At 34.9% G+C, this 57,671-nt stretch carries 52 protein-coding genes, 1 tRNA gene and 2 pseudogenes (1 of these 55 running past the window's edge); 14 read left to right on the forward strand and 41 right to left on the reverse strand.

The window, feature by feature from the left end:
• Positions 1-222: 222 nt before the first annotated feature.
• Together QQZ16_RS02290 and gnd are read right to left on the reverse strand one after the other, a co-directional pair.
• The gene (locus QQZ16_RS02290; RefSeq protein WP_235252282.1) at positions 223-1,257 is read right to left on the reverse strand and encodes a C45 family autoproteolytic acyltransferase/hydolase; all 1,035 of its coding nucleotides are present in this window, start codon (positions 1,255-1,257) and stop codon (positions 223-225) included.
• Positions 1,258-1,430: 173 nt separating this feature from the next.
• Positions 1,431-2,327: a phosphogluconate dehydrogenase (NAD(+)-dependent, decarboxylating) gene (gene gnd / locus QQZ16_RS02295; protein WP_284561049.1), complete on the reverse strand. Its 897-nt coding sequence runs from the start codon at positions 2,325-2,327 to the stop codon at positions 1,431-1,433.
• Between the two features lie 180 nt (positions 2,328-2,507).
• Here gnd and QQZ16_RS02300 point away from each other — a divergent pair, with 180 nt between their 5' ends.
• Positions 2,508-3,353: a MurR/RpiR family transcriptional regulator gene (locus QQZ16_RS02300; RefSeq protein WP_284561050.1), complete on the forward strand. Its 846-nt coding sequence runs from the start codon at positions 2,508-2,510 to the stop codon at positions 3,351-3,353.
• A gap of 99 nt (positions 3,354-3,452) precedes the next feature.
• Here QQZ16_RS02300 and QQZ16_RS02305 read toward each other — a convergent pair whose 3' ends face one another.
• Complete coding sequence (locus QQZ16_RS02305; RefSeq protein ID WP_284561051.1) at positions 3,453-4,502, reverse strand: C45 family autoproteolytic acyltransferase/hydolase; 1,050 nt, start codon at positions 4,500-4,502, stop codon at positions 3,453-3,455.
• A gap of 358 nt (positions 4,503-4,860) precedes the next feature.
• Positions 4,861-6,192 (reverse strand): GntT/GntP/DsdX family permease, encoded by a 1,332-nt coding sequence (locus tag QQZ16_RS02310; RefSeq protein ID WP_284561052.1) that lies wholly within the window; start codon positions 6,190-6,192, stop codon positions 4,861-4,863.
• A 427-nt stretch (positions 6,193-6,619) separates the two neighbouring features.
• On the opposite strand from QQZ16_RS02310, the gene QQZ16_RS02315 reads away from it, so the two are divergent.
• Positions 6,620-6,847 carry a hypothetical protein gene (locus QQZ16_RS02315; RefSeq protein ID WP_031536812.1) on the forward strand — a complete coding sequence of 76 codons (228 nt, stop codon included), beginning with the start codon at positions 6,620-6,622 and terminating at the stop codon, positions 6,845-6,847.
• A gap of 203 nt (positions 6,848-7,050) precedes the next feature.
• Here the strand turns inward: QQZ16_RS02315 and QQZ16_RS02320 are convergent.
• Both QQZ16_RS02320 and ssuE read right to left on the reverse strand, forming a co-directional pair.
• Positions 7,051-7,122, reverse strand: a tRNA-Val gene (locus tag QQZ16_RS02320).
• 103 nt (positions 7,123-7,225) lie between these two features.
• Entirely contained in the window at positions 7,226-7,753 is a 528-nt protein-coding gene (ssuE, locus tag QQZ16_RS02325; protein ID WP_031536811.1) for an NADPH-dependent FMN reductase, read from the reverse strand.
• A gap of 272 nt (positions 7,754-8,025) precedes the next feature.
• Between ssuE and QQZ16_RS02330 the strand changes: the two genes are divergently transcribed.
• Positions 8,026-8,556 carry a DoxX family protein gene (locus tag QQZ16_RS02330; protein WP_031536810.1) on the forward strand — a complete coding sequence of 177 codons (531 nt, stop codon included), beginning with the start codon at positions 8,026-8,028 and terminating at the stop codon, positions 8,554-8,556.
• 47 nt (positions 8,557-8,603) lie between these two features.
• On the opposite strand, the gene nrdG is transcribed toward QQZ16_RS02330, so the two are convergent.
• The 5 genes and pseudogenes from nrdG to nrdD (QQZ16_RS02355) all read right to left on the reverse strand — a co-directional run.
• The gene (gene nrdG / locus QQZ16_RS02335; RefSeq protein WP_235252278.1) at positions 8,604-9,092 is read right to left on the reverse strand and encodes an anaerobic ribonucleoside-triphosphate reductase activating protein; all 489 of its coding nucleotides are present in this window, start codon (positions 9,090-9,092) and stop codon (positions 8,604-8,606) included.
• A gap of 278 nt (positions 9,093-9,370) precedes the next feature.
• Positions 9,371-11,299, reverse strand: coding sequence for a group II intron reverse transcriptase/maturase (gene ltrA / locus QQZ16_RS02340; RefSeq protein WP_268817920.1), 1,929 nt, complete (start codon positions 11,297-11,299; stop codon positions 9,371-9,373).
• A 735-nt stretch (positions 11,300-12,034) separates the two neighbouring features.
• A pseudogene (gene nrdD / locus QQZ16_RS02345) lies at positions 12,035-13,261 on the reverse strand (anaerobic ribonucleoside-triphosphate reductase); the annotation flags it as partial.
• A gap of 88 nt (positions 13,262-13,349) precedes the next feature.
• Positions 13,350-15,203, reverse strand: coding sequence for a group II intron reverse transcriptase/maturase (gene ltrA / locus QQZ16_RS02350; protein WP_251630023.1), 1,854 nt, complete (start codon positions 15,201-15,203; stop codon positions 13,350-13,352).
• A 698-nt stretch (positions 15,204-15,901) separates the two neighbouring features.
• Positions 15,902-16,477: pseudogene (nrdD, locus tag QQZ16_RS02355) on the reverse strand (anaerobic ribonucleoside-triphosphate reductase); the annotation flags it as partial.
• Positions 16,478-16,685: 208 nt separating this feature from the next.
• Between nrdD (QQZ16_RS02355) and QQZ16_RS02360 the strand changes: the two are divergent.
• The 4 genes from QQZ16_RS02360 to QQZ16_RS02375 all read left to right on the forward strand — a co-directional run bounded on the left by QQZ16_RS02360 (position 16,686) and on the right by QQZ16_RS02375 (position 19,415).
• Entirely contained in the window at positions 16,686-17,411 is a 726-nt protein-coding gene (locus QQZ16_RS02360; RefSeq protein WP_284561054.1) for an alpha/beta hydrolase, read from the forward strand.
• A gap of 227 nt (positions 17,412-17,638) precedes the next feature.
• Complete coding sequence (locus QQZ16_RS02365; protein WP_031536803.1) at positions 17,639-18,151, forward strand: 2'-5' RNA ligase family protein; 513 nt, start codon at positions 17,639-17,641, stop codon at positions 18,149-18,151.
• A gap of 4 nt (positions 18,152-18,155) precedes the next feature.
• A complete protein-coding gene (locus QQZ16_RS02370; protein WP_031536802.1) occupies positions 18,156-18,581 on the forward strand; it encodes a GNAT family N-acetyltransferase in 426 nt (141 codons plus the stop codon).
• Positions 18,582-18,731: 150 nt separating this feature from the next.
• Positions 18,732-19,415, forward strand: coding sequence for a YetF domain-containing protein (locus QQZ16_RS02375; protein ID WP_284561055.1), 684 nt, complete (start codon positions 18,732-18,734; stop codon positions 19,413-19,415).
• Positions 19,416-19,421: 6 nt separating this feature from the next.
• Here QQZ16_RS02375 and QQZ16_RS02380 read toward each other — a convergent pair whose 3' ends face one another.
• A complete protein-coding gene (locus QQZ16_RS02380) occupies positions 19,422-19,679 on the reverse strand; it encodes a hypothetical protein (RefSeq protein WP_284561056.1) in 258 nt (85 codons plus the stop codon).
• Positions 19,680-19,839: 160 nt separating this feature from the next.
• On the opposite strand from QQZ16_RS02380, the gene QQZ16_RS02385 reads away from it, so the two are divergent.
• The gene (locus tag QQZ16_RS02385) at positions 19,840-22,158 is read left to right on the forward strand and encodes an ATP-dependent helicase (RefSeq protein WP_284561057.1); all 2,319 of its coding nucleotides are present in this window, start codon (positions 19,840-19,842) and stop codon (positions 22,156-22,158) included.
• 92 nt (positions 22,159-22,250) lie between these two features.
• Here QQZ16_RS02385 and QQZ16_RS02390 read toward each other — a convergent pair whose 3' ends face one another.
• From QQZ16_RS02390 to QQZ16_RS02420, 7 genes are all read right to left on the reverse strand, one after another.
• Positions 22,251-22,505, reverse strand: coding sequence for a stage VI sporulation protein F (locus QQZ16_RS02390; RefSeq protein ID WP_031536798.1), 255 nt, complete (start codon positions 22,503-22,505; stop codon positions 22,251-22,253).
• Between the two features lie 189 nt (positions 22,506-22,694).
• The gene (locus tag QQZ16_RS02395) at positions 22,695-22,814 is read right to left on the reverse strand and encodes a YjcZ family sporulation protein (RefSeq protein WP_081836596.1); all 120 of its coding nucleotides are present in this window, start codon (positions 22,812-22,814) and stop codon (positions 22,695-22,697) included.
• Between the two features lie 191 nt (positions 22,815-23,005).
• Positions 23,006-23,362: a stage V sporulation protein AE gene (gene spoVAE, locus QQZ16_RS02400; protein WP_031536797.1), complete on the reverse strand. Its 357-nt coding sequence runs from the start codon at positions 23,360-23,362 to the stop codon at positions 23,006-23,008.
• A 71-nt stretch (positions 23,363-23,433) separates the two neighbouring features.
• On the reverse strand, positions 23,434-24,444 hold the full coding sequence (spoVAD, locus tag QQZ16_RS02405; protein WP_284561058.1) for a stage V sporulation protein AD: 1,011 nt from the start codon (positions 24,442-24,444) through the stop codon (positions 23,434-23,436).
• Positions 24,444-24,926, reverse strand: coding sequence for a stage V sporulation protein AC (gene spoVAC, locus QQZ16_RS02410; RefSeq protein ID WP_031536795.1), 483 nt, complete (start codon positions 24,924-24,926; stop codon positions 24,444-24,446). Before spoVAC ends, spoVAD begins: the two co-directional genes overlap by 1 nt.
• Positions 24,927-24,937: 11 nt before the next feature.
• Entirely contained in the window at positions 24,938-25,393 is a 456-nt protein-coding gene (locus tag QQZ16_RS02415; RefSeq protein ID WP_284561059.1) for a YhcN/YlaJ family sporulation lipoprotein, read from the reverse strand.
• A gap of 407 nt (positions 25,394-25,800) precedes the next feature.
• Positions 25,801-26,157, reverse strand: a complete 357-nt coding sequence (locus QQZ16_RS02420) for a DUF1360 domain-containing protein (protein WP_235252272.1) — start codon at positions 26,155-26,157, stop codon at positions 25,801-25,803.
• 160 nt (positions 26,158-26,317) lie between these two features.
• Here QQZ16_RS02420 and QQZ16_RS02425 point away from each other — a divergent pair, with 160 nt between their 5' ends.
• Positions 26,318-26,806 carry a CotY/CotZ family spore coat protein gene (locus QQZ16_RS02425; protein WP_031536792.1) on the forward strand — a complete coding sequence of 163 codons (489 nt, stop codon included), beginning with the start codon at positions 26,318-26,320 and terminating at the stop codon, positions 26,804-26,806.
• A gap of 393 nt (positions 26,807-27,199) precedes the next feature.
• Here the strand turns inward: QQZ16_RS02425 and QQZ16_RS02430 are convergent, their stop codons facing one another.
• The 5 genes from QQZ16_RS02430 to mgtE form a co-directional block, all read right to left on the reverse strand.
• Entirely contained in the window at positions 27,200-27,493 is a 294-nt protein-coding gene (locus QQZ16_RS02430; protein WP_031536791.1) for an RNA polymerase alpha subunit C-terminal domain-containing protein, read from the reverse strand.
• A gap of 308 nt (positions 27,494-27,801) precedes the next feature.
• Positions 27,802-28,311, reverse strand: coding sequence for a CotO family spore coat protein (locus QQZ16_RS02435; RefSeq protein WP_284561060.1), 510 nt, complete (start codon positions 28,309-28,311; stop codon positions 27,802-27,804).
• A 491-nt stretch (positions 28,312-28,802) separates the two neighbouring features.
• A complete protein-coding gene (gene fabI / locus QQZ16_RS02440) occupies positions 28,803-29,576 on the reverse strand; it encodes an enoyl-ACP reductase FabI (protein WP_251628608.1) in 774 nt (257 codons plus the stop codon).
• 750 nt (positions 29,577-30,326) lie between these two features.
• On the reverse strand, positions 30,327-32,177 hold the full coding sequence (locus QQZ16_RS02445; protein ID WP_284561061.1) for a monovalent cation:proton antiporter family protein: 1,851 nt from the start codon (positions 32,175-32,177) through the stop codon (positions 30,327-30,329).
• 21 nt (positions 32,178-32,198) lie between these two features.
• Positions 32,199-33,569 (reverse strand): magnesium transporter, encoded by a 1,371-nt coding sequence (mgtE, locus tag QQZ16_RS02450; protein WP_284561062.1) that lies wholly within the window; start codon positions 33,567-33,569, stop codon positions 32,199-32,201.
• 927 nt (positions 33,570-34,496) lie between these two features.
• Here mgtE and prpE point away from each other — a divergent pair.
• Complete coding sequence (gene prpE / locus QQZ16_RS02455) at positions 34,497-35,261, forward strand: bis(5'-nucleosyl)-tetraphosphatase PrpE (RefSeq protein ID WP_251628606.1); 765 nt, start codon at positions 34,497-34,499, stop codon at positions 35,259-35,261.
• 37 nt (positions 35,262-35,298) lie between these two features.
• Here the strand turns inward: prpE and QQZ16_RS02460 are convergent, their stop codons facing one another.
• The 4 genes from QQZ16_RS02460 to QQZ16_RS02475 form a co-directional block, all read right to left on the reverse strand.
• Positions 35,299-36,195: an RluA family pseudouridine synthase gene (locus QQZ16_RS02460; protein WP_031540161.1), complete on the reverse strand. Its 897-nt coding sequence runs from the start codon at positions 36,193-36,195 to the stop codon at positions 35,299-35,301.
• A gap of 21 nt (positions 36,196-36,216) precedes the next feature.
• Entirely contained in the window at positions 36,217-37,011 is a 795-nt protein-coding gene (locus QQZ16_RS02465) for an NAD kinase (protein ID WP_031540163.1), read from the reverse strand.
• A gap of 66 nt (positions 37,012-37,077) precedes the next feature.
• Positions 37,078-37,710 (reverse strand): GTP pyrophosphokinase, encoded by a 633-nt coding sequence (locus QQZ16_RS02470; protein ID WP_031540164.1) that lies wholly within the window; start codon positions 37,708-37,710, stop codon positions 37,078-37,080.
• A 154-nt stretch (positions 37,711-37,864) separates the two neighbouring features.
• Positions 37,865-38,233 (reverse strand): UPF0738 family protein, encoded by a 369-nt coding sequence (locus QQZ16_RS02475; RefSeq protein ID WP_031540165.1) that lies wholly within the window; start codon positions 38,231-38,233, stop codon positions 37,865-37,867.
• 650 nt (positions 38,234-38,883) lie between these two features.
• Here QQZ16_RS02475 and QQZ16_RS02480 point away from each other — a divergent pair.
• The 4 genes from QQZ16_RS02480 (at position 38,884) to QQZ16_RS02495 (ending at position 41,838) form a co-directional block, all read left to right on the forward strand.
• Positions 38,884-39,471 carry a CYTH domain-containing protein gene (locus QQZ16_RS02480; protein ID WP_284561063.1) on the forward strand — a complete coding sequence of 196 codons (588 nt, stop codon included), beginning with the start codon at positions 38,884-38,886 and terminating at the stop codon, positions 39,469-39,471.
• A 352-nt stretch (positions 39,472-39,823) separates the two neighbouring features.
• On the forward strand, positions 39,824-40,453 hold the full coding sequence (locus QQZ16_RS02485) for a lytic transglycosylase domain-containing protein (RefSeq protein ID WP_031539986.1): 630 nt from the start codon (positions 39,824-39,826) through the stop codon (positions 40,451-40,453).
• Positions 40,454-40,558: 105 nt separating this feature from the next.
• Positions 40,559-40,966 carry a globin domain-containing protein gene (locus QQZ16_RS02490; protein ID WP_031539984.1) on the forward strand — a complete coding sequence of 136 codons (408 nt, stop codon included), beginning with the start codon at positions 40,559-40,561 and terminating at the stop codon, positions 40,964-40,966.
• The gene (locus QQZ16_RS02495; RefSeq protein ID WP_031539983.1) at positions 40,966-41,838 is read left to right on the forward strand and encodes a ClpXP adapter SpxH family protein; all 873 of its coding nucleotides are present in this window, start codon (positions 40,966-40,968) and stop codon (positions 41,836-41,838) included. Before QQZ16_RS02490 ends, QQZ16_RS02495 begins: the two co-directional genes overlap by 1 nt.
• A 480-nt stretch (positions 41,839-42,318) precedes the next feature.
• On the opposite strand, the gene QQZ16_RS02500 is transcribed toward QQZ16_RS02495, so the two are convergent.
• The 13 genes from QQZ16_RS02500 to QQZ16_RS02560 all read right to left on the reverse strand — a co-directional run.
• A complete protein-coding gene (locus tag QQZ16_RS02500; protein WP_031539979.1) occupies positions 42,319-42,768 on the reverse strand; it encodes a DUF305 domain-containing protein in 450 nt (149 codons plus the stop codon).
• 437 nt (positions 42,769-43,205) lie between these two features.
• Positions 43,206-45,029, reverse strand: a complete 1,824-nt coding sequence (pepF, locus tag QQZ16_RS02505; protein WP_031539978.1) for an oligoendopeptidase F — start codon at positions 45,027-45,029, stop codon at positions 43,206-43,208.
• 165 nt (positions 45,030-45,194) lie between these two features.
• On the reverse strand, positions 45,195-46,379 hold the full coding sequence (locus tag QQZ16_RS02510) for a competence protein CoiA (protein ID WP_284561064.1): 1,185 nt from the start codon (positions 46,377-46,379) through the stop codon (positions 45,195-45,197).
• Positions 46,380-46,526: 147 nt separating this feature from the next.
• Complete coding sequence (cls, locus tag QQZ16_RS02515; protein ID WP_031539975.1) at positions 46,527-48,044, reverse strand: cardiolipin synthase; 1,518 nt, start codon at positions 48,042-48,044, stop codon at positions 46,527-46,529.
• Positions 48,045-48,658: 614 nt separating this feature from the next.
• Positions 48,659-49,321: an adaptor protein MecA gene (gene mecA / locus QQZ16_RS02520; protein WP_031539974.1), complete on the reverse strand. Its 663-nt coding sequence runs from the start codon at positions 49,319-49,321 to the stop codon at positions 48,659-48,661.
• 557 nt (positions 49,322-49,878) lie between these two features.
• Positions 49,879-50,274, reverse strand: a complete 396-nt coding sequence (gene spxA / locus QQZ16_RS02525) for a transcriptional regulator SpxA (RefSeq protein ID WP_031538220.1) — start codon at positions 50,272-50,274, stop codon at positions 49,879-49,881.
• Between the two features lie 517 nt (positions 50,275-50,791).
• Positions 50,792-51,367 (reverse strand): GNAT family N-acetyltransferase, encoded by a 576-nt coding sequence (locus tag QQZ16_RS02530; protein WP_031538219.1) that lies wholly within the window; start codon positions 51,365-51,367, stop codon positions 50,792-50,794.
• Positions 51,368-51,370: 3 nt separating this feature from the next.
• Positions 51,371-52,594, reverse strand: coding sequence for a putative glycoside hydrolase (locus QQZ16_RS02535; protein WP_035416518.1), 1,224 nt, complete (start codon positions 52,592-52,594; stop codon positions 51,371-51,373).
• Positions 52,595-52,761: 167 nt separating this feature from the next.
• Positions 52,762-53,697 (reverse strand): ABC transporter ATP-binding protein, encoded by a 936-nt coding sequence (locus tag QQZ16_RS02540; RefSeq protein ID WP_031538217.1) that lies wholly within the window; start codon positions 53,695-53,697, stop codon positions 52,762-52,764.
• Positions 53,698-54,765, reverse strand: coding sequence for an ABC transporter ATP-binding protein (locus tag QQZ16_RS02545; protein WP_031538216.1), 1,068 nt, complete (start codon positions 54,763-54,765; stop codon positions 53,698-53,700).
• 12 nt (positions 54,766-54,777) lie between these two features.
• On the reverse strand, positions 54,778-55,695 hold the full coding sequence (locus tag QQZ16_RS02550; RefSeq protein WP_031538215.1) for an ABC transporter permease: 918 nt from the start codon (positions 55,693-55,695) through the stop codon (positions 54,778-54,780).
• Positions 55,696-55,697: 2 nt separating this feature from the next.
• Complete coding sequence (locus QQZ16_RS02555) at positions 55,698-56,633, reverse strand: ABC transporter permease (protein WP_235251667.1); 936 nt, start codon at positions 56,631-56,633, stop codon at positions 55,698-55,700.
• Positions 56,634-56,881: 248 nt separating this feature from the next.
• Positions 56,882-57,671, reverse strand: the end of a protein-coding gene (locus QQZ16_RS02560) for a peptide ABC transporter substrate-binding protein (RefSeq protein WP_031538213.1). Its footprint extends 824 nt past the window's final position; the window shows 790 of its 1,614 coding nt (coding positions 825-1,614); its start codon lies beyond the right edge, outside the window; the stop codon is at positions 56,882-56,884.

Genomic DNA, 57,671 nt, shown 5'->3' on the forward strand with positions numbered 1-57,671 from the left:
CCTTAATCAACAAATTGTTGTCGTTGCACAGGTCTAATTGTAAATAAATTTCCAAATGGACAGGAGCCGCCTTTAGAAAGGTAATTACTTTTTTGGCTCTAAGTAGAGTAAACAATTAAACTGAAAATTATGACACTATTTACGCAACACTAGTGAATTACGATATAAATAAAAAAGCCTTATCCCTTATATATCAAGGTTTTAGACATTAACTAGCATACATCATTTAAACGAATTACTTTTCTCGATTAAACCAGTCATTTTATTGCTGGCAATATCTTTCCCATTCACCCAATTATTAAAATTAAAATCCAAAGCTTCCTTCCCTTGAGCTATAGAAGTAATAATTCTCGATTTATTAAAGGAATAGGAAAAGGTATGAAGTGTTCCAAATAGGTTTTCATAATCTGTAAAAAATACAGGGGAGCGTTTATTTGCGAAAATTTTAAACATCTCGTCTTGTGTTAGTTTATCTCCATAAAATGATTGTAAATAATTATTTCTTTTGATCGAACCATCAATAGATAATCTATTTTTTTCTTGGAGTTCCTGCGTTTGAAAATGATTAACACATGATAAAAGGGAATCATCATTTCTGATACAAATTTTTTCCGGGGTTGCTTCAATAACCGCAATGTTGCCTTTTTTATCACCCAAGGAAAAATTATAACACGCTGAATGCGGTAATTCTTTTAGCAGAGCAAATGCATCATCGACTGTGGAGCAAGTATCCAATGCCATCCTGATTGATGTCCAAGGTGAAATACCTTTTGTATATCCATTATAACTTACAAAGTGTAGTCCCATTACTAATCCTTCCTGATTAGCTCCATCGTGTCTCCCTAAAATTTGGAGATTATATCCTGCTGTGGCAAGTGCTGTCTTTGATTGGACTAAACTAAAAATACCATCATAAAAATCGGGGGAAAAATCATAGTTCCTAACATAATATTGATCTGTAAGTATAGCCGTGCACCCCATCGCATCTATCTTTGGAACATCATAACCACTAAACATGGATGCAGCTCTAATAGATGAAATTCCCAATCCTTGTGCTAGTCCTTCCAACTCTTCTAGTAGATGGGGAGTATAGGATGAAAATATGGAGCGCATATTTTTATAGTCAATGTCATGCTCGAAAATCTTATTCCACATCGGAACAAGAGAACTATCCAGTATGTGCTGTCCTGTTTTCATCCCAATATTAAAAGAACTATCTTCTCTAATTTGAACTATCTTCACCTCAAATTTCTTCATAACTAGTACCTCCAACTTTTAGTTCTGGTTTATTTTCATATGAATCTCACCTCCATGATACTTGCAATTAAAGATAATTTCCTGTCAATGGCTGCTCTTTTTAGTCTGTTCTAGTTGTCCATTTTTTCAAAAAAGTCCTTCAGCAAAACATACTTGCTAAAGGACTTTTGGTTTTATTTTGATTCCACACTATGTCCGCCAAATTCATTTCGTAAAGACGCAACAACTTTACCTGAAAATGTATCTTCATCTAATGAACGATAGCGCATCATTAAAGATAATGCTGTAACTGGCATAGCCGTTTGTAAATCTAATGCTGTTTCCAGTGTCCATTTTCCTTCACCAGAAGAATGCATTACACCTTTAATACCTTCAAGCTTTGGATTTTTAGAAAAAGCATTTTGCGTTAATTCCATTAACCAAGAACGAATGACAGAACCGTTATTCCAAACCTTTGCCACACCTTCGTTATCAAAATCATACTCACTTTTTTCCAGTAGCTCAAAACCTTCTGCAATGGATTGCATCATGCCATACTCAATTCCATTATGAACCATTTTCAGAAAATGGCCGCTTCCAGATACACCAGCATACGTATAGCCATTTTCCACACATAAATCCTTAAACAATTCTTCTACCTTATCAAATATTTCTTTATTGCCACCAATCATCATACAAGCGCCATTTCGAGCCCCGTCTACACCGCCACTTGTACCAACATCTAAATAGAAAACGCCAAGTTCTTCTAAATCAAGCCCTCTTCTTTTCGAGTCTTTATAATGAGAATTACCACCATCAATAATAATATCCCCTGTTTCCACATACTTCTTTACTTCGCGCAACACATTTTCTGTCACTTCTCCGGCAGGAACCATTAGCCAAATTACTCTTGGTGTAGGCAGATTTTTCACTAAATCCTCAATTGTATTTACTCCTGTTACATTTTTATGAGAAATTTCTTTTACAGCGCTTTCATTTATATCAAAAGCTGTTACACTATACTTATGATCCACCATATTTAAAGCTAAGTTATATCCCATTTTTCCTAAACCAATAAGACCGATGTTCATTCGTTATTCTCTCCTTTTGAAAAAATATTTCTCTATATAAATTATTATACGAAATTTTTTTCGAAAATAATACCCCTTTACGAATATTTTTTGAAAAAAAAAGTTATAATAAGAAAAATTTTTTCAAGAGACTAATTGTGTTATACTACAACTATATTAATTTGGAAAGGATAGAAGTCTATGGCGCAAAATTGTCTTGGGAAAATTCGTTCCTATTACGCTAGACTAAGTGAAAAAGAAAAAAAAATCGCTGATTACATTCTTGAGAATCCTGAAAAAATCATTCATTCCACCATCAATGAATTAGCAGAAGATTTAGGCGTTGCGGACGCAACGGTTTTTCGGTTCTGTAAGCGGATTGGTTTTAAAGGCTATCAAGCAATGAAAATAGCTTTAGCTTCTGAAGTAATTGAACCAATTCAGCAAATTCATGAGGAAATTAGCGAAAATGATAGTGTCAAAACCGTTACTGAAAAAGTATTTAAATCCAATGTACGAACACTTGAAAATACATTGGAAATACTAAACGGCCATTCTATTCAAAAAGCAGTTGAATTATTATTACATGCAAAACGAGTAGAGTTTTATGGTACAGGTGGTTCAGCTGTTATTGCAATGGATGCTTTCCATAAATTTGTACGAACTGGAATTAAAGCGTTTTCATTCGTAGACTCTCATTTTCAGCTAATGTCTTCTTCTCAACTATCAGAACAGGACGTCGCTGTCATTATTTCACACTCTGGTACTAACAAAGATACTATTAGCATAATGAAAACAGCTAAAAGTAATGGTGCTAAAACCATTGGAATTACTGGGTATCCCAAATCACCAATCGGTCAGAATTCAGATGTAGCTCTATTCACAAGCTCTGAGGAAACGGAATACCGTTCGGAAGCTTTATCTTCAAGAATTGGTCAGCTTAGTTTAATTGATGCATTATATGTAAATGTGATGATTTTAAATAAAAATATTGCAAATCAATCATTAGAAAGAATCAGAAATGCTATATCTGATACAAGAATATAAGGGAACGAACGATTCTTACTACTTCCATGTTTTAACAAAGCCAAAAAGGGAGTTAGTTATGGTTAATCCATAATTAGCTCCCTTCATCTATTCAAACTATTATAATATCTCCATATTAATAAAAGGAGTATCAAATTCAAGCTGTCCTTTAATTCTTTTTAAATTCAGTTTTTCTCCCTTCAAAAAGGAATCCAAATCAATGATTAAAGGCATTCGATCACTACCAATCGCAAACCATGCTTTTTTTTCATGAGGGAGATATGCTGCGGTGTGAAGTGTTCCAGACCAAGCATTATACTTATTTGAAAACACTTCCTTATCCTTATCATTCAATATGCGAAAAGCTTCATATACATTGGAATAACTGCCTTGTTGTCCTTCTATTATCTGCTTTCTTCTTATGGAGTCATCCATTTGATATTGGTTTTCTTCCTTTAAGATTTCGAAATGATTGGTACTTATATTTGATTTTCTTGCAATAACTGACCTTGGAGTTGCTTCTACCACGTATGCTTCTCCACAATTGTCTAATAATACATAGCTAAAAGAAGTTCGATGAGGAATTTCCTTTAATAAAGCAATTGCTTCTTCCACATTTGCACATGTTTCTAAGATTATTCGACCAATCATATTACATATAAAACCATCCCCAGAACCAACTCGATTAATAAAATTATAGCCCATCACTAGACCTTTTTCATTCATGCCATCGATTCTTCCAGTTATTTGCATAGATGGACCAATAACAGCATAACCCGTATCAGTTGGCTGATATATCATGTAACGCCCTTCGTATGAACCAGGATGACTATCATAGTTTCTAATTAAGTAATTCGATCCTGCTAAGATCGAACAGCCACTTCTTGCATATTCGACGTAATGGCCACCAAATTCCCTTAATGCATCTTCGAGTTTCCAGTGGAGAGCGTCTGCTAGGCCATTGATTTCTGCTAGCATTCCCGGAATAAACTTATTAAGAAGCTGGATGGATTCTTTTTCATTTATGGTAAAATAACGTTTCCGCTTTGATGTCCAATGCTTTATTCGATTAGGCAAAATAGGAGATTCCTTCAATAATTGTCCTTGCATATATCCAAAATCATAATGATTTCCACGAAATTGAATGAAATCACTATATACTTGTTTCATCAACATTTCCCCTTTAATTGCTTCCATATGGAGAATATAACTATACTATATTTTTAGAGAATAACAAGTAAATTGCTTTTGGTAAATGTTTTTTCGAAATTGAGATATCTGTTTGCTTAAAATAAAAGAATATTCTAAATTTAAACTAAAAACATTTCCTGTTAATTAACATAAAGAGGGTACTCATCGCTCGCCCAATAGAAAGCATAGTGTTTTCATGTTGCGGATTAACACAGACTTTTATTGAAACCTTCTTTAAAACAAAAACACGAACAATTATACATGTTTTGTATAACTGTTCGTGTTTATCACTAGCGGGAATACTTATATCCCAGCTTCTTCCACTATAGGGATTCTATTAAACAATTAAATCTAATATTAACACTCCTGCAAATGCGACGAATGATAATACCGTTTCTAGAACTGTCCAAGTTTTAAATGTTTCTTCTACTGTTAACCCAAGGTATTCTTTTACCATCCAGAATCCAGCGTCATTTACATGAGAGAACATTAGAGAACCTGCACCTGTTGCGATAACTAACAGCTCCACATTTACTCCTGACATTCCAGCAATAATTGGGGAAACAATTCCTGCAGCTGTCGTTAAAGCAACTGTTGCTGAACCTGTAGCTATTCGAATTAATCCAGCAATTATGAAAGCTAATACTAGTGGTGATAAAGATAAGCTTTCCGACATTGTTCCAATCGTACTCCCTACTCCACTATCAATCAACACCTGTTTGAACGCTCCACCTGCTCCAATGATTAATAAAATGGAACCAACTGGTAAAAAACAGTCCTCTGTAAATTTTTTAATACTATCTTTATTCATTCCTTGACGTATACCAAGGAAATAGAAGGCAAAGAATACAGCAATTAATAGTGCTAATAATGGACTACCTAGAAAGGCAAGTACATTTCTTACCCCTTCTGAAAAGATCGTCAAATAAGGTGCAGCTGTTCCAATTATCATTAAAATAACAGGTAATAAAATAGATAAAAATGATACGCCAGTACTTGGCAATTTATCTTCTGCTATTGGTTCTGCAGTGATAAGAGAAGATTCTCCCTTTGGAAAAACATGCTTATTAATCCACTTCGCAAATAATGGTCCACCAATGATTCCAGCAGGTAACGCAATAATCAGTGAATATAATAATACAGTTCCTAAATTAGCATCAAAAATTCCGATTGCCGCAATCGCACCAGGGTGTGGCGGAACAAGGCCATGGACGATTGACAATCCAGCAATACCAGGCAATGCTATCAATAGAATATTCTTCTTTGTTGCTTTTTGAATAGATATAACTAATGGCAATAATATTAAAATACCAACCTCAAAAAATACGGGAATTCCGATAATAAAGCCAGAGAAAAACATTGCCCATGGTAATTTCTTTTCCCCAAAAACGTTTACAAAAAAGTTAGCAATTTTTAATCCTGCTCCAGATTCTGAAAGCATTTTCCCCAAAATAGTCCCTAATGCTAATATTCCTACTAAGTGACCTAAAACACCGCCTACACCAGTTTCATAAGCGCTTACAATCTTATCAAAAGATAATCCTGAAAAAATGGCTAGAAATAAACTTGCTACTGTTAAACTGATAAAAGCATGCCACTTTAATAGTGAAACTCCTAAAATAACAATAACTATGGAAAGTAATGCAATAATTAATAAATAGGCATCCATCTTTGTACCCCTTTTCCCTTACGTTTGAAAGTGTTTTCATTTGATGTTTTTATTATACGAAAAATTTTTTCTTTTATCAACCCATTATTAAAGAAAATTTTTTATTCTTAATATTTCTGAAAAATTGAGTTTTCTACTTTTCATTCTTTTCACCTTTCAAGTGGGGGAACTTTAAAAAAATTTCATTAAAGACTAAAGAATACCACCGCCTATTTCGCCATATATAATGGAGAATCAACTTATATACTACTAGCTGCTAAGCTAATTGATGGCACTAGTTAAGACTATATAAACGGGTGAAGAATCTTCGAGTGCACCAAAATTTTTTTGATGCTTTTTAATTACAACAATTACCTATTTCATATTGGACAACCAACTAATGAAAGGATTTTACATATTATAAAGGAAAAATGAAGGAGGTTCACTTATGCAGCCAACGGTCATTACAGGACTTAACGGCGTGATTTATCAAAACTTTCCTCAGCCAGCATATGGAGCTTGGAATCAACAGCTGTTAGGAAATAAAGATAATTATTACTACATGATTGGAGGTCAACTTTATAAGATTGCTCCAAGACCACAAGGGACACAAGCATATTATCCATATTTAGGTCCCAATGTTCCTTTGAATAGAAGCAAAAGACAGTGGTATTAATTTTAAATTCCTTTTACCAAAAGATATGTAATTATTTCTGTTTTCTACATTACTTAATAAAAAATATTAGGTAGTCACTTTCGTTTAAATTGACATAGAATTACTTAAGAGTATGAGTGGAATAAAAGAACTTATTCCGTCTGTAAACATACAAAAAGCTCAAACCACTTAGTAAAAAGAGATTTGAGCTTTCCTGAAATGTATGACCTGTACTGGGTTCGAACCAGTGACCCCTTGCCTGTCAAGCAAGTGCTCTCCCACTGAGCTAACAAGTCATGTTAATTAGTATTTTTCATCTTAAGCCTATCATATCATGTCCTCTCTCCATTTTCTATAAAAAATAAAAAAGTGACGGCATCTCCATCACTTTTTTAACCCTTATTGCATTTCTCCAAGCAGCTGTTCTAATTGATTGGTAATCCTGTTTCCTGAATCTTCATCTAATAAATAGGTTTGATTGACTTGCTTTGTAATTTGATTATCGGTAACATAGGCTCCTGTTAAGATATTGGTTGCACCTAAATTTGCTAACACAGGTTTCAATGCGTAATCTATTACTAATAAATGAGCATAGCTTCCTCCAAGCATTAAAGGAAGTATCGTTTTATTTCGAAGACTCTTTTGTGGCAATAGATCTAGAAATGTCTTAATGATGCCTGAATAAGAAGCCTGAAATACAGGTGATAGGACAATCACTCCATCACTTTGTTCTACGTTTTGTCTTGCTTCCTTAATTTCTTTATTCATAAAATCAGCGGTAATTAAGGCAGCGCTTGGCAATTCATGTACTTGTATGACGTGGACTTCAACCTTCTCTTTTTCTAAAAAGTCAGCAGTATATTGTAAGATACCTGTTAATCTTGAGTCTATTTTGTGTCCACCAGCTATGATGGTTACTTTCGTCATTGATGTCTCCCCTTTATAAAAATCTTCTATGTGAATAATAGTTTTTTTCCTTGTGCAATTATTTTATCATGAATAACAGTTTATGCGCTTAAACCCTGTTTCTAAACAATTATGTTACATAAATCACTTTTCTTATCAAGAAAGTTCACATTTAAGACATATTCTTTTGAACGATTTGTGAATTGATTCACATTATTATTTTATTTTAATAAGTATTTGATATATTTAACTTGTAAATAATAAAAACGAAAAATAAGAAAAGGATGATTCTTATGTTTATCGGATTTTTAAGAGAAAATAAAATTGCAGCTGGCATTTTAACCATCATTCGTTTATTCCTTGGCTATTCTTGGTTTACTTCTGGATTTGGTAAACTTACTGGTGGGGGTTTTGATGCTTCTGGATTTTTAACAAATGCAGTTACTAACCCAGTCATGGGTCCAGATGGCGGAGCAGTCTATGGCTGGTACACTAGTTTTGTAGAAGGATTTGCATTACCGAATGTAGGTTTATTTAATGTTCTCGTTCCTATTGGAGAAACATTAGTCGGTCTTGGGTTAATTTTAGGTTGTTTTACTACTGCTGCAGCATTCTTTGGAGTATTAATGAATTTCTGTTTCTTGCTTGCTGGCACCATTTCTCATAACCCAACAGATATCTTATTGGGCATGATCATCATGATTGCTGGAGCAAATGCAGGATATTACGGTCTTGATCGCTGGGTACTGCCTTATGTTAGAAAAGCAATCTTTAAAAATGAAGATGATAACAAAGAATTGAATAAAAAACCTCGTTTGACATAATGATGAAAGTGCACTTACTAAAATAGTAAGTGCCTTTCTTTTCTGTTCTATTCGCCATATAAAACCAGTTTATGCTGCTTTAGACTTCTTTGACAATCTATCACTCGTTGGTTTTTACTTCCTTTATAAAGGAGACTTAAATCTCTTTGTTCGATTAGAAACCGGCCATCAACTAAAACATCTAAATATATACTTAATTCCGCAAACTCTTCCTTAAATTCTGTCACTAGCTCTTCCCAGAGAAATCCTGTATAGCACCAAATATTTTTATTATTTTCTTTGCATTTTTTAGCTAATCGTATAAGTTCTCTTATTTGTAGCATTGGCTCTCCACCACTAAATGTAATATCATTTAATGGATTTCGATTCAATTGACTCATCATTTCGTCAATTGACATCTCGATTCCTCCATCTATTCGCCAGCTCTCTGGATTATGACACCCTCTACAATAATGAGTACACCCAGCAAAAAAAATAGTAGTTCTTAATCCTGGACCATCGACAATACTATCTTCAACTATTGATAATACTCTCAACGATGTTTAACCCTTTCCCGCTCTTCTGCACGCTTAGCTGTATTCCAACGATCAAGTGATCCAACAAATAGCGATAGGTAAGTCTTTGGTTCCTCCTGTTGTCAGGTTTTCCTCCGTAAACAATCATTTCAGATTGAACTTTTCCCCCGCTCCACACCGTACGTGAACCTTTCAGCTCATACGGCGTTCCATCGTTTTCACATTCTATTTGTTTTAAACATTACTTACACACTTCGAAGAAGATATATTTCACTGTATATTCGTTTCTTTACCCAACGCTAAATTTCTTCTACAATACTTTCTACTTTGGCTATTAATCTTAATTTGTTCAGTTTTCTTAGCTGTTTCTCATTTAATCCCAATATCTTTAGATATTTATTAAGTGTCTCTTTTTTTGTTGCGTGAATTAGTTTATGCACTGTTTCTGAGACAATTAATAAATTCGAGTAGTTGTCACTGCCTCCATATTGTTTCGGAACCTTATGATGACAATGTATATCATGCGCTTCTAACAATTCATTTGTCACTGCACATTTTCCATATTGTGCAGCATACAATGATATTCTATTATCTGCGTATTCTATAGACTGACCCTTTACTGGATTTCGCATTAACCATCTTAGTACGCCCGTATCAAACTTTAAATTTTGATGTTTTAATGCTCTTCCTTCTTTTGTATATCTATTAATCTTTCGAGTTCTTGACATTGGGATTTTATTTGAAACAAAACCTATCGGAAGAATATAGTGATTTCTCAGATATCTTAATCTTCTAGATTTACCATACCATTTTAGAACACTTGACTTGTATATACTGCTATCTTTCATATTACCTTTTGGTTCTTTGCTTAAGCCTATTCTTGTTAGCCTATTCTTAAGCATATGACCTGTTCTCCATTCAATATTACGGCAATCTACTGATATATGTGTCGCTATACGATAATAATTATGAACACCCATTACTAATGCATTATATCTGCTTATTGCTTGATATTGTTTTTCTTTTTCTTGTGTGTTCTCAATTTTCTCGATTGCTTCTCTTATCTGTATTATGATTCTTTCCTTTGCCTTATCGCACATATAGGATTTAACAACCCATTTATTCTTTTTTGGGCTTAAGTGGACTTTTAGCTTATAACCAAGGAACTCTGAATATTTCTTACGAAGATTGACTATTTTCGATTTTTCTTTACATATGTCAAGTTTCAATCTTTCTTCTAGCCATTTCTTTGTTCCTTCAAAGGTTCTTATTGCTTCATTATAGCTTTTGCAAAAGATTTTAAAATCATCTGCATATCTTACTATAAATATTGGTTTTAACTTTGAGTCTTTTTTAAGCTTCGAATATTTTGCTGAGTTATCAACTGAACCATTTTTCCTTATATAAGGTTTGTATGGACTACGCATAGGAAAGCTTTCCCATTGTGATTCAATCCATTTATCTAGTTCATTTAATACTACATTTGCTAACAAAGGTGATAATATTCCACCTTGTGATGTTCCTTTTGTCGGATATATTACTTTTCCGTTTTCAAGTACCACAGGTGCTTTTAGCATTGCTTTAATTATTGATAACAACTTCTTATCTCTGACTCCTAGTGTCCAAAGTTGTTTTATTAATTTACTATGCCAAACATTATCAAAGAATCCTTTGATGTCCACATCTACCACGTAGTGCATGTTTGAATTTTGCATTAATTGCATAACTCTTGCTATTGCATTTTCAGCAGAACGGTCAGGTCTGAAACCATAGGAGTGATAATAAAATTTAGCTTCAACTATTGGTTCTATTACTTGCTTTATACATTGCTGTACAATGCGGTCAATAATGGTTGGTATTCCTAAAGGTCTTTTCTTACCATCCCTTTTTGGTATTTCTACCCTTCTTACTGTATTTGGTCGGTAATTACTGAACTTTCTATTGATTAATTTTAAGTAGTCTTCTTCATTTAGCTTTGATAAGTCATCAATTGTTCTCCCATCTATTCCTGGAGTATTGCTTCCGTCATTCTTCTTTATATTTCTATATGCCAACATTATGTTCTCAGGTGTTGTTATCAACTCAATTAAACTGTTGAAATTTTTTCCTTTTGTGCTATCTTCATATAATCTATCAAATGTTGTTTGCATATCGTAATATTCCGAGTGACGTATTTGACTTATCTTCGGTAACTTCTTTTTCAGTGTTTTATTCTGCTTCGAAGTCAACACAGGCATCCCTCCTTTATTGGATGGATTTTCTTTGTCATACTCGAAGCTGTGTTTATAATGTTTTCAATTTAAAATGTAAATACGACTTGAGGCTATCCCTCCATGGATTATTATCTCCACTTCAACGGTACTATGCCTCTGCTCTCACCAAGATTAAAGATAGTTATATCCTTATGAATTTCCTATCTAACGCTTCACTAGCCTACAACTGCCTCAACGTTCTTGGCTTTCCACGTTCCAACAATCCTATCATTTAAGTTCCTTAGGTGCTTCCTTTGAGCCTGATTGCTTGACATCGCCTTTAACGATGTAAGGATTTTCGTGGTTACCGTGCTACTCATCCTCACAATCTCCAATTACCATGGAGCCATACATTTCTGTATGGTATCACTAAGACCCTTTCATTCGGAAGTTCGTCAGTACCTTTCTTATGAAGCTTGTACATTCTCACCATAGAACTTGACACCCGACCTATTATTTACAACCTCCACCTCTGGAGATATTTCCTCATCAAACTTATATTGTTTATGTTAGGGTAAACTTCAGTCGACTTCACCGAGCTTCTGACCAATCATTTGTTGTACGATTCTTAGCCAGTCGGAGTATCAGTGGGGACATTTCAGGGCGTTACTCCATCATTCTATCCCTTAGATTGTCAGTTCTCCAAAGTTTGTCTCATTACTTAATGTAATAATTCAACTTCGTGCTTAACCTTTTCAGTTAAGAACGTGTCACACGATATCCAGTAATTCTTCGTATCCGTTCAATCTTTGTCTCTTCCTTTTCTCCACACTTAGGACATTCGTTATCAATAATCCCTTTATAGCCACAGCTTATGCAACGATCCACTGGATGATTAATACTTCCATAGCCAATCCCTGATTCTTTCATTGTCCGGACGATTTTCTCCATCGCCTCCATATTTTTACTAGCATCACCATCTAGTTCGACATATGTTATATGACCCGCATTCGTTAAAGAATGAAATGGTGCTTCCCGTTTAATTTTTTCATAAATAGATATTGGATAGTAGACGGGGATATGAAAACTATTAGTAAAATAATCTCTATCCGTCACTCCTCTAATAATTCCAAACTTCTTTCTAGTTGCCCGTAATGCTTTTCCCGCAAAGGATTCCGCAGGTGTTGCAAGCAGTGAATAGTTCAGCTGATATTTTTCCATTGCTTGATCCGCTTTTTGGCGCATAAACTGAACAATGCGCAAACCAAGCTCATACGCCTTTTCGCTTTCTCCATGGTGAAAACCAAGCAAAGAAACTAAACACTCTGCTAAACCAACAAACCCAATCGATAATGTTCCTTGCTTTAAAAGTTCATCTAGTTGAGCATCCATCTGTAGCTCTTCTCCACCTTGCCAAACTCCTTGTCCATATAAAAATTTAAAATTTGCTACTTTTTTCTTTCCTTGGTAATGATATCTTTCTAGCAGTTGTTCAATAACCAAGTCTATCGTTTCATTCAATTTATAAAAAAACGATTCTATTGTATTGGACTCTAAGCCAAGCAAAGGGAGATTAATACTTGTGAAAGATAAATTCCCTCTTCCAATTGTTTGTTCCCTTCCATGGATATTTCCCATTACTCTTGTTCGGCATCCCATTGTTGCAACTTCTGAATGAGGAGTACCGTCATAATACGCTAAATTAAATGGCGCATCGATAAAAACAAAGTTAGGAAATAATCTTTTACTTGTTGTCTCAATTGCTAAACGAAATAAATCATAGTTTGGATCTTCTTTTTGATAATTTATTCCATCCTTCACTTTAAATACGATGATAGGAAAAATTGCCGTTTCGCCAGCACCAAGACCTGCTTGTGTTGCGAGTAGCAAGTTCTTTGTTAACATTCTTCCTTCCCTCGATAGATCTGTCCCTAAATTTACTGAAACAAATGGAGTCTGCCCCCCACCTCTTGAATAGTGATAGGTAACATTTTGAAGTTATCACCATGTTTTCCCCCACTCTACACCGTACGTGAACCTTTCAGCTCATACGGCGTGCCATCGAAATAGTAAAATCAAAAATTTACTAAAAGGTAATGTTGTAATTTCCCACTAGCTTTCGGAGTTCGTTAATCTTTTTCATTTCCTCCTCCTGAAGGCTATATCTCTTAATGAGACGCTTCTGTGTCCTGTCATTATTAGTGTGTACTAGCAAGTGAATATTGGTAAGGAGATATACTAGGTTACTGTATTCATCCGTTCCACCTTTTTGTCTTGGTATTTTATGATGACATTCCATATCATTGATTGTTAGTTCTAATCCTGTAACAAAACATCTACCGTGTTGAGCAGAATATAGCGAAATTCGGTTATCATTATATTCAATACTTCGATAGACTATAGGATTTTCCATAATATGTTTAAGGACGAATTGGTTAATATTGATTAATTTATCATGAACAAGCTTTCTACCTTCATCTGTATAATTGGATATTCTTCTATTAAATAAGGTTGGTCGCCTGAACTTGATACCTGAGATTGGATATAATGCAATTTTATGCATAAAGTATTGTTTTCGATGAGCATATTGACCATAGTGCTTTTTGTATGTTTCAGAAAAATGCCCTCGATGTGAAACACATTTTTTCCATCTCTGTTTTAATCTGTATAACGTATCGTTCTCAATGTCACTGAAGTCCCTGTTAACGTTGGTTGCAATACTGTAGTAGTTGTGCACCCCAATAATAAGTGAGTTTAGCTTATACACTTCTTTTGGAGTGTTGCTATTTTCTATTTCGTCTATTTTCTTACGTATCTCTGATTTAATTCGAATTTTCTCTTCGTCAACCATATGTGATTTGATAACGTAGCGTTTTTTCTTCCTTTGTACTTTAATCTTAATGCCAAGGAACTCTGTATAGTTTTTCTTAAGATTTACAATACTTGATTTCCTTTCGTTAACTTCTAAGTTTAACCTTTCCTTAAGCCAGTTGATAGTTGCAATATAAAGCTTTTTGGCATTTTCATAGCTATTAGTTAGGATTCGGAAGTCATCTGCATATCGGACGAAAAAGCACTGTTTTAATTTGGTTCCGTTTCTAAGTGCATTCAATTTATTTGAATTATTTTTGTAAGGTAAATTTTTAAAGTTCCCCTTACCATTTCCTCCACAGCGCTGTTTTGCAGGAAATTCAATCCATTGTGAAGCAATCCACCAGTCAAGCTCATTTAGTACAATGTTTGACAGAAGTGGGGAGAGGATTCCTCCCTGAGGTACACCTTTTGATGATTTTCCCTCATTTTTCATTTCTGCTTTTAACATTTTACTAATTATTGAGATTAACTTTTTGTCTTGAATGCCTAAGCTCCAAATTTGTTTTAGAAGTTTTCCGTGATTAACATTATCGAAAAATCCTTTAATATCGACATCTACAGAGTATAAACATTTGGAGGAGTGAACATAGCTGTAAAATTTTGCAATTGCGTGTTGAGTACTCCTATTTGGTCTGAAACCATAGCTTTCATTAAAGAATTTAGCTTCACAGATAGGTTCCAAGACTTGTTTTATACATTGTTGGATAAGCCTGTCTTCAATTGTCGGAATTCCTAAAGGACGTAAATCCCCATTTGGTTTAGGAATCAATTTCCTTTTTACTGTTTGTGGTTGATAGTTGTTAAGCCTTCTTCTAACGTAAGAGATGACGTCGTTAACATTTTCCACACCAATATCTAAGATAGTTCGTCTGTTCGTACCACTAGTTTTACTCCCTCTATTTTTCTTAATGTTTCTGTATGCTAGTTTGATATTTTCCTCGCTAATAATAATTTCATAGAGGTTTTTGAACACATTGCCTTCATTAGATTCGAGATATAGCTGGTCATAGACTTCCTGAATATTGTAATATTCATTGTACCGTAGACTTTTCTTCTTTTTAGCCATAGTCATAAGTCGGTGTTACCACCTCTCTTAGTCATACTCGAACCTTATGATTATTACAAAAGAACCATGATTTTACTATTTCGACTAGAGGCTATCCCTCCACCATGTTTCCATGGCTTCAAAGGTACTGTGCCTCCGCTCTCACTCGGATTTAATACGTTATAACAAATTGCTTTTGAACCGTATTTACGCCTCATTGGTGGTTAATCCTCTGCGTTCCGAGCTTTCCCCGTTCCGATATTCTTATCCTTTCATATACCCTTAGGTTCCATCTATGAGCCTGCTTGAACGTCATCACCTTTAATGATGAAGGGTGTTTCATAATGCACCATTTTACTAAACCCCTCAAGCACCTAACAATGTAGGCATATGCATTTCTACATATCACACTATAGACTCTTTAGGTCAATGGTTCGTCGGTGGTTTGCCAACCACATTCTAACCATAGGTATTTTATGGACTCCCGGCATATAGGCTACGCTATTCACCTCTGAATAGGTTTCGAATCAAAAAGATTTTCGGTTGCTCTCTGCCGACTTCACCGAGCTTCGTACCATCAAATGTTAACCCATTATCAGGCACGTCGGAGTATCAGAGGAAGCATTTCAAGGCGTTACCCTATCATTCTACTTCTCAGAATATCAGTTCTAACAATAAAAAATTGTTGTACCAGCTTTTCACTAGTAAACGGGTCACACATGCATCGAGTTACAATTATGTATAAATGCCTCACAAGCTTGGTAAGTTTCTCTTTCTGTCCATTTCCAAGCACTACGTTCCAACTCTTCACTGTCATCTATTAAGTCACTTAAACGAAGCTTATTTTGGCAGTATGTTTTATATACATATGGTGCTAGATCATAGTCTAACATTGGGATAGATTGTCCCCCGTGTTGCTGATTTTGGTTAGCTTGTAAAATGATGGATGTAAGCGCCATTGCACTCATAATAGATTTTGGCTCTCTCATAAATCCATGACCAGTATTAAACCCATTTTTTAAGAGTTTAGCTAATGGGATTTGACAGCAAGTTGTCGTACCAGAAGAAAAAAAATCAAGATCATGAATATGAATATATCCTTCTTGATGTGCCTCTCTCACCTCTTTATTTAACAAATGCTCCATTGTATAATACTTGGAAGCAGTAGCAGCAAATTGCATCATATGACTCATCGGTGACATCCCATCAATATTTGCATTTTCTTGGATAAAGTCTTGATTATTGTTTTTCATTATTTCATCAAACTCACTTACTAATTGGACATTCTTGCCCATCTAACTCACTCCATTCATAAAGGAATCTTTACCCATTATAATGGCATTTCTTTTAATAAATCTATATATTGTGTTAAATTCACAAAATATACACAATATATAGATTAACTTAAGTTTCCCCTTCTGTGAACCTGACCTCCTACTATCCATGAAGAATTATTATTGATACACTATTGGTAAATTCAGTGACAAAGAAAGGATAAGGATAATGATGACTAAAGGGACAATAAAAGAGGAAACTTTATTTAGCAAAGAATTAGGCGAAGAAATAACATTACTAATCAATCTTCCTCCTGCCTTCTCCCCTCTTTATAAATACCATTTGCTAATCGCACAGGATGGGAAAGATTATTTTCAATTCGGTCGAATTGGAAGAGTGGCTGATGAATTACATGCAAATCATCAAATAGCGGAGACTATCATTGTTGGAGTCCCTTATTCGTCTGTCCATGATCGTCGGGAAAAATATCATCCAGATGGCCCTCAAAATACAGCATATATCCGCTTCTTGGCACATGAACTTGTTCCTTATCTAGATGAACAGTTTCCAACTTATCATATGGGATTAGGACGTGGGCTGATTGGAGATTCATTAGGCGCTACCGTATCCTTAATGACTGCATTAAAATATCCACATACCTTTGGCAAACTCTTACTGCAATCTCCATTAGTAAATGAGAAGGTATTACAAGCCGTTCGCAAGTTCGATTCCTATCATTTACTAGAAATTGATCATATTATAGGTACAGGTGAAACTGTCGTAAAGACAACAATCCAAACAACAGAAGATTTCCTTACACCAAATAGAGAAATGGCGCATCTTCTTAAATCAACAAACTCTGATTATACTTTTGAAGAATTTGATGGAGATCATACATGGAAGCATTGGCAACCATATATAGCCAAAATGCTAATAAGAATGTTTCCTTCCTAATTGGAAACTAATTTCGTTTAGCTTTTTTAAGCAATAGTGAAAGTCACCCCTCGTATAAAGACATGAGGGGTTGCTTGCTAAACATTAGATTTTTTCTGAAATCTTTGAACTTAAAAGAATAATTTTGTTATAATATCTTACATATAGAACATTGAAATCGTAATAATAGATAGTCCATTTTCTATATCTTTAAATAATGTTTTTATTATGAAATGGAGGTCCATCAAATGAAATATGGTATTGCTATTTTTCCTGGAAAAGACTTGCAGGATTTGGCCAATTCCCTTCGTAAACGATATGATCCGAAGTATGCTTTAATCCCGCCACATATTACATTAATTGGTGATTTTGAAGCGGGAAACGAAGAAATTGGAGAAGTAAGTAAGAAACTTGCAACGATTGCAAGTCATTATCATTCTATTCCTATAAAAGTATCAAAAGTAAGTTCTTTTAAACCCGTCAGCAATGTGGTCTATTTAAAGATTGAACCAAATTCTGATTTAGAACACCTTCATCAAGAGCTAATTAGTACATTGGGAGTTAGTCCAGAGCATCCATTTGTTCCACATATTACTCTTGGCCAAAATTTATCGAGTGATGAGCATTTGGATTTATACAGCAATTTACGGATGCAAAACTTTCATTTTGAGGAAAAATCAGACCGCTTCCATTTGCTTTATGAATTGGAAAATGGATCATGGACTGTTTATGAAACTTTTAGGTTAGGAAAGGAATCGTGAAAAAGTGGAAGTAATCGTCGTGAAAACAGATAAAGAATTAGAAGATGCATACTTTGTACGTAAAACAGTATTTGTAAAAGAACAACATGTACCAGTCGAAGAAGAAATAGATGAATTCGAACAGAACAGTACACATTTTGTACTTTATGATGACAATAAAAAACCAATAGGTGCTGGTCGCTATCGATCATTCGATGAGTATGGAAAAGTGGAAAGAATATGTATCCTATCTACCAATCGAAAAGGTGGCGCTGGGAAAGCGGTCATGAATAAAATAGAAGAATATGCCTTAAATAACGGTACTCCTGCTTTAAAGCTTAATGCTCAAACACATGCTATTCCATTTTATAGCAAACTAGGATATGAAGTTATTTCCGAGGAATTTTTAGATGCCGGTATTCCTCATAAAACAATGATAAAAAAATTATAATGTTATTTGGTTGTCCCAAGATGCAATCTTTCCTCTAAAAGGATATCGATTAGAGCATCATAATTGGGCAGCCTTTTTATTTACAACCTAAAGCTTTAGGTTTAACTTTCATGGATTTGCCTAAAATAGATGTTGGAAAGGGTGGGTTGCATGGAATTCAAACATATATTTAGTGAACTTATTATCGGATATTTTTTGTTGCTTCTTTTAACAAAAATATTAGGAAAAACCCAAATCACTCAGATTACTACCTTTGACTTTGTTTCTGTTTTGGTACTAGGGGAGCTTGTAGGGAATGCTATGTATGATACAGAAACAGGAATTAAAGAAATTACCTATTCTATCCTGCTTTGGGGAGCTTTAATCTATGTTACAGAATTTATTACACAAAAATTCCGAAAAACTAGACAGCTATTCGAAGGAAAGCCATCTATTGTTATAAATAAAGGCAAAATTGATTTTCATGAACTTAAGAAAAACCATTTGGATATAAACCAGTTACAACATTTACTCCGTGCAAAAGATGTATTTTCGATTGCCGAGTGTGCTTATGCTATTTTAGAAACGGACGGCACCATAAGTGTATTAAAGAAATCTGCATATTCAAATCCGACAAAGCAAGATATGAAAATACCAATTGAAACCATTTCACTTCCGATAAGTGTCATTTTAGATGGTGAAATCATAAGAGAAAACTTACCTCGAATAGGCTGGTCCGAGGACCAATTAATGCAAGAATTAAAGAACCAAAATATCCCATCTTATAAAGATATCCTTTATGCAGAATGGTGCGAAGGCTCTCCCTTATATGTACAGAGCTATGATATGAATTAATTTCCTTTATACTTGTGCATGAAAATAAGTACCCTTTCCAGTTAATTGAGCAATTAGCTGCTCATTGGCTACTTTTAATTTATGCATGTTGTCTTTTGGAGAAAAAGGCTTAGAAGAAGATTTCTCCTCTTGATTAGCTGGAAGATTAGCAATCTTGGCCACAGGATATGTGGCTTCTTTTTTATAGATTTTTGTTTTGCTGACAATATCTCTCACCGCATACTGCTCTGCTTGAAAATGAGTGATTGGTAAGATATATCCCATCTTAATCAGTCCTTTCCTTCTATATATAGAATCTTTTCCCTTCTTTCCCACATGTTAAACCATTTTTCTACACTTTAAACAATCCTTTGTTTTTGATATGATAGATATTATTTCACAACAGATATGGATAGATGTATTAAAAATAGATTCGAGGTTTCCTATGTTAACAGCTTTAAATTATGATAGATTCATTTCATTAAATACAATCGATAGACAAGAATTGCAGAAAATTTATGAAGCTGGCAAAAATGGGCTTCTTGCCTGCACTGTATGTGGAGAGGCGGTAAAGCTTTATTTAGGAATAAAGAGTGCTCCCTATTTTTATCATTATTCTTCTAAACAACCATGTGAGACAGAAAACTTACCCAATGTTCAGGAAGAACAAGCTGCTAGCATTGATATAGACGATGAAAAAACAAATGGATTTCGATTACCAAAGAGCAGAAGTATTTTAAAAAGTGTTACCGAAAGCCCAACTTTTAAACCGCCTATGACTATTAAAGCAACGATTCACACATCTGAATTAGCGAATAGTCTACCAGTTACTTATCCAAAGGAATCTTATTTAAATATGCTCGCCCAAAACGGTTATTCAGCTGATGCTACCCAAAGTAAAGCTGTTACAATCGACGAGGGACCGATTCTTATTCTAGCAGGAGCTGGAAGTGGTAAGACGCGAGTATTAACAATGCGAGCCGCTTTTCTAATTCACGAGAAAAAAGTTGATCCGTCGACAATTATGCTCGTTACTTTCACCAATAAAGCCGCAAACGAAATGAAGGAACGATTATTACACTACCCAATGATGAACAAAAGTGTAGTACAAAAGATTGTTTCTGGAACTTTCCATAGTATTCTCTATCAAATATTGATTTTTCATGAACGAGAAAAATGGCAACGTAATAAACTACTAAGCAGTAATTGGCAAAGAGAGCTTTTATTAAAGGAAATAGCAAGGGAAGAGCAAATGGATGAGAAAGACTTCCCATTTGATGCAGCCCTTCAATTAATAAGCGCCTGGAAAAACAGCATGCTATCCCCCAATAATGTGGAGCCTGATAATGACTGGGAACAAAAAGTTGTACAGTTATATACCGGCTATGAGACGAAAAAACAACAACGAAATCTATATGATTTTGATGATATGCTTCTTGGCGGCTATCGTTTTTTTGTGGATAACCCAGCTATTTTAGCAACCTATCAAAAACGCTTTACTCATTTCTTATTAGATGAATTTCAAGACATAAATAAAGTGCAATATGAGTGGATAAAGCTAATGGCAGGTTCAGCTAAATCCATTTATGCAGTGGGTGATGATGATCAATCTATCTATTCTTTTCGAGGCAGTGATCCAAAATACCTGTTAGATTTTGAAAAAGATTATCCAAATTCACAGACAATTATTCTCGATTATAATTACCGCTCTTCACAAGAAATTGTGTCTGCAGCAAAATCAACCATTAGCAAAAATACAAAGAGACGTGCTAAAAAAATGATTACAGGATATTCAGGAAAGCCCCCAATTGGGTTCTATCCTTATGACGAAGAAGAAGAAGCGACGATGATTTTGACAGATATTCAGGAAAAGATAAAATTAGGTTATGAACCAAAGGATTTTGCCATTCTCTTTCGTACAAACACGAATAGTCGTGCCATGTTTGAGCGATTAGCATCCTCTAGTTTACCATTTAGATTGGAACAGGATACTGGTTCCTTCTACCAAAGGTTTATCGTAAAAAGCATGTTGTCCTATTTAAAACTCATTGATGATCCAGATAACCAACAAGCTGTTGGTGATATCCTGCCTACTCTCTTTTTGAAAAAATCCGTTTTGCAGGATATTAAAGCAACGAGTATTTTAGAAGATTGCAGCTTTTTAGATTGCCTCCATTTTATTAAAACAGGGTTTGCCTTTCAAGAAAGCAAGCTAAAAAAAATTCCAAATACATTAAAGGGATTAATAAATCGTTCTCCGCTTGATGCCATTTATTATATAGAAAAAGAATTAGGCTTTCAGGAATTTATTAAAAAACGAGGAAATGAAGGGAATCAATGGGATAAAGGGTCTGACGATATTCGCGATTTAAAAGTCGTTGCACGAAAATTTAATTCCATTAAAGAATTTGTGCAGTATACGGATCATATGATGGCGATGAATGAAGAATTACGCAAGCAATATAAAAATGAATCCAACGTAATTACCTTAAGTACTATTCATCGTGCAAAAGGATTAGAGTATAAAACCGTATATATACTCGGTGCGGTTGATGGGTCTATCCCTCATGACTTTGCATTAGAGTCATTCCGAAATAATAATATTTTCCCCCTTGAAGAAGAGCGTCGGCTTCTTTATGTTGCGATGACAAGGGCACAAAAAGAACTATTTCTGTCCATTCCTATGTATCTAAGAGGAAAAAAAGCTAAGGAATCACGTTTTTTATCGCCCTTGTCGATGTCTCCTTTTGTTCAATTAGATTAATTTTAAAAGCCATCGTAAAACACTATTGTTCATTGGCCAAACAAAAAATAGGGTAACTTTTCAGAGATTTTGATCAGTTACCCGTTTTCCTCTTACTTTTTGTTAATCATTTTAGATAGCGTATTAAAATCCAGCTGCTTGCCGTCTTTTACAATAGATTCAACTATTTTATCCTCTGTTTGCTTTGGTACAGATTTACCAGCAATTTGTGATACTCTTCGAATAACACTTCTCACTGTTTTTTCATCTTTAAAATTTGCGTTTTGTAAGGAATTTGCTAGTTCCAAAATATCTTTCATATTTACGCCAGTTTTTGATTCTATGTTTTTAAAGAAATTATTGTTCATACACGTGTTTCCTCCTTAGGTGAGCTACTTTACATTGTATGAAGCAATAGAAAAAAGGTGAAAACCCGGTGAAGAGAAAAGGCAAAAATGATTAAGAGGCGTAGCAGGTTATTGCTATTGAGAGCTCCATACTAAAATTCAAAAATATAAAAGGAGCTCTCTTTAAAAGAGAGCCCCCTTTTCCCATGATTAGTTGTAGAAGCTAGCTCCTACGATTACTAACAAGATAAATAAAACAACGATTAAAGCAAAAGAAGAGATTCCTCCTCCGCTATAGCCGCCACCATAGCCATATCCGCCATAACACATTCCTACTTCACCTCGCTTCTCCTTATACTCATTATCAGAATATGGAGAATTGAAGTTTATGTATAGGCAAGCTACTAATAACGAATAGAATGTACGATTGTCATGAGTGTCCATTCCTTTACTTTCCATGCATAAGGAACTATCATAAATTTCCTACCATTAATCAAAAAATAAAGAATTTTCACATATTCTTACCCTTTTGGTTTAAAAATTAGAGCACCGATAAAACCGAATATAATAGCCGCAGATATCCCTGAACTCGTTACTTCAAACATCCCTGTTAATACACCAACAATGCCATGCTTTTCAGCTTCTTGCATTGCTCCATGTACTAATGCATTTCCAAAACTCGTTATCGGAATGGTAGCACCTGCACCTGCAAAATCGGCAAATGGCTCATATAATCCAAATCCATCCAGTACCGCACCTACTACGACTAATGTTGTTAACGTATGTGCAGGAGTTAGCTTAGCAACATCAAACATAAGCTGTCCAATAACACAAATTATACCTCCTATAACAAAGGCCCAAAAAAACATTGGGAGCATCCCTATTCCTCCTTTTTCCTATATTTCTTCCATGCGACAATCAGTAGGAAAGAAATTATCCTACTGATTTATTAAATTTCAATCGATACAGCGTGAGCGATACAAGGTATCGTTTCATTTTGTTGCACGGTTAATGGGGAAAGAAGCGCACCTGTTGCGACTAGAAGAATCCTTTTGTAGGTGCCTTTTTTCATTTCATTTAATAAATGTCCATAGAGCACAGTTGCTGAACATCCCGCTCCACTTCCTCCAGATTGGACCGGCTGATCTTTTGTATAAACCAATAACCCACAGTCTTTAAATTTATTTTCATCTATACTCAATCCTTTTTCTTTTAATAAAGCTATCGCGGTTTCTCTCCCGATTCTTCCTAAATCACCTGTGACAATTAAATCATAGTGAGAGGGATCAATTTTTAAATCTTGAAAGTGTGCAAGTATTGTATCTACAGCTGCTGGAGCCATTGCTCCCCCCATATTAAATGGATCTGCTAATCCCATATCAACCACTTTGCCAATTGTGGCAGAGGTTGTGTAAGGTAATTGCCCAACTGATTGTCTACTTGTCACTAACGCCACACCTGCACCAGTTACAGTCCATTGTGCTGTCGGTGGTTTTTGCCCACCATATTCAGTTGGATAACGAAACTGCTTTTCAACCGCTGCATTATGACTAGAGGCACCTGTTAATACATTCGTAGCACCCTGATAATTCACCATGAAGGAAGCAAGAGCAAGACCTTCCATAGATGTAGAGCAGGCACCAAATAAACCGAAATAAGGGATTTTCAAGTCTCTTGCCGCAAAGCTTGAAGGGGTAATTTGATTAATTAAATCACCAGCTAAAAAAAACTGGATATCTTCTGGCTTTACTTCCCCTTTTTTAAAAGCTGTCTGTGCAGCTTCCTCTAGTAAGATCCGATGAGCCTGTTCATAAGAGGTTTTCCCCATCCATAAATCATCATGTAAAATATCAAAATCATTAGCTAACCTTCCATTTGCTTCAAAGGGACCTCCTGATACGCCGGTAGCTTTTATTACTGGATGATTTTGAAATACCCAGGACTGTTTACCTTGAAGCATTAAAATCCCCCCGTCATTAGAATGAATATTGTTTTAATAAGCGCGACCACAAAGGCTGAAAATACACCGAATAAAATAACGGAACCAGCGAGCTTAAAAATATTTCCCCCAACTCCAAGTACAAATCCTTCTGTACGATGTTCAATCGCTGCTGAAATGATGCTATTACCAAATCCTGATACAGGTACAGCACTTCCTGCTCCTGCAAACTGGCCCAAACGATCATAAATACCAAAACCAGTTAATAACATCGAAAGAAATATGACTGTAGCTGTTGTAGGGTTGCTTGATGTTTGCTCTGTAAAATGGAAAAAGTAAATGTAGAAATAAGAAATAATCTGGCCAATCATACATATTAATCCGCCGACAAAAAATGCTTTTATGCAATTTTTTAAAACCGGCCGTTTTGTTTCATATTGTTGTTCAAATTTTTCATATTGCTGTTGCTCTGGTGTTTTGTTTTTTTTCTTACTGTCTGCCATTTTATCCCTCCTTACGTTAACTCATTATTTAATTTAATAATTTCTTTCAAACGCTTGTCTGCTTTTTCTTCACTAAATTCCGAATCTTGGATTTTATCCCTTAAGCGCATTGTCTCTAAGAAAATTTTAAAGTCACTAGAAACCGTAAATTTCTCCTCTGGATATTTAGATTCCAGCTTTTCCGTTAATTCTTTTTCAATACTTTTCATTTTAAAACGAGCCATCTGTTTCACTTTATAGGCTACTAACGTATCCTTCTTGCCTTTAACTACTGCTACATCATAAATGGACGAAATGGTATTTGTTTCTTCCTTTATCCCTTGGACCAATTCTTTTTGACCTGCTTCGTCGGATTCTGTATAGATAACAACTGGTTCTGGATCTACCTTTTTCAGCATAGACCATCTGCTATTCGGCGTTTCTTTCTCACAACCAGTTAAGAAAACACATAAGCTAAAAATCAACATCAAAAAAGCGTGCTTTTTATTCGTCATATTCTTCCCTTCCTATGTAAATGATGAATTGATGTTTATATTTTCTTCTTTTTAAGCTTTAATTATTAGAGGTTTCTCTAACAATTAAAATCCAATTTTTACAAACTCTTTTTTAAAATAAAAAATACCCGCTCAAAGTCGGGTATTCTCCTTATTTTGCAGATTTTTTTCCGCAATTACATCCTGATTTTTTCTTTTTTGTTTTAGTTGTTGCTTTCGGCTTTTCTGTCCCTTTTACTTTAAATACTTTTTTCTCCAGCAACTCAATCCCTCCAATAATAATATCTATACACGAATAAAAACACTGTTCTCAAACGTGCCTTAACACATTGTATGACGGAATGAAATGCATGTGTAAACAACTAGCCTACCTAATGCAGTTAATCAACAAACACTCTTTGTAAGATAGCTTCAATTAAGGAAGCTCCTCCTGCTATCGCAAAGACAAGCACAAAAGGTCCACAAATGCTTGGAAAGATATAATATAAAAGGGTAAGGAAGATTGCGACCCACACACCAGTACACCAATAGCAGCTAATTAACTCTCCAAAGAAACCACGGATTTTTCCAGATTTAGGAACTATATAAACTTCTGTTTGCCCATCATTATTCTGTTCCTCTACTTCATCTAAAAACAACTTACGGAAAGATTCTGTGATTCGATCAAAAACAATTAATCTCGTTAGACGAAAGCTTGCCAAAATTAATAAAAAAAACTCCATCCATTGGATATCCATCTAGATTCTCCCCTCCAATCGACCAAGAAATAGTAAACGGATAGTCAGATGCCCAAATTTTGAGAAAAAAGGCGTTTGTCCGTAACCCATAAGGCTCTTCGGCAATATGTTAGTAATGTAAGAAACATAAAGAAAGAAACAAACAAGGAGGAAAACAATTATGGGTTGTGGAAAAAAAGAAGATATTTACGGTACATCCAGCTGTGTTTGCGAAGTGGTTCGTGCCATTAAAGATATCCAAGATAACGCTGAAGACACTTGCGAATGCGAAACTAACTGTTTCTCAGAGCCACTAGGATCACTTGTATCTCCAACAAAGCGTAAAAAAGCTGATACTCGTGTATTCGTTTTAAGTTCTGCTGATGGCTCTCCATTCCATGCATTTTATACAGGTTCAGACTGCAACTGCGTTTCTATCTTTTTCCGAGTAGAGGATGTTTTTGATAACTGCTGTGCAGTATTAAGAGTACTTGCTCCAATCGGTAAAGACGGAGAAACACTTGATATCGTTGGACACAAAGGAATCGATTTAAGCAAAATTTGTGAATTAGAAGGTTTTGTTCGCACTTCAAGCTGCATTACAGTTGACTTAAAATGCTTCTGCGCAGTTCAATGTATCGCTGACGTTGACTTAAATGTTTGTGACTAATAACGATAAAATTTATATGCTTTACCCTCGGAGGACGTCTATCTGGCTCCTCCATTTTTATGTTTACTCCTTTCTTTTTTCCATTACATTTTATGCACGGAAAGGAGTTACCATGTTACCATACAAACCTATTCATCGCGATTCACAAATTTGTTGAATATTGGACAATAAAAGGGGGGCCGCATAATAAGCAGTTTCGATTATGTGGTGAAATTTTTTTAAAAAGAATTCAAAATTACATATTATCTCAAAGCAAAAACGCATTTCATTCCCCTCTCAGTATGATAAGCGGTGATTATAAAGCTAATCTTTTTCAAGAGAAGGCATCTATCATAGGGAGGAAAAAATACTGAATTTGTCAAAAACGCCTTGTTTGATTAGTAATCCTTGTGTTTAGTCTTTGAATGATAACCCGTTTTCTTTTAATACAGACCTAAGTTTTGGTAAAGAAGCTGGTCCCATTCCGTGAAATTGCAAAATATCTTTCTCGCTATATTTTGATAGCTCCTTCAGCGATGTTATCCCATTGTTTTCCAATGCACGTCTTGCTGGTGCCGATAGCAATGAAAGAAATCCATTATTAGGTTTGCGTTCTGTCTCACAAATCGGGCAGGTTGGACAATCGCTGCTTTTAAAGTATTTGTGTCCCTTATCGCATGTTCTTAAAATTTTTTTTGAAGTAGTCATAAAATGTCTCCCTTTTTGCTATTATTTTTTCCTTCAATATATCTAGTTAAAGAATTTAATTCATCCTTTTTTCCGCAGTTCTCAATCTACCAAAGTTTACCTAATTCAATACTTTTATATTCGTTTAATTTAATATTAACATTAAACTCCGAATGTTGATAAATTACCAAAAGAAAAAGGAGTTATTCCAAATCAATGAACGGTTATAAATATATCATTAGCAGTAACCAATTTCGTAGATTACTGTATGTAATATATTTATACACCATCTAATTTGAAATAACTCCCTTATTAATGAGAACAACTAATTAAATACCAATCATTCTTACTTCTTGAATCGCAGTGATTTTTAAGGTGACGATCGACTGATCCATTAGTTTTATATCAACATTTCCGTCTGTTAAACCAACTATAAATCCACGAATATTCTCATTAGCCGTTATAACAATACACGGGACTGGTGGCAACTGCTTAGGAAAATTAAGTAAGTACTCTAATTTCTCGACTATCTCCATCTCTTTAAAGCTTTTTAACCGTTTAAAGGCAGGTTTTCTTGGAGATTTTTCCACTTGCTGCTCCTGATAATTTTGCATTTGTTCCTGGGTATTCATTGTGGAGGCTTGCTTTTCCGCTCCTTCTTTTGATAGCTCTTTTGTTTCTTTGATCTCTTGGAGCATTTCTTCTTTTTGCTTTTTCTCCATCAGTTCTTTGTATTGCTTCTGTTTAGCAATTTTTGCAGAATAGCTTACTTGCATATTGCCTTCCATCTTTTTGGTACCAGACTGAGAAAGATAAGGCTTACTATTCTCACTGTACACTATTTTCACCTCCTAAAACATAAACCATATTTTTTATAGGATTCATCCTAATGTATGCATGATTTGCCTAATACGTAACTTTAATTATCAAAAAATGAAAAGAAGTGTATGTGGAAAGACGAAGTGGTTTGGTCAAAAAATAAAAGGCTGGGACAAAACTAAATAACTAATCTTTAAAGACGAACAATCTCTAATTTAGCTCTTAAATAAAGCTACTTTCTCAAGATGGTTATCTATGCTTTTAAATATAGTCGTTCCATTGCGCTACAGATGGTCGCTTTCCGCGGGGAGGAAGCTAAGCCTCCTCGTTGCGCTGCGGGGTCTCAGCCTTTCCTCTATTTCCCGCAGGAGTCGACCGTCCTCCGCTCCATTTCACTTCATTTTTAAACCTTTTTCTAAAATATAAATACGAACGATTATGTAAACTTACCGCATAATCGTTCGTATTTATTGTTAGCTGAAATGTTTATGTCCCAGCCTCTTTAATTGAATTAACCAACAATGTGGAAACCTGAATCTACATGAATATTCTCTCCAGTTATTCCTCTTGCTAGATCACTAAACAAGAACAATGCTGTATCCCCTACTTCTTCTGGAGTTGTTGTTCTTCTAAGTGGAGAACGCTCCTCGATTTCTTTTAAAATGGAATTGAAATCACTAATTCCTTTTGCAGATAATGTGCGAATTGGCCCTGCGGAAATAGAGTTTACACGAATACCTTCTTTTCCTAAATCAGCAGCTAAATAACGAACACTTGCATCCAAGGAAGCTTTTGCAACACCCATTACATTATAATTTCTAATTGCACGCTCTCCGCCTAAATAAGTTAATGTAACAATACTTCCGCCTTCTGTCATTAAGCCTTTTGCTTCTTTAGCAACCGCGGTTAATGAATAGGAACTAATATTATGCGCAAGTAAAAAACCGTCTCTTGTTGTATTCATATAGTCGCCTTGTAATTCTTCTTTATGAGCAAAAGCGATGCAGTGAGCAATCCCATGAATTGTCCCAACTTCTTTTTTTATTGCTTCAAAGCAAGTGGCAATTTCTTGATCATTAGTAACATCACAAGGTAATACAATACTATCTGATGAATCTAGAGTAGCAACAAGGTCACGAACGCTTTTTTCTAATCTTTCCCCTGCATAAGTGAAAATTAATCGAGCACCAGCTTTATGCAAGGAAGTTGCAATTCCCCACGCAATACTTCTTTTATTTGCAACACCCATGACAACATAGGTTTTGCCCTTTAATGAAAAAGTCATTCTTATTCCTCCTATATACTATTACAAGTTATTAGTACCTAGTACTAATTTTACTACAAAAAAATAAAAAAAGAAAGCACTCATACAATAGGCACTTTCGTCATTTTTGTCATTAGCTTACCGTATCGTCGTTATTATCTGTTGCTTTTTTGGGATTTTAGCTTAGCATTTTTGTTAAAAAGGGCTTAGAAGCGCTTTCTCTGTTACCCTTTTGTACTTCTTTTTGCTGAAAAGGGCTTAGAGACGCTTTCTCTGTTACCCTTTTGTCCTTCTTTTTACTAAAAAGGGCTTAGAGGCGCTTTCTCTGTTACCCTTTCGTCCTTCTTTTTACTAAAAAGGGCTTAGAGACGTATTCTCTGTTACCCTTTTGTCCTTCTTTTTGCTAAAAAGGGCTTAGAGGCGCTTTCTCTGTTACCCTTTCGTCCTTCTTTTTACTAAAAAGGGCTTAGAGACGTATTCTCTGTTACCCTTTTGTCCTTCTTTTTGCTAAAAAGGGCTTAGAGGCGCTTTCTCTGTTACCCTTTTGTCCTTCTTTTTGCTAAAAAGGGCTTAGAGGCGCTTTCTCTGTTACCCTTTTGTCCTTCTTTTTACTAAAAAGGGCTTAGAGGCGCTTTCTCTGTTACCCTTTTGTCCTTCTTTTTGCTGAAATGGGCACTGACACCGTCGTCTTTCCTTTACCTTTCAAGCCTTTCTCATACTGCAAAAATTATTAAATAATTTACCCGCCTATAATAACCTAACGATACTTAATTAAAATTTAAATTCCAACTGTCTCTTTAATTCTGTTACATATTCATGTGATCCAGTTACAAGTAGATGGTCATTAAGTTGTAACTCTGTATCTCCATGAGGGATGACAAAATCAGATCCTCTAAAGATTCGGACGAAAATGACATCTCCAGTAAACGGGAATGATCTCAAAGACATTCCTTCAAATTCTTTGTTTCTTAATATTATTTCATGTAGGGATGTCTCTGTATTTCCAAGTAGTGCAAATATATTTGGAGACTGAATTAATGCAGTTAATAATGCTTTCGTAGATGTCAACATAGAAAATACTTCTATATCTTCTCTGCGTAATTCCTCCTCCATCTCCATATTTTCCACACGACAAATCACTCGATCTACCCCTGCTCTTTTAATCAAGAGACTCATTTCAGCATTTAAGAAGGAATCTCCTGTCGAAATCACAACTATATCTGCTGAGCAAATATCTGTTTGTCGTAGAATCTCCTCTGAATAATTGTTCAACTCAATGATTTCAAATAAAGAGTCTGCAATTTGAAAATCTTGCTTTTCTTGTTTTTTATGATAGAAAGTTACATTATAAAGAGATGATTTCAATTCTTGGTAAACTTGCATAGTAACTTGATTTACTCCAATAATAGAAACATTTATCACTTTTTCTTGTGCTACATCTTTTGGGAACATTTTCTTGAACAAAATCGGCGAAATAATGCAAGATATAATGGCAACCAAAATAAAGATTCCACTCATTTGAGGTGTTATTATATTTAAACGTTCTCCAATTGTAGATGCAGCTATAACGAGGGACAAAGTAGATGTTAATAAAAATCCAGAAGCCACAATCGTTTTTGTATCATACCATTTTTTTAAATAGTAGACTGGTAACAGCTTACTTACTAATAAAGCCATTAATAGTAAAGGAATAAATAATAATAGTTTAGGATCTGTAAATAACGACCAGATATCCATTTCAACACCAATCATCACAAAGAAAATAGGTATTAAAAATCCATAACCAAATGAATCTAACTGGTGAACCAATTCTTCATTTGGTGATAATAGGGACACAAGTACTCCTGCTAAGAAAGCACCTAAAATATGTTCTGCTCCAACAGATTCTGATAAAGCGACAAGAAAAATGATTAGTGCAAATACTGCTCTTGTGCCTATTTGTACTGTTCCTCTAGAAAGAGTGTCCATAAATTTATTATTTTTTATTTTTCTACCAACAAAGTAAAGAATTAAACCTGCTATAAAAAGAATTAATAATAGCCAAGTATTCCCTCCTGTTTCATGAATAGAAGCAAATACAGCAAGTAAAATCATTGTGACTAAATCAGCAATTACTGCTACAAGCAAAATAATTTGCCCAATAACGGACTTCATGATGTTTGCTTCTTTTAAAGTTGGAACTACTACTCCTAAAGAAATAGTTGCGATAATAATGGTCATTAAGAATGCACTATCAACAAATCCAGCTAGTACAAATAAGAAACTTAATCCGATTGATAGAAGGAGAATTGCCACAAAAATAATCATTGCCGTCTGAAATGATTTAGGCTCTAATTTCCCATTAGGCAATGTCTCTCTTTTTTTTCTACTTGAAAAAGCAGAAAAATCTATCTCTAAACCACTTAAAAACATTAAAAAGATAAACCCTAAAGTCGATAGAGTTTCTAGCCACATATCTTGCTCTACAAGGTTAAACCCACTTTTCCCGATAATTAAACCCATCAGAATTTCTGCCACAACTACGGGAATAATATTCAATTTTAGTCGTTGCAAAATAATTGGTGTTAATAGAGCCACCGTAACTACGATAACTAGTGATGCGAAAGAAGCACCATGTTCCATCGCTATCCCTCCTTTTTTCCTCTAATTCGTTAAATAACTCATAAACATAGTTGCCATACCAAAATAAATCAAAATACTAATAATGTCATTAATTGTTGTAATAAATGGACCTGAGGCCACAGCTGGGTCTATATTAAATTTGTGCATAATAAGAGGGATGATTGCACCAGCAATCGTTGCTACTATCAGTGTTCCAAGGATTGAAACTCCAACTAGAATTCCGAGAAATAAATCACCCTTCCATACATACACCACAATCGTAACCAGTATGCCACATATCGTTCCAGTAATGAGCCCAGTCCCTGCTTCTCTTACAATTAGCTTCCAGCTATTTTCCTTGCCAATATCTCCTGTGGCTATCCCACGTACAGCAACTGCCAAAGCTTGCGTTCCTGTATTCCCAGCCATTCCAGCAATCAGTGGAATAAATACAGCAAGGATTGCTACTTGATTGAGTGTTTCTTCAAATCGACCAATAAGGCTTGCAGTAAACATGCCAAGAAATAATAAAATAATTAGCCATGGGAGCCTTTTTTTTGCTGCAGAGAAAGGATGCTGGTCAACAAAATCCATATTGGAAACCGCAGCAAATTTTGAATAATCCTCTGAAGCTTCCTCTTGCATAACATCGACAATATCATCAATTGTAATAATCCCAAGCAATCTTTTTTGAAAATCAATAACAGGTAAGGCTAAAAAGTCATAGTCTTGCATTTTTCTAGCTACTTCTTCCTGATCCTCACTTACAGAGACAGAATAGATTCTGTCATTCATAATATCTTTGATAAGCGTTTGATTCCCACTAACAATTAAACTTCGTAAAGAAACCACGCCAACTAATTGTTTTTGGTCATTAACTACATAAATATAATAAATAGTTTCTGCATTGGGTGCCTCTCTTTTTAAAATATTCATAGCAGTCTCTACCGTTTGTTCTGCAGATAAACTTATATAGTCTACTGTCATAATACTTCCAGCAGTCGACTCTTCATAATGCATAAGTGCTTTAATGCTCGTTGCAGTTGGTTGCCCCATTATTGCCAAATAGCTTTCTACTTGCTCTTTTTCTAATACATTTAATATATCTACAGCATCATCTACAGACATATTTGCTAAAGTGTCTGCTACATAATCAGGGATAAGTTTAGCAAAAATCTCTTGATATTCCCAATCATCCATTTCTAAGTTCTCAAACATTTCTGCGATTTCACTTGGAGCTAAGTATTCAAAAACTTTGGTTCTCTCTTCTATCTCCATTTCCTTAAAAAATGAAGCTTGGTCATAAGGATGTAATTCAAGGAAATTTTTACGAAATTCCTGTAAGTTTTCATTTTGTAAAGAATGGAGAATTACATTACGCTGTGCTTCATTCGTTAAATTTTTCTCTGACACTTGTCTTCCTCCTCTCTTTTAAAATTGGCTATTTTTCTTTGTCAAAGCAATAAGCTTTTAAAAAGGCTGTTTAAGTTTGTAACTGCAATTTAATCATAATTGTTGGTGGCCGACTTTTAAATTTGGGTATTTCATTTGTTTTCCGAGGCGACAGCTTGCTTTCCATGGGGCGAGCGCCGAGCCGCTTCGTTACTACGTTCCTGCTGCAGGGTCTCGGACTTTCTCGTAGCTCCCATAGGAGTCGAGCTGTCGCCTCTCCAAACCAACTTAATATTCGCTTTCAAATAAATAAACCCTTAATTAATTTGGAGAAACTATACTTTTTCAGTGCCCTCGTTATGCTCATGCAGAATCTTAATAGCGTCTCTCTCGATAATCCCACTGGAGTCTACGTATATTACGGCTACTCTATTTTTCCAACTTATTCTTTTTTCCTATTGAAAAAACAACAATCTTTTAGAAAACTGCCTTTAAAAATCAGCCTAAAAATTTGTGGCCACTGAAAAAGTGAATTACCTGGTAAATCGGTAGTTACCAAACCATTCTAACTTAGTGTAGGCTTTTGTTTTCCGAGGCTTACCGCTCGCTTTCCACGGGGCGAGCGCCGAGCCGCTTCACAGCTCACGCTCCTGCAGGGTCTCGGACTTTCTCGCATCTCCCGTAGGAGTCGAGCGGACACCTCTCCAAACCAACTTATTATTTGCTTTCAAATAAATAAAACCTCATTTAATTTGGAGAACTAGACTTTTTCAGTGCCCTCAAAATTTCAATATGATTTTTATAGTAACAAAAGATTAACGATTTGTCTTTTATTTAGACATGACACTTTTATTTTTTTATCTTTCCCCAAAAGCAGAAACAATTAACAAAATGCTCTCTAAAGCAATTGGGTATAGTAAAAAAGAGAATAAAGGAGAGAGGGATTTTATGAAGCTTGATATCATTGGAGATATTCATGGGTGCTATGAGGAGTTTAAACTTTTAACAGAGAAATTAGGTTATAGATGGGATCAGAATTATCCACAGCATCCAGCAGGGAGAAAACTAGCGTTTGTTGGAGATTTAACAGATCGCGGCCCTGCTTCCTTAGCTGTAATAGAAACTGTTTATTTATTACTCAAAAAGGATTTGGCTTATTACGTACCTGGAAACCATTGCGATAAATTGTATCGTTTTTTCTTAGGACGAAATGTGAAAATTGCCCATGGTCTAGAAACAACCGTAGAAGAATGGAAGCAATTAAATAAAAGAGAACAGGAAAGAATAAGAAAAATGTTTAATGAATTATATGAGAATGCACCATTATATCATGTGCTTGACAATCAAAAGCTTGTTATTGCTCATGCTGGCATTCGGGAGGATTACATTGGCCAATATCATAATAAAGTAAAAACATTCGTACTGTATGGGGATATCACAGGCGAGGTACATGGAGACGGTTCACCTGTAAGAAGAGATTGGGCTAAATATTATAAAGGAAAATCCATCATTGTTTATGGTCATACACCAGTAAGCAATGTAAGAGAAATCCATCGTACCTATAACATTGATACAGGCGCAGTATTTGGAGGAAAATTAACAGCACTAAAATATCCAGAACTAACTAGCGAATCTGTCCCATCCAGTATGCCTTTTTTTGCAGAGAAATTCCGTACTTTTGATGAAGAGGTAGTAGGAAACAAGGATAGGTGAGTGAATTAATAAAGAGTTAGAGATCTGTCTTCGATCCTTAACTCTTTGTCATTTTTTGCTTCAACCTTTTCATATCGTCCGGGAGATCAATTGTAAAAGTCATTGTTTGTTTTGAAACTGGATGTGTAAATTTAATAAAAAAACAATGTAATGCTTGCCGATCAATATCGATTCTTTTCCCACCATATAAGTCATCCCCATGAAGTGGGTGTCCTTTATAAGAAAGATGTACTCGTATTTGATGAGTTCTTCCTGTCTCAAGTGTTAATTCTACTATAGAATAATCTACATCCTGTGATAAGACTTGATAATGGGTAATGGCTGTTTGCCCATCTTCTCGAACTTCTCTTTTAATTATACTGTCTTGGCACCTGCCAATTGGCTCATTAATTATATCACGTAAGGGAGAAATTTCCCCTTCTGCAATAGCGATATATTTTCTTTTTACATCTCCAGTTTTTTGTTGCTCACTCAGTAAATGATGAATATGGCGATGCTTCGCAATAAGTACTAATCCTGATGTATCTCGATCTAAGCGTGTAACAATATGAGTTGTTGCTTCAATGCCCTGCTTTTTATAGTAATCAACTAAGGCATTTGCCAAACTGCCTGTAGGATGCTCTCTTGAAGGGATCGTATTCATCCTAGCATTTTTTTGCACGATAAGAATATACTCATCCTCAAAGATTATGTTTAAAGGAATGGATTCTGGTGTTAATCCACTACTAGGCAACTCAGGCGGAAAGAGAACAACTAAATGATCATCCCTTTTTAAAAAATAGCGAACGTTTTCTTCTTGATCGTTTACCAGGATTTTTCCACCTTTAAACTTTATATCTGTTAAAGCTGCCTTTGAGATACATTGTGTTTTCAAAAATTCTTTAATGGTAATGCCTGCTTCATGCTGTATAACCCACTCTAACAAAAAGCTCAAACTATCGCTCCTGTCTATTTCTTATTCAGAAATGAAAGAATCATGTACTCGTTTCCAAAATGGGAACGAACGAAATCTTGCAAACCGTACTTTTTCTTCTGCTACACGATATTGAATCGAATGTACTTTTTTATGTAATAGATTCAAATGATCAATCGAAATTTGAAAATTCGGTTCATTAACTGGCTTTAAAACACATGTATGATGTTTTGGTAAAATCAATGGGGAGCCAACCGTTCTAAAAACACGATTATTAATGGACGCCATTTCTGCCAGCTGAATGGCTTCAATGGAAGGATGTACAATTGCCCCACCTAATGCTTTGTTATAGGCAGTACTTCCAGAAGGTGTTGAGACACAAAGACCATCTCCTCTAAACCGCTCGAAATGCTTGCCGCTCATTTCCACATCCATGACAAAGGTTCCTTCTATACTTTTCACCGTTGATTCATTTAATGCTAAGTATCTCGTTTCCTTCTCTTCGTTCTGATATCGTACAACCACTTCCAATATTGGATATTCAATGATGTTATAAGGCGTTTTCGCTATCGCAATCACTAGTTTTTCCAATTCAGCTGGAGTCCAATCTGCATAGAATCCTAAATGACCTGTATGCATACCAACAAATGCTGTTTTGTCTAAACGATTGCTGTAGCGATGAAATGCATATAGAAGTGTTCCATCTCCCCCTACAGAGATAACAATATCTGGCTCTTCTTCATCATATTGAAGTTCAAAATCAAGTAAGTATTGTTTGATTATTTGCACTAAGTTTTCGGATTTTGAATCACCCTTTGAGGTTACGGCAAATTTCATTGTTTAGTAGCTCCTCTTCTCAGTTTAGAAATGCAGAATATATATTTTTAACTTAGGAAAAAAATACTAACTATTCTTGTCATTTTCTTTTTTTCGATTAAAGAAAGCTTGTGCTTCTTGAATTTCTCCACGGATTAAGGACATTTCTTTATCTAAACGAAAGGCTGCTTCAGCAGCTCCCTGCAACCTCATTTTAATATCTTCGGGAAATTGGCCCTTATACTTATAATTCAGTGAATGTTCAATCGTCGCCCAAAAGTTCATCGCAAGGGTACGAATTTGGATCTCAACTAGGAGCTTCTTTTCCCCAGTAATGGTTTGTACTGGATAGACAATTACCACATGATAGGAACGATAGCCGCTTTCTTTACTATGTAATATGTAATCTCTTTCTTCTACAATTTCAAAATCATTTCTTTGTCTTAATAGTTCAACTACTCTTATAATATCGTCAACAAATGGACACATCATACGAAGTCCTGCAATATCTTGCATTTCCGTTTCTAATTTGTCTAAAGGAATTCCTTTTTCATTCGCCTTATCTAATATACTTGCAATCGGCTTTACGCGCCCTGTTACAAATTCGATTGGAGAATGCTCCTCTTCATGATCAAATTGTCGTCGCATTCCTTTTAGTTTAACCTTTAATTCATCCACTGCCTGTTTGTAGGGAGCCAAAAATTGATCCCACTGTTTCATATATAACACCTCATTTCCAAGGTTTCTTTTTGAGACGAGGTATTTCACTTATAGAAAATCTGTTAATTTATTCTTGTTCTCTATACAGGAAGACTAGCACCTAATTTATCCCATTCACTGTGCCGTTGTACCTGCCAAAACTAATCAACAAATTTTATAGAAAAACGGATGAAACCGCTTTTTCCATATCCTCTCCATAATTTCCATTTCCTCGAATATTTTCAATTAAATATTCCAATTCCTCTTTAAAATTCTCAAGCAATAATTCCCCATTTAAAGCCTTAATAAAGAATGCATTATTTGCTTCTAATGCCACTTTACAATCCTTCCACACCATTTCTGGAATTTCTAGATAAACATATTCATTTTCTTTTTCAAGTAAATATATAAACGCAAGAGAATCAGAGTCAACCAGCATTTGACCACTTGCCTTTGTGTTCTCTAAATTCGCATCCTCCTGCAATTGAAATACCAGTTCATTTTCTCTTACAATACTCTCTGTAATCTTCCATTTTTGTTTCATCATTCACCCTCCAACTATGCATTATTTTACCACAACCAAAAGAAATATCATAGAAAAGCGCAGGGTTCCCGTTTAGGGGCGTGTGGGATGGAGCGACCTTTCCTGAGATAAAGGAAACACGGTGAACGATAGTGAGCCGATGTTGACTTATCGTAGGGAACGGACGCGAAGCCCATCTGCCCCTGGGTGCCTGGAGCTAGACAAATAGAAAAGCGCAAGGTTCCCGTTTAGGGGCGTGTGGGATGGAGAGATAAAGGAAACACGGTGAGCGACAGTGAGCCGATGTTGACTTATCGTAGGGAACGGGCGCGAAGCCCATCTGCCCCTGGGTGCCTGGAGCTAGACAAATAGAAAAGCGCAAGGTACCCGTTTAGGGGCGTGTGGGATGGAGCGACCTTTCCTGAGATAAAGGAAACACGGTGAGCGACAGTGAGCCGATGTTGACTTATCGTAGGGAACGGACGCGAAGCCCATCTGCCCCTGGGTGCCTGGAGCTAGACAAATAGAAAAGCGCAACTGCCTAGGTAGCTATTTATTTAACACAAAAGGAATAAAAAAATGGAACGGAAACAAAATGGAAGTTGACAATAGCTTGTTTTCTAATCTCACCTTATAATAGTAGACAAGATTACATTAGAAAGGATTTATTTATGTCGCAAACTCAAAACATTGAAATTGAATTTAAAAACATGTTAACCAAGAAAGAGTATGAATTGCTTCTTACTCATTTTCACATTCAAGAAGGCGATTTATTTGAGCAAGAAAATCATTATTTTGATACTAGCGATTTTGCTTTAAAGGCTAACCATTCTGCATTAAGAATTCGCAAAAAGAATGACGGGTATGAATTAACATTAAAACAGCCTCATCCAGATGGACTTCTTGAAACAAATAAAGTTCTTTCCAAAGAAGAAAGCGAAGCAATTTTTGCAACTGGGAAAATAAACGATGAGAAAATTTCTAATCTATTGGTAGAAATGAACATCGAGCCTGCTTCCATTTTATATTTTGGAAGCCTCCGAACTATTAGAGCAGAAAAAACAATTGGAAATGGTTTACTAGTTTTAGATCATAGTTTTTATTTAAAAAAAGAAGATTATGAGTTAGAATATGAAGTAAGTAATCGGGAAGAAGGAGAAATATATTTCACAGAACTATTATCCAGCTTAAACATTCCCGTTAGAAAAACGAAAAATAAAGTACGCAGATTTTATGAAGAAAAATACAAACAAAAATAATTTTTAGTTTATTAATACACCATTTAATGGACCTTCATATATGGTTCCATTGCGTTTTTTAAGATTGTATCTTGAAAATTTTGCTTATAATTAGTTGGCAAAATGGAATGGAACAGCCTGAATACACGTAGACTCCTATGGAAGTGGCTCGGCGCCTTCCCCATGGAGAGCGAAGTGTATTCAGGCTGCGTGTAATAACAGCAGACTTCACGAAAACATTTTTTTAGACTAAAACAGAAAATGGTCGTGCTTATCGTTAACGGCAATACTTATATCCCAACCATCTTCATTTTGTTAAACGAAATTTTGCATGACTGTATAAAAGTCCTTATTTTAACAACGGAGGAAAGCAATGAAAATTGATCAATTTAAAGTAATGCTTGAACTCCAAGCTTTACAAGGTTTAAATTCTATGAACACTACAAATAGTAGTGCATCCACCCTTTTCCAAGACTTTCTGAGTAGTATGTTGTCATCCGAATCAACTTTAACAAATTCTATTGAAAACAATACTCTAGGAACTTCTTCCCTTCCTGTAGGAGTGACTAGTAATGTATCCCTTCTACCAATGAACTTAACAAAGCTTTCTTCTTCATCGTCATCTGCCACAGATTACGATGAAATGATTAAAGTAGCTGCGGATAAATATAATCTACCTGAAAAATTAATAAGCTCCGTTATTAAAGTGGAATCTAACTTCAATCCAAACGCTACGAGCTATGCAGGAGCATCTGGATTAATGCAACTAATGCCTAGTACTGCAAAATCATTAGGTGTACAAAATGTATTTAACCCAATAGATAATATCATGGGCGGAAGTAAGTATTTAAAGCAAATGTTAGACAAATATAACGGAGATGTTGAACTTGCTTTAGCTGCATATAATGCAGGGCCTGCTAATGTTGATAAGTATGGTGGTATTCCACCGTTCAAAGAAACCCAGAATTACGTAAACAAAGTCACACAGCAATATATGGCATAATTTCTATCTCGATCTATTTACAAGCTATTTATTTGTACAATGAAATGTGGATTGTTACAATATAATAAAGTAATGTTATAAAAGAACGAAAAAGGAGTTTTAAATATGGTCGAGAAAATGTCGACACCTTATGATCAAATCGGTGAAGCCACATTAAATAAACTTGTAGATATATTCTACAATCATGTTGGTCAACATCCTGACCTAGCTCCTATCTTCCCAAAGGATTTAACAGAAACAGCTCGTAAACAAAAACAATTTCTTACACAATTTTTAGGTGGTCCTTCCCTTTATTCAAATGAACATGGTCATCCTATGCTTAGAGCGAGACATCTACCTTTTCCCATAACAGAAAAGAGAGCACAAGCATGGTTAGCTTGCATGGATCAGGCCATGGAAGAAGTAGAACTAGATAGCGAACTGCGTGATGGGATTTTTTCAAGACTCGTGCTGACAGCAAAACATATGATCAATTCGGAGGAAATCGAAACTAAAAAAGGTGATAACACGTGATGGAAAAAGACTTCTCTATATCCAAGCCGAAAACAGCTGATGATAATTGCCAAGAAAGTAAACCACTTGAAATCTATATGTTTATCGATCCACTCTGTCCTGAATGCTGGGCACTTGAACCTATTATGAAAAAACTACAAATTGAGTATGGACGATATTTCTCCCTTAAACATGTATTAAGTGGTAGATTATCTTCTTTAAATTGTAGTAAGAAAAGCAAGCATGCAAACATTGCTGAATTTTGGGAAAAAACAGCTAGTCGTTCTGGAATGTCATGTGATGGTTCCTTATGGTTTGATAATCCTATTATTTCGCCACATTTACCTTCCATTGCGCTAAAGGCGGCAGAATTGCAAGGCCGGAAATCGGGAATGAAATTCTTACGAAAATTACAAGAGCTTTTATTTTTGGAGAAAAAAAATATTGCCACATTTGATGTACTTAAATCTTGTGCCAAGAGCGTGGGAATAGATGTAATTGAGTTTGTAGCTGATATCCATTCACATAGTGCAGCGAAGGCATTTCAATGTGATTTAAAAATCACAAGAGAAATGGAAGTAAATGAAATTCCGACATTAGTCTTCTTTAATGAAAATATTGAAGAAGAAGGAATTAAAGTCACAGGTTATTATCCTTATGAGATATATGTTCAAATCATCGAAGAAATGCTGCAAATTCAACCAGAAAAAGCAGCGCCACCACCACTCGAAAACTTTTTAGAGTGTTTTAAACTTGTTGCGTCCAAGGAATTATCTGTTGTTTATAATAAATCGATACAAGAAGTGGAAAAAGAAATGAAGAAATTGCAATTACAACAACTAGTAGAACAAATACCTGCTAAATACGGGGTGTTTTGGAAATATATCGGTTAGTAAATAAGGGATATGGCATATCTACAACAGATGCCATGTCTATTTTTTTATTTTGCTTCAAAATAGGAAAGATAAAAAGGAATCCTAAAAAAATAAAAAAGGACTTGCTGTCTCAAGGCAAGGCCTTTTTTATTTTTTTACGAACAAAGGGGATGGGAGAAATTTTTCACGGTCAAACAAAGGGGTATAAGTTTGTATGTGATTAACTTCACAACTATATACTATCATAGGTCAATCAATTTTCGCAATACACTCGATACTTTGTTCACAAAAGCGTCAAAATTAAAGACGTTTTTGTAAAGATTATCGTCATTTCCCGTCCGCTCTTTCTGAGAATACAACTCCTCCAAATTTACTGAAAAAGTATAGAAATGCAAAATCCATTAGACAAATAGGGGCTAGATTATTTTATGCGCCAGCATCTCCTACAATATCTTAGCTTAATAACTCTATTTACAGGAATCTATACTTCTTAATTTATTATTCATCTTTTAAATCTTTTATTAATTTTTTCATTTCATTAATTTCTTCTATTTGCGTACTTATAATTTCATCAGCGAGACTTCGGACTCTTGGATCAGTTATTTGAGCACGCTCACTCGTTAAAATGGCAATGGAATGATGGGGAATCATTGCTTCCATATAATCCACATCGTCAACAAGTGTTTGGCTCCTCAACAAGTATAGGGAAAGAAAAAAGACAACTACACTTCCAATCGCAATCATTATATTTACTTTCCGATTTTTTAACATTTTAACCATAAATACTAGCATAATCAGCGCCATTGTCGCTCCCATCAACAAAGCCATATACGCTCTTGTTTCACTAAAAAAAATATGGTCCATTTTATAAGTACTCAAGTATTTAAATAGAAACATGACAATTGTTGAGGTTAAAACCATTCCAAAAAACTTTACATATGGCTTCATAAAAAGACTCCCTTACTATTAATTTTTTTAGAAATAAATCCCCCGATTCTCAAACATCCCTTCTTAGAGATTTCTCTTCCCCAACTGCAATTAAACAAAACCTCCTCCTAATACTATGGAGTATTTCATATCATAGAAACCCTTATATCCTAAAATCCATTCCTTCCTAATAGAAGTATAATCAGATTTTGCTTTAGTCAACTATTCCTTAGCTTTTTGATGACTTTATAGAATATCACGGTCTGCCAATTTTATTACATTAAATATTAAACTAAACCTTTTGAAACATAGATAGTCCTAAAATTCACATGCCCTATCCCTTTGTTCTAAGTAATTTTTTATCTATTAATCAATGATTTTCTAGAAAACAAAATAAATAAACAAAAAAACGAGTAAAAGAGCTGTCTCTCCTACCCGTTTTTCCATCCTACAGACTATTATAGTTCATTCAATAAGCTTTCCATTTCATTTAATTTTTCTTCAAATACCTTACAAGCCTCTTCAATTGGTGTTTTGCTTGTCATATCTACCCCAGCTTTTTTAAGAACCTCAATGGGATAATCGGAGCTTCCAGCCTTGAGAAAATCGATATATCGCTCAACAGCAGGCTTTCCTTCCTCCAAAATTTGTTTACTTAAGGCCGTTGCAGCACTATAGCCAGTCGCATATTGATACACATAGAAATTATAATAGAAATGCGGTATTCTTGACCATTCTAATCCAATTTCCTCATCAATTACGATGTCTTCTTCACCAAAATACTTCTGATTTAATGCGTAGTACTCTTTTGTCAATAAATCAGCAGTTAATGGCTCATTATTACTTGCCTTTTCATGAATTAGTTGTTCAAATTCAGCAAACATCGTTTGACGGAATACTGTACCTCTGAATCCTTCTAGGAAATAATTAAGCAAGTATAAACGTTTTTGCTTATCCGTAATCGTTTTAAGCAAATAATCATTTAACAAGGATTCATTACAAGTAGAAGCAACTTCAGCGACAAAGATGGAATAGTTCCCATATGGATATGGTTGTGATTTTCTTGTATAGTAGCTATGCACAGAATGGCCAAATTCATGAGCTAATGTAAATAAATTATTCACATTATCCTGCCAGTTCATTAAAATATATGGATTTGTTCCGTATGCGCCTGAAGAATAGGCCCCACTTCTCTTCCCTTTATTCTCATGGACATCCACCCAGCGATTTTCAAAGCCTTCTTTTAAGATTGAAGCATATTCTTCTCCTAGAGGTGCCAAACCTTTCACTACTAATTCCTTCGCTTCATCATAAGGTATTTCCATCTTTACATCCTTTACTAACGGTGTATAAAGATCATACATATGAAGCTTTTCTACTCCAAGAACCTTTTTGCGAAGCTTCACATAGCGATGCAATAATGGTAAATTTTTATTTATCGTTTCGACTAAATTTTCATACACTTGTTCAGGAATATTATTCGCAGCCAGTGCAGCATGCCTTGGTGAGCTATAATTTCTTATCTTTGCATTGAATGTATGATTTTTTACTTCTCCACTTAAAGTGGAAGCAAACGTATTTTTAAATTTTCCATAGGTGTCATAAACGGCCATAAAAGCATCATGACGTACTCGCTCATCTGCGCTCTCTAAAAAACGTGAATAACGGCCATGAGTAACCTCTACTTCTTCTCCATTCTCATCTTTAATGGTTGGGAATTCTAAATCAGCGTTATTAAGCATTCCAAATGTATTGCTTGAAGAATCCAATACTTCTGATGCTTGTGCTAACAATGCTTCCTGTTCTGCACTTAATACATGTGGACGTTGCAAGTTAACTTCTTCTAACGCCTTTTTATATAGCTGTAATTCTGCTTTTTCTTCTAAAAAAGCATTGATTACTTTTTCATCAATAGACAATAATTCTGGAACCATATATGCAAGAGCACTTGCAGCTTGGGCATATAAGCTTTTAATACGGCCATCTACCCCTTGATAGTAACTGTTCGTTGTATCTTGGTCATACCGCATATGTGCATATGTATATAATTTTCCGAGCCTTGATAAAAGCTCGTCTTGATACTGCAAAGCTTCATAAAGAACATCTGCGCTATCTGCCAGCTTGCCTTGATATTCTGTTGCCTTTTGTGATAAATTCTTTACTTCTTCAAATTCTTTATCCCATTCTTCATCAGTCGCAAAAATATCCTCTAATTTCCAAGTGTCCTCAACTGGAATTTCATTGCGTAATGGTAATTTCTTAACACTTGTTTCTGTTGACATACTAAATCCTCCACTCTTATCCTTCGTAATTCGAAAATAAACCATAGTACATAGTTCTCTTTTTATAAACTAATTCCTTCTTTATTGTAACAAAATTCCGGTTTAATTCCGATTATAAGCATTTGACCAATACTATTATCATATGTAATTTCTCCTTTTTCATTATCATTTATTGCTTATCATCATATTTTTTAATCGCTGATAAAACAGTACTTCTTCTTGTGTTTGTCTCTCATAATTATTTATTTTTTTCTGATGAAGAAGTCGAAAGAAATTGGGTTTTACTTCTTCCAAAACTTGGATACTCACAAGCATTTGTAAATAATGCTTAACGACGGTTTTCCATTCTATGTTTTCTAGAAAAGGAAACTCTCTTATTTTAATATGTCCTGCCTTTATTCTTTTTTGAAAAAAATCATAAACTTTTTGAAGTGGATAAATTTTCTTTTCATCATTAAGACAAAAGCTATCGAGAAAAATATATGCTTGCCAGAATAGTGGTGGTGTTTCAAAGAGGAAACCTTCTTTCACAGGGATTCCGATAAAGGGTGGTAAAAAATGAGGATGTAATTCACCGGCATAGAGTTCTTTTAAAAAATGATCATTCGTCTTAGTAGGATAATGTAAATCTTTTGTTTTTTGGCGGTTTAGTAGCTCACGCCAATAGGAATAATGGATATTCATGCTTGGAATTTTCGGGAGACTTTTCTCTAATTTCACTAAGGGATAGGAAGAAGTAGAGATAAAAGTTTGAGAGACGGAGATTGGAATGGGATTGTGAAGCAAATAAAAGACCTTATTAAATGGGCAATATATTGGTAGAAGATACTGGCTCTGATAGAAAGTGAGAAATTGAAAAATAAAAGCAGTAAGTTTCAATTTGATTGGATTCCATTTTTTTATTTGATTAAAGCCAATAATCCATATGGGCTGAATATTTATTTTTCGATAGCCATCTGTACGCTTTTTTACTAATTGAGGAGAAATGACAGCACACTGAAATTCAATTACATACTTTTTATGATGCAAGATAAAGCTGATATCTCCCCGTTGCTTTATTTCTGGATAATATGGTTCCAATTCTGGCTGAAGATTTACTTGAAGTAATTTTTGATATAATTGAAGCTTCCCTTGCAAATGGTAGGAAGACTCAGCCTCTCCGTTACCTGAACAGCAGTCTTTCCTTTCATGGGCAAAATGAGTAATCTTTTTTGTCCCCATCTTCAAAATGACACGTCCTTTACATTCTGGACAATATGTCGGAATATTTTTCCATGCTTTTAGTTCTTCCTTGTCTCTCATAGTAAATAAATTAATAATGCTTCCTTTTTCGGTCATGGCAGTAAACAAATACAAATCCCTCCCTTTGATTTCTTTCCTATACTTATTCTTTTTTGTCCTTCCGAATCCTTCAAGAATATTAATTTTCATGTAAAAAATGCAAAAAAAAACTATCTTTGTCCAAGAAAGATAGTTTTCCCTGTTGCAAGGCTTGCTTTATAACAATGGCGACAATAATCTAGAAGTGGATTCAAGCATCCTATACCCATAATGCCTTTTATTAAAGCTCGCCACTTCTAATTCAAGTGAGTGTTTGATGTCTTCCTTATAATCTTTTACTAGTTTTTCTATACTCCTTGTTTTATATAAAAAAGCACTTACTTCAAAATTTAAATGAAAGCTCCTCATATCCATATTACAAGTCCCAATGGAGGCAATTTCTCCATCCACAATAATAATTTTGCTATGCATAAATCCTCGATTGTATTCAAAAATCCTTACGCCTGACTCTAATAATTCTGGAAAATAGGAACGAGAAGCATGGAAAACGATTCGTTTATCTGGTTTACTAGGTACAAGTATGCGAACATCCACTCCACTTAGAGATGCTATTTTAATTGCAGAAAAAATGTCCTCATCTGGAATAAAATATGGAGTGGCAATCCAAATCGATACTTTCGCAGTCGTAATCATACTGAAAAATATACTTTTAATAACACTCCATTCATTGTCAGGACCACCGGCTATTAATTGTACTCCACCATGTGAATTTTCCTCAGAAACAGGTGTTAAGTATTCCTCTGTTAAAAAACTATGACTAGTCATGTAGAACCAATCTTGGAGAAAAATTAATTGCAAAGATCTTACTGCATTACCTTTCACAAGTAAATGAGTGTCTCTCCAATATCCAATTGAAGGATTTCTCCCTAAATACTCATCCCCAATATTCAGCCCACCAACAAAGCCCACATTTCCATCCACAATAATAATTTTACGATGATTTCTAAAATTAAATTTGCTATTAAAAAAAGGCATTTTAACAGGCCCAAATGCAATTACTTCAATGCCAGCCTCTTTCATTTCTAGGCAAAACCTTTTAGAAAGCTTCCAAGATCCAACTGCATCATATAAAAATCTAACTTGTACCCCAGCCATTGCTTTTTCAACTAATATGTCCTTAATCTGAGAACCGATTGCATCATCTCTTACTATATAATATTCCATGTGAATATGGTGTTTCGCTCGCTTCAGTTCATCTAAAATAGTAGAAAATGTTTCCTCACCATCTGTTAACACCTGTGTTGAGGTACCAAAGGAGATTGGACTATTTCCAAGCTTCTCAGCTAGGTGAAATAAATTGCGTTGATGTCCGTCTAGAATCTTTCTTTTCTCTTCTGATTTAGAACCAATATCTTGCTCAATCTTAAGAAATGCTTCTTTATCCAAAAAGTATTTTTTTCGATAAACTCTTTCCTTCTGATAGTTCCTGCCAAAGAATAAATAAAAGACAAAACCAATAATCGGAAAACTTCCTAAAACAATTAACCATGTTAGTGTTTGTGTTGGGTGTCTATTTTCAAAAAATATAACAAATCCAATAAAAATCACTGATAAACTTATTACTAAACTTAACTGCCCGTAAATTCCTCCCCGAATAGAAAAAAATAAATTAAACACATAAACAAAAAGAGCTGCAACAACAAAAAATAATCCTAACCTAGCAGTATGATTCATAGCAAACACCGCCATTCTCCCATTTACTTACATTAAGCTTAGCTCTATTCATTATTATTCCCTTATATTTACCCACAATGTCAATTTAATACTCGCTTTAAAAGCTGCTAAATTGCTCTTTTGAAAAGAACACTAATGAACCCACAACTCCTTGAAAAAATGAGGCCACTGAAAAAGTGAATTACCTGGTGAATCGGTAGTTACCAAACCTTTCTAACTTAGTGTAGGTTTTTGTTTTCCGAGGCTTACCGCACGACTCACCGGGGCGAGCGCCGAGCCGCTTCACAGCTCACGCTCCTGCAGGGTCTCGGACTTTCTCGCATCTCCCGTAGGAGTCGAGCGGACGCCTCTCCAAACCAACTTATTATTCGCTTTCAAATAAATAAAACCTCATTTTATTTGGAGAACTAGACTTTTTCAGTGCCCTCGAAAAAATAAGGCTAATTTTCTATTTAATAAAGGTGTCTATATCTATTCAAAAGGAATGACAATTATACATGCCTTCGCCGAGTTTCTTTAGCCTAAATACAAAAAAACTCCACAATGCAAGGCACTAACCGAACATTGTGGAGTTTCTTCTTCACTTCGAAATATTATTGTTGTATCCCTATTATTTAATGAAAGTATTTTCTTAACTCCATAAATACTTCGTTCTCAATAATTATTTTTCCGTATTCTTGGAGAACATGAATTGTCATTTTGGAATCTTCTTGAGCATATTCTAATAAAATGCTTAATGCATTTTCTACTTCCTCTTCTGGTATTTCTTCGTCAAGGAACTGTACAAATAAGTAGTATTTATCATTATAGGTATAAAGTTTGGTATCAATTCCTTCTAGTCCCTGTAGTTTGGATAAGGAGATGATGTCCTCAAAATCTTTAAATGTTAGTATAAATTCAAGACTGTCATCGTATTCTTCTTCCCCATCTTTAATGGTAAAGTGTTGATCCATCAAGTCTTCAAATCTTTCATCTACTGGTAAATCCTTCAACTTATCCTCAGGGATAGAAATTTCAAACTTCTGTCCATCTTTTGAAAGCTGTGCTTTTGTAACGAGAATTTCCAACCCTTTTTCTAATGCCTGAACCTGAATCCATAATGGTCCATCAAACATGAAGTCTTCTTCTTGATGCACTTCATCCATCATTTCCCAAAATAGTTCTTCACTACGTTCCCGATTATACCAAATCTCCTCACGCTTAAAACCACGTTCTTCTATATCAATATACGAAATATAAAACTTTACTGTATGATCATTAATTCTTTCAATTTCCATACGCTAACACTCCCTTCAGACTATGATGGAAGGGACAAGAGACCCCCATACAGATTTGTTTTATTCCTTACAATAAATCGTTCTGAAATAAAAATTTATATTTTCCTTGTATTGTACCTTGTACCTTGTACCTTGTACCTTATATTTTATGACAAAAGCTGTATAAATGGAATTAAAATATCTTGGGATCGAAAAAAACCATTAAATACCCATTCAAAAAACATTCACAATTCTCAATTTTCTAAAATAAGCACAGCTTCATTCAGCCTCAGGTTTTATTTCTTTTTAATACCTTATTCCTGTTTCGTTATATTTAGTAGTATTACCTCATAGAAATTATTTCAAACTAAAAAGAAAAAGCAAATAACTATCCGTTTTATCCAAACATATTGATTTTCAGTTTAAGCTAATCATTGAAACTTTTACAAAGCATTCGTTCGTCGCTTCTCTTCCTATTAATAGGATTGAGCCTATTTCCCAAATAAAAAATAAAAATCTGACCAAAGGATGATAAAATCACATCCTATAAAGTCAGATCTTTTTATACTTGCTTATAATTAGTTAACTAATCGTTGAGCTTCTCTTAATTGGAAAGTACGAACTTTTCTTGGTAAGAATCGACGAATTTCATCTTCGTTATACCCAACCTGCAGCCTTTTTTCATCAATTATAATTGGGCGTCTTAATAGCCCTGGATTATTTTGAATAATGCCAAATAAATCTTGTAGCGGCATTGTTTCTAAATTCACATTTAGTTTTTGAAAAGTTTTGCTTCTTGTTGAAATAATCTCATCGGTTCCATCTTCTGTCATGCGAAGAATTTCTTTTATCTCGTCAATTGAAAGAGGCTCTGAGAAAATATTTCTTTCTTTATAAGCAATTTCATGTTCCTCTAACCATGCTTTTGCTTTTCTGCAGGATGTACAACTTGGTGAAGTGTATAATGTTACCATTTTACAAATTCACGCTCCCTTTATTTAGACATGTAATTAACTACATTCATTATAATTATAAATAACTTGAATTCTTTTTTCGAAAATTCTTAAATTATAATTAATTCAATCAAGTAATTTATATTAATTATTATACACTAATTATTTGCTTTATGGTATATGTTTTGAAAAAATTATCCACAAGTATGATTTTTTTCTGTTTATAAGCTTCTATTCTTTGCAATGTTTGTTGGTGTTCTCCTCCTTTATGTAAGAAAAACTCGTTATACTTGTACGAATTCCTCTCTTATTTTGTTGCTTATCATTATAGACGTTTGAAAACAAAAAAAGTTTCAAAAATTTACGGTATCTGTTAGGATATTTGTTTTAAAAATGACCTTATTTTTTAATACCCCTTATTTCTTTTCATTAAACCTATTTCTATTCTCAATTAAAATGTTTTAATGAAAATACGACCTTTACAGATCGTTCATCCTCAACCTATCTTCCTCAAGGGGATTTTATCTTTGCAAGCTAATTAAATTTCGTCAAAAATGTTTTTTTGTTCTTCCTCATCGTTCAATTGCACTACTTTTTCAACTGGTTCATAAGCTTCCCCGTAAAAATGGACATCCTTATATGTATGAATTTTATTATATGTCTTTACCAATGCCTGATAAACGACATCTTCTCCTTCATTATTTGGAGCCCAATAGAGAATTTCCATCGCATTTACTTCTCTAGTTGCTAATGACAACCGTCTATAACCAATCGTTTTTGCATGTTTAAATCCTTCACGCTGATAAAATTTCAATCTCTTTTTTGTATCACTATCCTTATAATTTATAGGTTCCACTTCTAATATAATTGGTTTCCCCTTCTTTTTTAGCTTCTCAACTAATTGATGTCCAAGACCTTGCCCTCTGGCTTCATTAGAAACAAATAAATAATCTATAAAAATAAAGTCCTCCGCTTCCACATACATCAACACATGATATTTGTCTTCATCCTTATGATAATACTCTGGAAAATCCTTAAGCAAAGCTTCCATATGTTCTTGCGATTTCATTTCTTCAACAGGAAAATATTCATTAAGTTTATCGTACCAATGCATTTATTAATCTCCTTTTTCTTCTTTGTTATTCGGTATATAGTTAACATTTTTTGTATAATTATTTCCAGCATTCCATAATAAAAACTCAGAAACCCCTTGATCATTTAAGGCTTGTATCTGCTTTTGAATCTCCTCTTGTCCATATACTTGATAATTATCTTTACCAAGCCATGTCGCTGTGAAGTCTTGGAGCCATGGTCTTGAAATTGGCGGTTTGTCAAGTTGATTTAACTTTTGCTTTTCGACTTTTATATACTCGCTCACAAGTTCATAAGGATGGAGGTCTGGTTTTTCAATGCCAAAATAGGAAGACCAATGGCTTGGATAAATCATCGATGAAATAACATCAACATGTTTACTTATTTTTGAAAAGTTTTGCCCAATACCTGGTGCTTGATCTAAGGTTGCTGTGTATCCAAATATATCAACAGAAACCTTTACATCATATGGTTCGAGTTTTCCTTTCGCATATTCAACAAAATCTGTAACAGCTTCTACTCTTTTTTCCCCTTCTGTTACATTTAATTTCTCATAATCACCCTTCGTATAGGTTAATTTATCTGCCTTATTTTCAAATCCTTCTGGAAAACGAACATAATCAAACTGTATCTCTTGGAAGCCCATTTTCGCCGCTTCCAATGCTAGATTGACATTATATTCCCAGACCTTTTTTTCAAAGGGGTTCACAAAAGCTTCTCCCCTTCCATTTGTCCAAACCTTTTCCCCTTGAACAAAAGACCATTCTGGTTTTTCCTTTGCCAGCACTGAATCTTTAAAAACAACAATGCGTGCAATCGGATAAATTTTCTCTTTTTCAAGCTGCTCCAATAATGCTTTCATGTTCTTTATAGAATCACTCCCAATTTTCTGATAAGGAGAGCTTTCTTCCGGCATAAAGGTCAAATTTCCATGGTCTTCTTTATAATCAATTACCATTGCATTTAAATCCGTATTTTTTACTAAATTGATTAATTGGTTCCACTTGCTCCCACCAATTGAGTGGGCATTTACATATATACCTCTTACCGCATCTGGGTATGAAAAAGTAAAGGAATTGGTTTTCAATCTTGGTAAAGTAGCTGGCAATTGTTTTATCATAACTTCCATTTGTTTTACTGGTTGTTTAGGAATGACCTTCTCCCCTTTAGCCAAAGCGACATTAGGGAATAATAAAGATATAGTTAACCCGAAGGATATTAGTTTTTTATTCACGGCGATAACTCCCATCTATGTACAGTATCCATTATCCACTATCTTGGTATAAATTATGTATTCCTTTTATTGTAACAACTCAAACAAACTTAGGCTATTACTGTTTTTTCTCTTTTGCCACCGTGCTAGTATAAAAAGGCGACACCTCATTATCTCTGAGATTGTCGCCTTTTTTAAAATCATTATTTAGCTACTTGCGTTTTATATTTCTTATATTCACTTTCAGAGCAATAAACAAAATGACCTGGCTTTACTTCTCGCATTTTAAGTTCTTCCCCATCTTGATATTGATGAATCGCAGGATCATAAACAGTTCTTTTTCTTGTGCGCTCTGTTTCTGGATCTGGAAGAGGAATTGCTGATAGTAAGGACTGTGTATATGGATGAATCGGATTATTATATAGCTCATCTGCTGAAGCAATCTCCACTAATTTTCCAAAATACATTACTCCAATACGGTCACTTATATACTTAACCATCGATAAATCATGGGCAATAAATAAATACGTTAATCCCTTTTCCTTTTGAAGTTTCTTCATCAAATTAACAACTTGGGCTTGAATGGAAACATCTAATGCAGAAATCGGTTCATCAGCTATGATAAAATCAGGATCTACAGCTAAAGCACGAGCAATTCCGATTCTTTGTCGCTGCCCACCTGAGAATTCATGGGGATAACGATTAGCATGCTCCTTATTTAATCCAACTGTATGAAGCAAATCGTATACCTTTTCCATTCTTTCACTTCTGTTCTTCGCTAATCCGTGAATATCAATGCCTTCTGCAATAATATCTGCAACAGTCATTCGTGGATTTAATGAAGCATATGGATCTTGGAAGATCATTTGCATTTTACGATTAAATTTCTTTAAATCTGCTCTTGATTTTCTTCCATGCACGTCTTCTCCATTAAATAGAACTTGACCACCGGTTGCATCGTATAGACGAATGATTGTTCTCCCAGTCGTAGATTTCCCGCAGCCTGATTCTCCTACTAGTCCAAGCGTTTCTCCTTTGAAAATATCAAAGGTTATATCATCCACTGCTTTTACTAAGTTAGGAGTGCCCACATTAAAATATTGCTTAAGATTTTTAATTTCTAATAACTTCTCAGCCACTTATTTCTCCCCCTTTACTAATACTGGTGTTTCAAAGTTAGAGGGTAGCTTTCTCATTCTCTCTTTAACAGAAGCAGGTGGTTCTACTGCTGGTGCATTTGGATGTAAGAGCCATGACTTTACAAAATGTGTTTCTGAAACTTGATATAATGGTGGTTCCTGTTCGAAATCAATAGCTAATGCATATGGATTTCTAGCTGCAAACGCATCTCCAACTGGCGGGTTTGTTAAATCTGGCGGTGTCCCTGGTATTGCTGCAAGCTCATCTTCGTTATCATTATCTAAGCTTGGCATAGACGCAAGAAGTCCCCAAGTATAGGGATGTCTTGGATCATAAAAAATTTCATCTACAGTACCCATCTCTACAATTTGGCCTGCATACATAACAGCTACACGATCTGCCACATTTGCAACAACCCCTAAGTCATGGGTAATGAAAATAATGCTTGTATCCATTTTGTCTTGCAAATCGTTCATTAAGTCTAAAATTTGCGCTTGAATGGTAACATCTAATGCTGTTGTTGGTTCATCGGCAATTAGCAAATGTGGATTGGCAGCTAAAGCAATGGCAATCATCGCACGCTGTCTCATTCCGCCTGAAAATTCATGTGGATATTGGTCCACTCTTTTTTCGGGTTTTGCTATTCCAACTAAGCTTAAAAGTTCTATTGCTTTCTTTTTCGCCTTTTCTTTATTCATTTGCTGATGTTTAATCAGCACTTCCATAATTTGCGTTCCAATTCTCATTGTCGGATTCAAGGATGTCATTGGATCTTGGAAAATCATACTCATTTCTTTTCCACGGATGCTTTCCATCTCTTTATCCGTTTTTTGAACAATATCTTCTCCGTTAAATAAAATTTGTCCGCCTTTAATATGACCTGGAGGCATAGGAATTAATTTCATTAATGTTTGAGAAGTAACACTCTTACCTGATCCGGATTCACCAACAATTGCCAATGTTTCTCCTTTATATAAGTCAAAGGATACTCCACGAACTGCCTGCACTTCTCCTCCATACGTATGGAATGAGACTTGTAAATCCTTTACTTCTAATAATTTTTCCATTTATCTCACTCCTTACTTACGTAGTCTTGGATCAAGAGCATCTCGGATTCCGTCACCTATAACATTAAATGCAAAGATTGTTAAACAAATAAACATTGCCGGGAAGAATAATCGCCATGGGTAATATTGCATCGCTCCGATTCCATCATTAGCCATTGTTCCCCAGCTAGCTAATGGAGGCGTTAACCCTAATCCAAGATAGCTTAAAAACGCTTCTGTAAAAATAGCGTTTGGCACAGTTAGTGTTAAAGTTACAAGAATAGGTCCCATTGCATTAGGAATTAAATGCTTGCCCATTATTCTTGATACTCCTGCTCCTAATGTTCTAGAGGCAAGTATATATTCTTGACTCTTTAAAGATAATACTTGTCCTCGGACCATACGAGCCATATTAATCCAACCTGTAATACTCATCGCTAAAATCATCGTCCAAATTCCTTGTCCAAGCACAACCATTAGAAGGATTACAAGTAATAGGTAAGGAATTCCATATAATACGTCTGCTATACGCATCATCACTTCATCAACCTTACCACCTTTATAACCTGCAATTCCGCCCCAGATTACCCCAATCACTAAGTCGATTAATGCAGCAGCAATCCCAATGAAGAGGGATATCTTTGCCCCATACCAAATACGTTCGAACATATCTCGACCCAATTCATCTGTTCCAAAATAATGCTCTGCACTTGGTGGTTGATTTGTTTTTGTTAGATCATTTTCATAGTAATTGTATGGCGTAAGGAATGGTCCAACAAATGCCATGACGATTAAAAGAATTAATAGTACAAGTCCAAATACTGCAAGTTTATTTTTCTTAAAACGAGTAAATACATCTTTCCAAAAAGACAGACTTGCTTTTGAAATCTTCTCTGATTCAACGCTGCTATTTCCTACTATTTCAAATTTATCTTTCGAAATTTCTTGCATCTTTACTCTCCTTTCTTCCCGCCCGATAATTTAATTCGAGGATCTATTAATCCGTACAATATATCGACAAGAAGAACAGATACTAACAGGATAATACTATAGAAAACAGTAACTCCCATAATAGCTGTATAATCACGATTGTTTATACTTTTTACAAACTGTGATCCTAGTCCCGGGATACCAAAGATTTTTTCAATAACAAAACTTCCTGTAACGATCCCAGCTGATAATGGTCCCATGTAGGAAACAACTGGTAGAATCGCATTACGGATTGCATGCTTTACGGTAATATTAAAGCCGCTAATTCCTTTAGCTTTTGCTGTTTTAATATAATCATTGCTTAATACTTCTAGCATGGAAGATCTAGTTAAACGGGCAATAAATGCTGTTGGACCAGCTGCTAACGCTATTGCCGGCAGGACACTTTGCATAAATGTTCCCCATCTTGCTACAGGGAAAATACCTAGCTTCATCGCAAAAATATATTGTAAAAAAGCAGCCATTATAAAGGAAGGTACGGAGATTCCTAATACAGCAACGATCATTGCCAAATAATCTTGCCATTTATTATGTCTTAATGCAGCAATTACACCCAATGTTACTCCAATTGCTAAAGCAATGAAAATGGCTTCGACTCCCAATACTAAGGAAACGGGGAAGCCCTCATTGATTAATTGATTAACAGTCTGACTCTTATATTTAAAAGATGGACCAAAATCCCATTGAACAACTCTTAGCAAATAATCTCCATATTGAGCATACCAAGGTTGATCAAGACCATAATGGGCATTTAAATTTGCTTCGATTGCAGGTGGCATTTTCTTTTCCGATGTAAATGGGTTACCCGGTGCCATCCTCATGAAGAAAAACGTTGCTGTAATGATTAACCATAAGGACAGCGCCATAAACAGCAAACGTTTTGTCAAGTACTTTATCATGGTTTTACCTCCATTTTTTTCTAAAACAACGCCAATTAGAAAGGAAGAGGATGTCTTAGGGAACGAGCTTCCTAGTGTATCACTCGTTAAATAAGACAGCCTCTTTTATCTCTTTGATCTTGTAGTTCATGAATGGTTTTCTTGTCCTAATTACACAAACAATTTAATAATATTTTTTAACAATTTCTATATGCAATTAGAATTTGAAATCCTTCTAACATGATTGCGGAACAAAGTAATTCCTTTTATTATTCAAAATGCGCCCATTTCAACTGAGCTTCCCCTAAACCTGAAATTACTACATCCTTCAGATTCTCTTTTTGTACCCAAGTGTTTGTATAAAAATATACAGGTGCAATTGGAAGTTCATTCATTAAAATAGCTTCTGCATCTTGTAATAATTGTTTACGCTTCGCTTCATCTGTTTCCTTTTGTGAAGCAATAAGAAGTTTTTTGTATTCTGGATTTTCCCAACCAGTATCATTGTTTCCGCCGTCTGCATCACGATACAATTCTAGGAAGTTAAATGCATCATTGTAGTCACCAGACCATGACATACGCCCAATCTGATAGTCACCAGAATCAATTTTTTCTAAGTAAACTTGCCATTCTTCGTTGTCTAATTCGACATTAATACCAAGGTTTTGTTTCCACATATCTTGAACTGCTTGCGCAATTTTAGCATGTGCTTCACTTGTATTATAAGATAATGTAATTTTTGGTAAGTCTTCTACACTATCATAGCCTTCCTCTTTCAAACCTTTTTCAAGAGCCGCTTTCGCTGCTTCGATATCATTATCTTTAAAGTAGCCTTTTTCGTTTTCAGAAAACATTGTTGGAGGAACAACTGCCATGGCTGGGATTTGTCCACCTTGTGTAATTTGCTCAACAATCGCTTGACGATCAATTGCATATGTTAATGCTTTACGAATATTTTCGTTATTAAATGGTTTTTCTTCCGTATTGAATTTATACCAATACGTTCCTGCTATTGCTTTAATATTTAGGTCCCCATTGTCTTTTAATGCCTTAATAGCA

Origin of the sequence: Bacillus sp. T2.9-1 (assembly GCF_950097965.1) — a bacterium.
Taxonomy (GTDB): domain Bacteria; phylum Bacillota; class Bacilli; order Bacillales; family Cytobacillaceae; genus Niallia; species Niallia hominis.

Bases quoted from the DNA above. Each gene is read 5' to 3' on its own strand.
- QQZ16_RS02475 (WP_031540165.1), bottom strand. From the start codon at position 38,233: ATGAAACAAAAATGGAAGATTACAGAGAGTATTGTAAGAGAAAATGAA.
- QQZ16_RS02550 (WP_031538215.1), bottom strand. From the start codon at position 55,695: ATGCAAGAAATTTCGAAAGATAAATTTGAAATAGTAGGAAATAGCAGC.
- QQZ16_RS02555 (WP_235251667.1), bottom strand. From the start codon at position 56,633: ATGATAAAGTACTTGACAAAACGTTTGCTGTTTATGGCGCTGTCCTTA.
- QQZ16_RS02395 (WP_081836596.1), bottom strand. From the start codon at position 22,814: ATGTGTTATGGCGGATATGGCTATGGTGGCGGCTATAGCGGAGGAGGA.
- QQZ16_RS02425 (WP_031536792.1), top strand. From the start codon at position 26,318: ATGGGTTGTGGAAAAAAAGAAGATATTTACGGTACATCCAGCTGTGTT.
- QQZ16_RS02290 (WP_235252282.1), bottom strand. From the start codon at position 1,257: ATGAAGAAATTTGAGGTGAAGATAGTTCAAATTAGAGAAGATAGTTCT.
- spoVAD (WP_284561058.1), bottom strand. From the start codon at position 24,444: ATGCTTCAAGGTAAACAGTCCTGGGTATTTCAAAATCATCCAGTAATA.
- QQZ16_RS02545 (WP_031538216.1), bottom strand. From the start codon at position 54,765: ATGGAAAAATTATTAGAAGTAAAGGATTTACAAGTCTCATTCCATACG.
- QQZ16_RS02385 (WP_284561057.1), top strand. From the start codon at position 19,840: ATGTTAACAGCTTTAAATTATGATAGATTCATTTCATTAAATACAATC.
- QQZ16_RS02480 (WP_284561063.1), top strand. From the start codon at position 38,884: ATGTCGCAAACTCAAAACATTGAAATTGAATTTAAAAACATGTTAACC.
- spoVAC (WP_031536795.1), bottom strand. From the start codon at position 24,926: ATGGCAGACAGTAAGAAAAAAAACAAAACACCAGAGCAACAGCAATAT.
- QQZ16_RS02535 (WP_035416518.1), bottom strand. From the start codon at position 52,594: ATGGGAGTTATCGCCGTGAATAAAAAACTAATATCCTTCGGGTTAACT.
- QQZ16_RS02445 (WP_284561061.1), bottom strand. From the start codon at position 32,177: ATGGAACATGGTGCTTCTTTCGCATCACTAGTTATCGTAGTTACGGTG.
- QQZ16_RS02315 (WP_031536812.1), top strand. From the start codon at position 6,620: ATGCAGCCAACGGTCATTACAGGACTTAACGGCGTGATTTATCAAAAC.
- gnd (WP_284561049.1), bottom strand. From the start codon at position 2,327: ATGAACATCGGTCTTATTGGTTTAGGAAAAATGGGATATAACTTAGCT.
- ltrA (WP_251630023.1), bottom strand. From the start codon at position 15,203: ATGGCTAAAAAGAAGAAAAGTCTACGGTACAATGAATATTACAATATT.
- QQZ16_RS02365 (WP_031536803.1), top strand. From the start codon at position 17,639: ATGAAATATGGTATTGCTATTTTTCCTGGAAAAGACTTGCAGGATTTG.
- QQZ16_RS02330 (WP_031536810.1), top strand. From the start codon at position 8,026: ATGTTTATCGGATTTTTAAGAGAAAATAAAATTGCAGCTGGCATTTTA.
- QQZ16_RS02420 (WP_235252272.1), bottom strand. From the start codon at position 26,157: ATGGATATCCAATGGATGGAGTTTTTTTTATTAATTTTGGCAAGCTTT.
- QQZ16_RS02430 (WP_031536791.1), bottom strand. From the start codon at position 27,493: ATGACTACTTCAAAAAAAATTTTAAGAACATGCGATAAGGGACACAAA.
- ssuE (WP_031536811.1), bottom strand. From the start codon at position 7,753: ATGACGAAAGTAACCATCATAGCTGGTGGACACAAAATAGACTCAAGA.
- QQZ16_RS02390 (WP_031536798.1), bottom strand. From the start codon at position 22,505: ATGAACAATAATTTCTTTAAAAACATAGAATCAAAAACTGGCGTAAAT.
- prpE (WP_251628606.1), top strand. From the start codon at position 34,497: ATGAAGCTTGATATCATTGGAGATATTCATGGGTGCTATGAGGAGTTT.
- QQZ16_RS02380 (WP_284561056.1), bottom strand. From the start codon at position 19,679: ATGGGATATATCTTACCAATCACTCATTTTCAAGCAGAGCAGTATGCG.
- QQZ16_RS02470 (WP_031540164.1), bottom strand. From the start codon at position 37,710: ATGAAACAGTGGGATCAATTTTTGGCTCCCTACAAACAGGCAGTGGAT.
- QQZ16_RS02485 (WP_031539986.1), top strand. From the start codon at position 39,824: ATGAAAATTGATCAATTTAAAGTAATGCTTGAACTCCAAGCTTTACAA.
- QQZ16_RS02375 (WP_284561055.1), top strand. From the start codon at position 18,732: ATGGAATTCAAACATATATTTAGTGAACTTATTATCGGATATTTTTTG.
- spoVAE (WP_031536797.1), bottom strand. From the start codon at position 23,362: ATGCTCCCAATGTTTTTTTGGGCCTTTGTTATAGGAGGTATAATTTGT.
- QQZ16_RS02495 (WP_031539983.1), top strand. From the start codon at position 40,966: ATGGAAAAAGACTTCTCTATATCCAAGCCGAAAACAGCTGATGATAAT.
- QQZ16_RS02500 (WP_031539979.1), bottom strand. From the start codon at position 42,768: ATGAAGCCATATGTAAAGTTTTTTGGAATGGTTTTAACCTCAACAATT.
- QQZ16_RS02360 (WP_284561054.1), top strand. From the start codon at position 16,686: ATGATGACTAAAGGGACAATAAAAGAGGAAACTTTATTTAGCAAAGAA.
- cls (WP_031539975.1), bottom strand. From the start codon at position 48,044: ATGAATCATACTGCTAGGTTAGGATTATTTTTTGTTGTTGCAGCTCTT.
- mecA (WP_031539974.1), bottom strand. From the start codon at position 49,321: ATGGAAATTGAAAGAATTAATGATCATACAGTAAAGTTTTATATTTCG.
- QQZ16_RS02465 (WP_031540163.1), bottom strand. From the start codon at position 37,011: ATGAAATTTGCCGTAACCTCAAAGGGTGATTCAAAATCCGAAAACTTA.
- QQZ16_RS02530 (WP_031538219.1), bottom strand. From the start codon at position 51,367: ATGCATTGGTACGATAAACTTAATGAATATTTTCCTGTTGAAGAAATG.
- QQZ16_RS02305 (WP_284561051.1), bottom strand. From the start codon at position 4,502: ATGAAACAAGTATATAGTGATTTCATTCAATTTCGTGGAAATCATTAT.
- QQZ16_RS02300 (WP_284561050.1), top strand. From the start codon at position 2,508: ATGGCGCAAAATTGTCTTGGGAAAATTCGTTCCTATTACGCTAGACTA.
- QQZ16_RS02415 (WP_284561059.1), bottom strand. From the start codon at position 25,393: ATGTTGATTTTTAGCTTATGTGTTTTCTTAACTGGTTGTGAGAAAGAA.
- pepF (WP_031539978.1), bottom strand. From the start codon at position 45,029: ATGTCAACAGAAACAAGTGTTAAGAAATTACCATTACGCAATGAAATT.
- QQZ16_RS02490 (WP_031539984.1), top strand. From the start codon at position 40,559: ATGGTCGAGAAAATGTCGACACCTTATGATCAAATCGGTGAAGCCACA.
- QQZ16_RS02310 (WP_284561052.1), bottom strand. From the start codon at position 6,192: ATGGATGCCTATTTATTAATTATTGCATTACTTTCCATAGTTATTGTT.
- spxA (WP_031538220.1), bottom strand. From the start codon at position 50,274: ATGGTAACATTATACACTTCACCAAGTTGTACATCCTGCAGAAAAGCA.
- fabI (WP_251628608.1), bottom strand. From the start codon at position 29,576: ATGACTTTTTCATTAAAGGGCAAAACCTATGTTGTCATGGGTGTTGCA.